Genomic DNA, 57,671 nt, shown 5'->3' on the forward strand with positions numbered 1-57,671 from the left:
TCGGCCCTGCGCACTCTTGGCGCTGTCGGCTTGGGCGGAGAACTGCTCTGAAATCGCCGGGTGGTTCACTGGTCCTCGGTGATCTCGGTGGAACTGGTTCACCCCGACCTCGGTGGCGACAGTTGAACGGATCCGCCACAGCTCCCAGATATTGGAGCTGCGGAGCAGGGGAAGACTCCCGCTGCGTGCCATCGACGCGGTGATCACGGATCCCGAGCCGACGTTCTCCGTGGCAGTCGCAGGTCCGCGCTTCCTGGAGGATGTTGTCGGGCAGACGAACACAGGCCGGATCTTCAATCGGATGGTCTCCGCCGTGGACGGGGCGGGAGATATCCCCACTACCCTGGAGAGTCTTCGGGAGGCGGAGGGGGCGTGAGAGACTGTCTCTTCACCGGGTGCGTGGAGGGAGGCCTCGATGCAGGTGCAACTCGTGTTCAAGGAGACGCCGATTGGCGACTTCACCCGCAAGGTGAACCTGGGCTCCCGAGGTCTGGAGGTCGAGCTGGATGACGCCCTCTCGAGTCTGTCCCTGCAGGGGAAGATTCCCAAGTGCTCCAAGCTCAGCCGCATCCGCAACTCGGAGGGAGCGGATCTCTCCCCCTCGGCATCGCTTGTCGCCATCTTCGGTGCACGGACCCCATCGCCAGAGGTCTGGGTGAACTGCGTCTGGACGACTCAGGATCCCAAGGCGTGGGCGCAATTCAGCAAGCCGGTCGTGGCGGACGAGCCGCCTCCCCAGCCCGTGCGGAGTGTGGTCATCCATGTGCCGGCGATGAAGGCGACCACCCGCCAGTCCGTCGCCGCGAGCTCGCAGGGCCCCTTGGACCCGATGTCCCGGATCTTCGAGCTCATCGGCGGACTCGCGGCGAAGACCCTCACCCAGGAGATCGCGTCGTCGCGCCTCGAAGAGCTTCTGCAGGACCCAGCCGCCCAGAAGCTCACGGGGAATGACCGTCAGGCCTTCGATGACGCCGTTCGAAACGTCCGGACCTTGTACGGGCTCTCGCCCTCACGCTTTGGGAACGGGGGAGGGGGAGGGGCCGCCATCACTCCCGAGATGATCGCCGCCTATCGGAGCGATCTCATGGACATGAACCAGTCGGTCTGGGGTGGCTGGATGGAGGCCGATGCTGCGGCCCATGAGCTGAACCTGAGCGCGACCATCCACCACGATGGACTCCCCAATCGCCCCATGATTGCCCGCGTCGGTCCCGCGAACGGCCGCGCCGAGAGACTGGTCTACAATGGCGTTCACTACCGCGCGTGGCCGCAAACGAGCCTTGTACCCATCGAGAACGATGGAGGTGGCCACTGTCTCTACTACTCACTCCTTCGGCTCGCGGGGCGACCCATCTCGGCCCTCGAGGTCGGAAATCTTCGGCGGCAGGTCAACACCCGGTTGAGCGACGCTCAGATCCGCCACTGCCTGAGCCTCCTGCGGTTCGAGAACAACCAGGCGGCGTTCGTCGGTAAGGCCCTGGGCAAGGAGTTCCACAAGCCTTCCGGCCGGCCGGTGTCGAGCCCGAGCCCGAGCCAGCCGAAGACGACGAGCTCCAGCCCTCTCCGGGGACATGTCACCCGTCCGGGGTACTGGGAGTGCGGCTGCATGGGGCCCGGCAGCGAGCTGCACCTGGACATCGAGCAGTGCGATACCTGCGGTCTGTGGCGCCCGGAGGGCGCTTGGAAGCCGGTGCCCCTGCTCGCGCGCACCACCCTCGTGCCCTCCATGGAGGTGCGCGGCGAGCCCGAGGCCAGGCCCTGGACGGGGCGCGTGCCACCTCCCATTCCCTCCCGTCCCTCCTCCATCTCCCTGCCGACGCTCGAGAAGTGGAAGGAGGACTCCTCCGTCAAGAAGCACTTCCGCTCGCAGAGTTCGATCGGCAAGGTGGACACCGCCCTGGGCGATTGGTGGAAGGCGTTCTCCAAGGGCGACAAGCCAGGGTGCCTGGCGGGCCTGGATGCGCTGGAGAAGGCACTCCAGCACTACATCACCTGGCAAAAGAACAAGCATTACGCCGCCTGGCGCCTCACGAGCCGCGAGCCCAGCAAGCGGGTGCCTGCCGCGGAGCGACTCTTGGGGCTGCTGCCGACGGTGCGCGGTGAGCTCGCGACGTGGGACCACCCCCTCAGCCCGGCCACCCGGAGCGGGAACTCCGGGCACGGCGGCCTGCTGGAGATCGATCCCCATTCGATCGCCGCGCTGCGCGGGGTGGAGTCGGGCTCGTTGCTTCGGATCGACGCCTCCGTCTCGGAGAAGGCGGACGCGCTGGCCATCGACAACGGGTTCGAGCAAGGACTGGTCCTACCGGACGCACGGGAACCCTCCCCACCGCCGCTGTCCGTCGCGGAAGCCATGAAGAAGCTCATGGCCGCCTCGAAGAAGGACCCCAAGGCGCTGCGGAAGGCGATAGCCGCCTCCCACCTGTACATCCTGAGCGGAGGCCGCTACGACAAGGACTTCTCGGGGGCCGACTTCTTCTTCGACTACGCCGGTACGTCCGAGTCGGCGATCTCCGCGGTCGCGGCCACCATCGACGCCAGCCTCCAGAACGCCGCCGATTCGTCCGCGGGCCCGATGGCCTTCCTGACGACAAGCGACTGGACGCTCGGCCCAGAGTGCATCCTCGGGCTCATGACGATCGCGCAGACATTCCGGGCGATCTACCAGGGCAAGCTCGGGGATACGAAGGTGAAGGCCGCCCTGAACCTGGTGAAGGCTGGCGCCAACGTGGCGAAGTCCGGGGCGACCATGGCGAACGCCATCGCCAACATGGTGCACGGCCCGGGCACGCAGGCCGCGACGGCCGTCGGCACGGTGGCTCAGCTGGTGGCGGCACCTGCGGGGCTGGTTTCCGGAGTTCTCTCGCTCTACGGCGAGCATGAGGAGCTCTCCCGGCTCTCCAGCGTCTCCGAGACGCTCGGCGGGCGGCTGGATCAACTGATGGCGCTCGATCGCAAGACGTTCGTGACCCTTGCGCTCACTCCGGGTGTCCCGTACCTGATCGGGAAGATCAACGGGAAGCTCGGCAAGATGAAGCTGCGCTCCAAGGCCTCCATCGCCGGTGCCTCCGTTTGCACCGCCGGCAGCGCCTTCACGACCTTGACCCTCTTTGGGGTGATGAACTGCTGGAACCCCGCGGGCTGGGTGGCCGTCGGCACCGGACTGGTCGTCGCCACGGTGTCGTTAGGCTACAAGCCGGCTCGGCGGCTCTACAAACAGAACAAGCTGGACCGCCAGAGGGGTGAGAACGTGTTCATCCCCTCGTGGCTGAAGACGACGGGAGACTGGCACCGCTTCCGGGTCGCGGACCTGGTGCTCAGGGCGTCGCTGTTGGATCCCTCGCTCAGTGAGAGCGAGTGGACCGCGGGGCAGGCGCTCGCCTGGGTGTTGTTCGGCGGTGCCAACTATGCGTCCGCCTGCGCGACGGCGGTGACCCTGGGCTATCCCGGGATCATGCGGCTGTTGAAGACCTGCGAGCTGCCCGTCGACGGGGCTTGAGGGGAAGGGTTCTCTCCGCGTTGCTGGCGCTGTGACGAGTCGGCTCATGATTGACAACAAGGAGGGGCCAGAAGCCCTCTGGCTTCCAGCCCCTCCCGGGTTACCGCTCCGTGCTCCGACGTACTACCTGTTCAGCGAGCTATCCGCCGTCGCAGCAGCGCTGAGCACCGAACCACCGCCGCTCAGGCTCTCCACGAAGTAGTAGTAGGTGACGCCCTTGCTGTTGCGGTCGGTGAAGCGCACCGCCTCCGTCTCCGTGGACTTGCTGGCGTCCACTTCGCCAATCGGCGTGGCCGCGGCGGCGTCCGTGCTGGGGCCGCGGTAGATGCGGTAGGCCTTGTGGTGAGCCGCGTGCGGCCAGGTCAGCTCCACCAGCCCATCGGTCGTGCGCTGTGCACCCAACTCCACCGCGAAGGGCCTGGCGGTCGGGCTCAGCACGGTCACGTCGTAGAGCACTCCGCCCACGTCCTTCTGCTCCCGGGTGTCGAGCTCGTAGACCTGGAGCGGGAAGTTGCCCGTGGCGCCACTGGACAGGAACGTCAGCGTGAGCCGCTCGTCCAGCGTCGCGTCGGTCAGGAGCCCGCGCAGCGCTCCGCCCTTGGGGCTGATGTACAGCGTGGTGCCCTGGGCCCCCTCGATGCCATCAGCCTTGCCGCCGTTGGCCTTCCACAGATCGTAGATCTTGGTGCTGAGCGTCAGCGCGATGGTGCCCGGGAACGGAGCCACCGTCGGCTTGAACACCAGGTCCGTCGCGCGGCCCGGCACCGGACGCACGTTGTAGGTGGTGGTCACCGTGCCACCGGACACCACGCGGAGGATGTCGATGTTGTGCCAGGCGATGTTGTTGTTCTGCCGCGTGTTGTTCACCACGTTCGAGCCGATCAGCTCCGGGAACGTCATCGGATCGCCCGCGGACACCCAGCGCGCCAGCAGGCAGTAGTGGCCAGCGCCCGGCATGTTGTCCCACTTGATGCGCACCTCGCGGTCCTCACCGGTCGTCAGGAACAGGCCATGCTCCACCTTGATGAGCTGCCAACTGCCCGGCCAGGTCGAGTTGCCGCCCGAGGGCAGGTAGTACACGTACAGCGAGCCGCTGATGGGGCCCGGGGGACGCATCGGGCCGTGGTTGCGCAGGGTGACGAAGATGTGGTTGTTCGTCGTGCCAGCGACGGGGTTGGTGCCCGGATAGGCGCAACTGGTGGGGCTGTTGCAGACCTTGATGTCGGGGCTCATGTAGATGGAGGGGGCGGTGCCCGGCTCGAAGCCCAGGTCCGCGGCGTCATCGCGCATGTAGACGTCCGAGGCGGTGCGGCAGCCGCTCAGGAAGTCTCGCACGGCCTGGGGCAGATCCGAGCCATTGGGCAGCGTCTGGCGGTAGAGCCCATGCGAGACGTTGGCGTAGTTCTGCATGATGCTCACCACGGTGGCGTTCGGCGTACCGGAGGTGGGCACGTACACGGCGTGGATGGCGATGCCCTGATTGAAGGCATCCAGCGCCTGGGCATTGGCCAGCGCGTTGCTGGTATAGGCGTCGTTGAAGCCACCGGGCAGGTTGTCGGTGATGAGCACGATGAACTTGCGGGCCCCCGTACGCCAGATGCCGGAGAAGGCGCCAGTCTGGTTCGTGCGCGAGAGGATGTTGTGGATGACGGTGTTGAGGGCCTCGTCGGAGGCCTCGGGCGCGTTGTTGCCCCCTGAAGCCGTCAGGTTGTTGATGGACGTCTGCATGGCCGCGTCATTGCCCACGGCCAGGTTCTGCACGACGGTGACGGTGTCCTTGAAGGTCACCAGTCCCAGCCGGTAATCGATGGACGAGGCCTGGATCTGCGCCAACAGCGTGGGGAAGGACGCCTTGAAGGCAGCCAATGAGCTGCCCATGCTGCCGGTGTCGTCGATGGCGAACACCACGTCGATGGGGCCGCAATCGCACGGATCCACTTCGGCGGGGACTGCGAGCTCGGCCCTGTCCGCTGCCAGTGCCTGCGTGGCGACGAACAAGCAGAGAAGGGCGCCGAGCGGCACACGGGTCATGCGAGGCCAGAGCGTGTCTCTCTTCGACATGTGGAACCTCCTGGGGTGAGGGGCTGTCCCTCCCGTGAAGCAGGGTTGCCTCGCGGCGGGGACGTCCCCCTCGAAGCAGGAACCGAGCCAGCCTCGCCACAGGCCTGCTCTCAGAGCGGGGAGTGTTCAGGCGCTGTGGACAGGGCGGCAACAAGGCTCGAGGGCTGCGTTGCCTGGCTGGCAACAGCGGCGGGCCGAGGGGCGCGTTGATAGCCCCCATCGTCGGTGGTACACGCTCGGCCACGATGAGGCCCCTCGAAGAGACGACGCGCGCTCCCGCCGAGGCCCGTGCCGCGACGTGGGCTCGGGTGCTCGGAGGGGCAGGGGCCCTCCTCTTCTTCGGCCTGCTCGTCGCTCGCAGCACCCAGGTGCTCAACCCGCAGACGCAACAGGTGCCCCTCTACAACTCGGATTGCGCCATCCCGGTGATCATGTGCAACGCCCCGGGGTGGAGCTTCTTCGACTACTACTATTATGGGCAGGATCGGTTCGGCTCCTGGCCCTTCCTCGCCGCGCGCGTCGTCAACCACCTCTTCGGCTTCACCTGGACGTACCTGCACCTGCACGCATGGCTCACCGCATGGCTGCTCGGGGGCGCCTTTGTCATGGGCGCGCTCAGCCGTGGCTTCCGTGTGCTCGGGGCCGGCCTGTACACCGCCGTCCTCCTCGCGGATACGCCGCTGCGTGCCGTCCTCTTCGAGCTCGCCCAGGTGTACCCCTGGCAGATGACGATGCTGCTCCTCTCCTGGTGGAGCCTGCGGCGGGACAATGAGCAGGTGGTGGAGCACGAAGGCCGTCCCATTCCCCGCCGCGCGGTCCGCCTCTTCCGCGCACGCTCCTTCCTGCTGTCCTTCGTCTCCGTCTGGACGTCCACCGTGAGCGGTCCGCTCCTGCTCATTCTTGCCTGCGTGGAGGCCGTGCGTGCGCGCCTGCTGGCCCCGGAGCTCTTTGCCGGCCGCCGCTTCTGGCGCCGCTTCGGTGGGGCCGTGCTGGTCATCCTCGCGGCCGTCGTGGTGGAGCGGAGCATTCGCTTCGGCTACCTGGACTTCGCCAGGCACCGGTTCGGCCAGCGGGGCACCACGCTCCTCAGCATCGATTGGGAGTTCCTGGGGCAGAACGCTCGCATCACGGTGGACAACCTGATGCTCCCTTCGTTCTTCCCGTGGCTTGCCGCCGGGATGGTGGGCGCCTGTGTGTCCGCTGTGTTCCTGTGGCGCACGCTGCGCGCTCGTAGCTCGCGGGAGGCCGTGCTGCTGGAGGGCGCGGTGCTCGTACTGGCCACCTGGCTCCTCGCCGCCGCGCATGTGGTGCTGCTCACGGTGATCAACCACGTGCGCCTCAATGACTACGCCACTCGCTACTTCGCGCCCCTGTTCCTCTTCGGCTGCTTCAGCGGGGCGCTCGCGGTAGCGCTCGCTGTCGGGTTGGTGCCGGGCCTGTCTCGCCTGCGCCCGCATGTGCTCGCCGGGCTGGGCATCATCGCGCTGGCAGGGGGCGCGTGGGCTCTGCCTGCGCCGATGCCCAACCCGGACTTCTTCGAGCTGGAGTCCACCGCCCGCCGCCTCGAGCAGCGCAAGCCCGGAGCGCCGCTGCTCGGTGACTACTGGAGCACCTATGTCACCCGGTCGCTTCAGGGGGAAGGCGCGCTCCTCCCCGTACCGCACGAGCATGAGTACCGGCGCACCGTGTGGTGGGAGCGTGAGATGAAGAAGCACCCCGAGGTGGTGGTGGCGCACCGGGATTTTCCCGCCTCGGGTACCGCAGAGGCTCCCGAACCCTGGATCTTCCAGTACGGCACTCTCCTGCGCCTGGTGCAGCCTCGCTGGGACACGGGCGCCGGACGGACGTTCTCCCTCTATCGCAATGCGAATACCGAGGGCGTGCCGCACTCCGTGGAGCTGGCGCTCGCCGATTGGAACCTGTGTACTCCCGGCTCCTCCGTCACGCTGAGCTTCGCCCCTTGCGCGAAGGCCTTGGTGCTGGTGGCCATCAATGGCGCCAACCCAGCGGTGACGATCACCGCGGAGCCTCTGATCGTCGAGGGTTCGGGCACTCCGCCCGCGCCTCGGACGCTGAGGCAGGTGGACCGGTTGCTCAGCGGGGGGTTGGACGGAGGCGGGGCGAGGCTGCGCGGCGTGCGCCTCTCCGTCTCTGACGGGCGCACCGGCAAGCCCACCGACTGGATCTGCCATGCCGAAACCAGCTTCGTGTTCGACGCCGCGGAGGCGGAGTGGGGGAGTTCTCGATGAGCCGTTCCCCGTTGACCCGGTTGGCTCCGGATGCCCCGCTGCTCCACCGGCTCTTTCATGAACTGGCCACCTGGCGCCTGCGCCGCTCGCAGACCTATTGGAAGCTGGCGCAGCAATGGGTGAAGGCTCCTTCGTCCGCCACGCTCCTCGTCAACGGGCAGCACCGGCTGTCCCTGCGCCTGGGCGATCTCGCGGAGCGGAGCATCTACCAGGGTGTCTACGAGCAGACCGAGATGCTCATCGCCTCCCGGCTCGTGGACCCGGGAGGCCACTGCCTCGATATCGGCGCCAACATCGGCCTGTACTCGGTGCTGCTCGCGTCGCTCTGTGGACCCCAGGGCCGCGTCGTCTCCTTCGAGCCCTCTCCGCCTGTGCGCGAGCGGTTGCTCGCCAACACCCGCGAGCTGTCTCAAGTCACGGTGCTGCCCTTTGCCCTCGGAGATAGCCCCGGCCAGCTCCAACTGGAGCGCTTCCAGGGCAACGAAGGGCTCGCCACCCTGCGCAAGTCGGGCTGGGATGTGATCGAGACCATCCCCGTTGAGGTCCGCAGGCTCGATGACGTCCCCGAGGTCCACGCGCTCGGTCCCATCGATCTGCTGAAGATTGACGTGGAGGGCTGGGAGCCCCAGGTCTTCGCGGGCGCTCCGGAGCTGCTGCGCTCCGGCCGCATCCGGGCCGCGCTCATCGAGGTGACCCCCGACTTCGTCCGGCCCGACTATCTGGAGCCGCTCTTTCCCCAGGAGCAGTACGCCCTCTTCAAGGTGCGCTCGCTGCCTTCTCGGACGCGGCTGCGGCTGCGCCCCGTTCTGCTCCCGGTGGAGCTGCGAACGCTGGACAACACCCAGTTCAACCTGCTGGCGATTCGTCGCGAGCGCATTGGCCGTGTCGCGGATCTTCTGGCCAGGTGAAGGACAGCGCCGCACGTATCCCGTGTAGGCTCCAGGAATCGACATGAGCCAGGCCAAACCTGCCGAGACGGATGCTGTCCCCGGTGAGTCCACCCCGTCAGAGACCGCTCCCGCCGCTCCCGCGGTGCCCATCGGAGTCTCTTTTGGCAGGATGGATCCCTCAGGCATCGGGGATGCGTCCACGGTACGGCCTTCTCCGCTCCCGGAAGCTCTGCCTCCAGGCCATCTCCTGCCCGTGGTGGATCCCACGCACTACCTCATTGAAGGTGAGATCGCGCACGGCGGTATCGGCCGCATCCTCCGAGCGAGGGACCTGCGGCTCGGTCGGCCCGTTGCCCTCAAGCAGATGCTGCTGCCGTCTCCGGAGACCGAATCCCGCTTCATGACCGAGGCGTTCGTCACCGCGCGGCTGCAGCACCCCGCGATCGTCCCGGTGCACGAGATGGGGCGCTGGCCGGATGGCGAGCTCTTCTATGCGATGAAGCTCGTCTCCGGACGCTCGCTGGCGGACGTCATCGCCGAGCACCGGACCCTCAAGGAGCGGCTGGCCTTGCTGCCCCACGTGGTGGCGGTGGCTGAGGCCATGGCCTACGCGCACTCCGAGCGCATCATCCACCGCGACCTCAAACCGGCCAACATCCTGGTGGGCGCGTTCGGCGAGACGGTGATCATCGACTGGGGCCTGGCCAAGGATCTCTCTCGCTCGGAGAGCGTCGCGTCCCACGTGGCCCCGCTGCCCGCGGGCAACGCTCCGGACGGAGGACTGACCCGGCTCGGCGCGGTGATGGGGACGCCCGCGTATATGCCTCCCGAGCAGGCCGCGGGTCAGCCCGTGGACGAGCGCGCCGACGTCTACGCTCTGGGCGCCATCCTCTATCACCTGCTCGCGGGCTCTCGTCCCTACGCGGGGGATACTTCGGATCAGGTGCTGGCGCAGGTGATGAAGGGCCCACCTCCGCCCCTCTCCAGCCGCCAGGACTACATCCCGAGGGACCTGCTGGCCATCGTGAGCAAGGCGATGGCGCGTCAGCCCTCGGAGCGCTACGCCACCGCGCGCGAGATGGCGGAGGACCTGCGGCGCTTCCAGACGGGGCAGATCGTCGGGGCCTACGAGTACTCGCGCCTGGAGCTGCTGCGCCGCTTCGTGCGGCGCTATCGGGCCGTGGTGACCGTCACGGCCGTGGCGCTGCTGCTGCTCGCCGCCCTGGGCACCGAGAGCTTCTTCGAGATCCTCTCCCAGCGCGACGCCGCCCGAACCGCCCGAGAGCATGCCCAGGAGCTCTCCGACAACCTCCTGCTGACGAAGGCGCGGGATACCGTGGAGGAGGCGCCTAATGACGCCCTCGACTCGCTGCGGAGGATCTCCCCCGACTTCAAACAATGGACCGCGGTGCGCACCGTCGCGGCGGATGCCCAGGCCCACGGTTTCGCCACTGTGCTGTACGGCCACACCCAGCACGTCAACGACATCGCCTTCACGCCCGACGGCAGGTATCTCGTCTCCGCCAGTGACGATCACACGCTGCGTGTCTGGGACCCCCAGAAGGGCAAGAGCCACCGGCTGCTGCACGAGCACAGCGGGACGGACACCGATCTGGACGACGTATGGCGCATCCGGATGCTCCCGCAGAGCCAGGAGTTCATCTCGAGCGGCAAGGATGGCGTCCTGCGCCAGTGGAACCCCGCCACTGGCCAGGGCCGCATCTTCGCGACGCTGCCTGGGCCCGTGTCGGCGCTCACCGTGGGCTGTCAGGGGCGGTGCCTGCTCGCCGCGACCCAGACGGAGGATGTGCTCCATCGCTGGGACCTGATCACCGGCCAGTCCTCCACGTTCCATACGGGCATCCAGGGCATCGAGGAGCTGGTGGCCTCACCGCTGGGCTCCTGGGTCTTCGTGCGAGGCCATGGTGATGCGCCCTCCGCCCTGGGAGAGATGGAGAAGGGCTCCTTCCAGGAGTTGGAGCAGGTCCGGCCCACCGTGGGAGGCTTCGCCGATGACGGTCGCCTCTTCACCGTGGACACCCGGGGAGAGCTCATCGCCTGGACGCCTGGGACTCCCGAGCGCCGGCTGCTCGCGCGCAACCTGGGCATTGGCACCGCGCTCGCCTTCGTGCCGGGAACTCCCTGGGTGGTGATCGGGACCCAGGAGGGAGTGATCCGGCTGCGGAACTCCGCCACGGGCGAGGCGCGGGAGTTCCGCCAGCACGAAGGCTCCGTCAACAGCCTCGATGTCACCGCGGATGGCCGCTACCTCGCCTCGGCCAGTGTCGACCGCACCTCGGTTCTCTGGGAAGTCGAGACCGGAGAACCTCGAGTGCTGCGACGGGCCCGACAGCAGGCCCACCTCGTCCAGTTCTCTCCGGATGATCGGCAGTTGGCCGTGGCCAGCTTCAATGGGCAGGTCCGCCTGTTCTCCATGGACACCAAGCTCCACCGCGTGCTCTCGATGGCGGGGGGGCCTGAAGTCGCCCTGGAGATCTCCTCCGACGGACGGAGGATGGCCACGCAGACCGAGCATGGAGCGCTCCAACTCCTCGATGTCGCCACGGGGAAGACGCTCGTGGAGGCGTTCAACTTCGCCCCGAACACGGTGGACTTCTCCCCGGACGGCCAGTGGCTGGCCTCGGGAGGGCTCGATGGCAGGGTGTCTCTGTATGCGTCCGACACTGGCCGCGAGCATTCGCTCCTGCGAGGACATGAAAAGCCCGTGACGGCGCTGCACTTCTCCCAGGCTGGCGATCGTCTCGCCACGGCGGATGAGAAGGGAGACGTGCGGCTGTGGGAACTCAGTTCGGGGAAGGGGCACCTGCTCGGAGCACACGGGGCGAAGGTGTGGCAGCTCGCGTTCTCACCGGGCGGCGAGCGCATTGCTTCTGCCGGAGATGACGGCACGGTGCGGGTGTGGGACGTGGCCACCGGCGAGGTCCGGGTCCTGTCCGGCCACAAGAGCGCCGTGCGCACCGTGGCCTTCTCGCCGAAGCCCATGAAGGGAGACCTCCTCGTGTCCGGAGGAATGGACCACAGGGTGATCTTCTGGGACCTGGAGACGGGCCAGAATCACACCCAGGAGACGAGCGGCGGGGGCGTCGTGGAGCTGCGCTACTCGCCTCGGGGCGATGTGGTGGCGAGCCGTGGCCAGAAGGATGGCAGCGTGTGGCTCTGGGATGGACACACCGGAGAGCCGTACTCCCACGCTGTTCTCGACCACCCGTCCGATGTCCTGGGCATGGCCTTCTCGCTCGATGGGACGCGCCTGGCTTCGGCGAGCCTCGACAAGACCGTGCGGCTCTGGGACCTGGCCACCGGCGAGTGGCGTGCCCTGCGCGGCCACACCGGGCCGGTGGAGGCTGTGGCCTTCTTCCCCGAGGGAAAGACGCTGGCCTCCACGGGCCAGGACGGGAGCATCCGCCTCTGGCCGGACGGCCTGCCCTGGGAGCCCGAGGCCCTGCGAGCCTGGCTGAACTCCTTCACGATCGATCAGCCGCCGCCCTCGCAGTCCTGGGAGTGACGGATCGAGCCGAGGCGGACGCATGAGCGCCCGCCCCGAGCCAGCGGCCGTTACAGCTTGACGAGCTCGAACCCGTCGAACGCGGCCCAGTTGCCGGCGTTGGCGTTGCTGTACACGCCCACCTCGATATTACCGTTGGTGACCGTGACGCTGTTGATCGTGTACTTCGTCCAGCCCGTCACGGCGCCAGAGCCCACGTCCACCGCTACCTCCGCGGCGCCATGGTTCTTCACATACAGGCGCAGCGTGGGCTGGCCGCCGCTGGAGCGGATCCACACGCTGGCGCGGTACGTCCCGTTGGCCACGGCCTTCGACTGGCCGGTGATCTGCTGGTAGGCCGACGAGGCCCAGTGGGTGAGCTTGTAGCTGCCCGTGTACGGAGTGTCCGTGTCCACCTTGTGGGCCAGCACGCCGCTGTGCCACTCGGCATTCCAGCTGGACAGGCTGCCGCTCTCGAAGTCGGCGTTGTCGAGCAGGTTCGTCGTGCCGCCACCGCTCTGCAGCGACTGGGCGATCGCGCTCAGCAGCGAGGCGCTGCCGGTGGCGTCATCGGAAATGTCCCAGATCATCACGCCGCCGCCGCGCTGCAGCGCCAGCTGGGACTTGGCCTGGATGGTGGCGATGCCGTTGTAATAGACGTCGCCCACGATGTCCTTGTAGGGCGCTTGCGAGTCCCGGGCGACCAGGGCGGCATAGCCCACGTACGCGCTGGGCGAGCGGCCATAGAACGGAACGCCCAGCACCGCCTTGCTCTTGGGCAGCCCGCGCCCCAGCCAGTAATCCAGCGACTGGACGGCATAGTTGTACGTCGAGTGCGGATAGCCGCCGTCGTAGGCCATGATGTTGAGCCAGTCGACGTCCGCGAAGGTGCCGACGGGGACGCCCCCACCCGTGGAGCCACTGGCCACCACGGCCGCGGTGAGCAGCTTGCCCCGGCTGTGGAGCGCGGTGCCCAGCTCCTTCATCAGCGCCGCGAAGTTCTGCGACGAAGTCCCCGGATCCGGGTACTCCCAGTCGATGTCCACGCCGTCCAGCCCCGCCTGGTTCACGTAGTTCACCAGGTTGTTGATGAACGTCGTGCGCGTGCTGGCGTTGGCGGACAGCTGCTCGAAGCCGGAGTCATTCCCGTCGTTCCAACCGCCGACAGCAATGGACACCTTCACGCCGCGCGAGTGCGCCGTCTGCACCAGCGACAGCAGCCGGCTGTCGCTGCTGCTCGGACCGGTGAGGCCGCCCTGCGCGGTGGGCACCACGAAGGCGTAGTTGATGTGCGTGAGCTTGTCGTACTGGATGGCGCTCACGGTGCCATTCCACGTGGGGAAATACCCAATCACCCGCGTGGCGAGCGCGGACTGCGGTTGCGTTCCCACCGGCTCCTCGCTGGGGGACTCTGGGGCTCCAGAGCAGGCCGCCAGCGAGGTGAGAAGGGCAATCAGCGACAGGGGTCGGAAGGACGATCGGATGTGCGGCACAGCTCCTCCTGTGTTGGAAAGGAGTCGCTGTTTACACTGGATTTCCCTTGATTTGGGATAATTAATGGTTAATCTTGAATCCCAGGTCTGTCGGCGGACGGACACGGAGTCAGGGCATTTCCACCAGCATCCAATATTTATTGAGGGCCAGCATCAGGTCCACGAAGGAGGAGAAGGTGACGGGTTTGAGTAAATAGCCCGCCACGTTGAGCTGGAAGCTCTCCATCCGGTCCTTGTCGTCGTTGGAGGTGGTGAGCACCACCACGGGGCTGGCGCGCAGCGCGGGATCGGCTCGCAGGACTCGCAGGAACTCGATGCCATTCATCTTCGGCATGTTGATGTCCAGGAGGATGAGCCGGTTCTGCGCGGGCACCGCGCCGCTGCGCAGCATCTCCAGCGCCTCGACGCCATTGCCCGCGACGTAGAGCGGATTGCTGATGTTGTTCTTCTTGAACGACCGTTGGACGTTCATCACGTCCACCTCGTCGTCCTCCACGAGCAGGATGTTCAACGTTCGCATGTGTGAGACTCCAGTCATTTCTTGGCGGGGACCTTGGGCCAGGTGAAGAAGAAGGTGGCCCCCTGACCCACGGCGGACTCCAACCGGACGGAGCCTCCGCGTGCCTCCACGATCTTCTTGACGACCGACAGGCCGATGCCTGTTCCCTCTACCTCATCCCGGGCCCGGAGCGTCTGGAAGATGCCCCAGATGCGCTCGTGGTACTCGGGCGCGATGCCCGGGCCGTTGTCGGAGATGGCGAACTCATAGGTCTCGCCCACCTCGGAGCAGCGCACCTGGATGAGCACATCCTTGCGCAGGGCGTGCTTGAGCGCGTTGTTCATGAGGTTGAGGAAGACCTGCTGCAGGGGCACGCGCTCGGAGACCAGGTGGGGCATGTGGCCCTGCACGTGGATGGCGGCCGGAGACGCGGGCGAGAGCAGCTCGATGGTCTCGTTCAGGAGCGCGCCCACGTCCACGTTCTCGGGCTGGCTCTGCACGCGGCCCGCGCGGCTGTAGGCGAGGATGCCGTTGATGAGCGCCTCCATGCGGTGGACGCGCCCCGTGAGCAGCTTCATCTGCCCCTGCGTCTCCTCCGTCATGATCTCCTTCAGGTCATCGCCGATCCACTGCGCCAGGTTGGCGATGCCGCGCAGGGGCGCCTTGAGATCATGGCTGGCTACGTAGGCGAACTGATCCAGCTCCCGGTTGCTGCGCTCGAGCGCGGCGATGAGCCGATCGCGCTCTGCCTCGGCGCGCTTGCGCTGCGAGATGTCCATGATCACGATGACGACGCCCAGCTTCTGGCCCACCGGCGAGCGCACGGGCGCCGTGCATGCCAGCCAGGTGGACACCTCGTCGGAGGCCCGTGACGTGCCGGTGCTCTCGAAGGTGACGGTTTCTCCCGTGTCGAGCACCCGGCGGAAGAGATCTTCCGGATGGGGATCCAGCTTGGGGAAGAGCTCGCGGGGCGTGTGCCCGATGTGGCCCTCCACCGACAGGCCATTCATCTCCGCCAGGGAGCGGTTGATGCGCAGGTAGCGCAGCTGTTCGTCGAAGAGCGCCATGCCCGCGGGGACGGCATCGAAGAAGGTATCGAGCGCCGCGCGCACCTGCTCCGCATTGCGCCGCTCCGCGTCCGCCTGCTCGACGGCGAGCCGCAGTTCCTGGATGTCCATGCTGCAGCCCAGCCAGGAGACGATGTTCCCCTCGGCATCTCGCAGCGGGTAGCCTCGGACCTTGTGCCAGAGCCAGGCTCCATCATGACGGTGGTAACGGCACTCCATCTCGTAGGGCTTGCCGGAGCTCACGCTCTGGGTCCAGAGCTGTACCAGGCTGGGGCGATCCTCTGGATGGATGACCTCGTGCCACGAATTGCCCGCCTCCTCGGTCGGCGATTTACCCGTGAACTCGTACCAGTGGCGATTGAGGAACTGCGGCACGCCGTCCGCCCGGGTGACCCAGAAGATCATCGGCAGGTTGTCGAACAGCGAATGGAACCGGGCGACCTTGGTCTCGAGCTGCCGTATCCGCTCCTCCGGCACCTGCTCCTGCGTGAGCGCCATGAGGGTCACGGCCACGCGAGGAGCGCTGCCCTCCCGAGTCAGGAGCGGCTGGGCACTGACTCGCAGGAAGGCCTCTCCCACCGCGAGGTGCTGTGAGGCTCCTCTGCCTGTCTCCTGGGCCTTCCGGACCAGGGGCAGCGCGGGGCTCTCCGAGGAGAAGGGGAGCTCCTCATACGTGCGGCCGAGAAGCTTCTCGGGATTCTCCTTCAGCAACTGGGCGAACTCGGCGCTGCATTCGGTCAGCCGACCCGAGGAATCGAAGATTGCCATTCCCTCTCGCGCGGGCAGGACGGTGAGGGGCGAGTGCGCTGCCGGAAGAGTCATGCGCGGGGACCTTATTACATTCAGGTCCCGCCCGCCTTTTCTCGGTGTATCACTCCGCGCTGATCAGGAAAGACTCAGACGTTGCTCGAATCTGAGTGAAATCCTTCAGCCACGTTCTGCTCCCTTGCTGTGCGTGCAAGCTCTCTCTCCGTTGCCGCGAGGTGTTGTCGCACGCGCAGGCCCACCGTCGTGACATGGGGGGGCTCTATCATCGTGAAGTGGTCTCCGGGGACGTTGTGCATGGAGAACACGCCTTCCGTGAGATCCATCCACCACCGCTCTCCGTGGGCGTCCAGCACGCCATTCCGTTCCCTGGCACGGATGTAGACGAGCGGGAGGGCGCTGCGCGCTGGCACATAGGTGGCCAGGGCATGGGCATGCACCCTGAGGAGTTCCCGAAAGGGCGAGTCTTTCGCGACTGCAGTGGCGAAACCCTGCCAGGCCGAGGGAGCGCGTTCGCGGAACGGAGCCATCAGGCGCAGCAGCTCCTCGGGCTGTTCCACCTGGAGCTGGCTCAGCGGCAGCGGCGGGGTGTCCAGGAGCAGCACGGCGGAAACTTCCTGGCCTCGCTGAAGCAACTGGCGGGCCATCTCGTAGGCCACGGCGCCTCCGGAGGAGTGCCCGCCCAGTTGGAAGGGCCCCTGTGGCTGGCGTTCCAGGAGTTCCGCGACGTAGTGCGCCGCAATGGTGGGGACATCGGGATGGATGGATTCTCCTGGCTCCATGCCCGAGGCCCGGAAGGCATACACTGGATGCTGAGAGCCCAGTTGTCGCGCCAGCCCCATGTACGAGTAGACAGTGCCGCCAATGGCTTGGACCAGGTAGAGTGGAGGGACCTCTGGAGTCCCTGTCTGAAGGCAGACGAGCAGACGCCCAGGGGGCGCGGCCCGCACTTCGGGCATCGAACCAGAGGCTGGCGCCGCTTGTCGGATCGCCGCCAGCAACTGGATGAAGCGGGGGTTCTCGACCAAGATGTGAACAGGGAGCGCGACGCCGAGCCGCGCCTTCACCCGGGTGCGAAGCTGCAAGGCAATGAGCGAGGATCCACCGGCATCAAAGAAGTGATCATCCGGGCGGATCGAAGGCACTCCCAGCACCTCACGCCAGATCTCCGACACGGCCTGCTCGAGCGCCTCCCGGCTGGCGGAGGGGGCTTCCCGAATGGGCAGGGGAGGCGGCTGGAGGTTCGAGGGCTCCGGGGGGCTCACTCGCCGTGAACCCCGTGTCGTGGAGGTGGCCTCGAGGACATACTCGCGTCGCTCGAACGGGTAGGTCGGTAGGGGCACTCGCTTCCGCCGCTCCTGGCGGGAGAAGGCGGCCCAGTCGATCTCGCCTCCCACGCACCAGAGCTTTCCGACCGCACCCAGCAGGGACTCGAGATCCCCGCGGCCCGAGCCGGACGTGGACAAGGTGCTCGTCACCAGACGGGCCTTGCCCACCCCGGGGTGGAGGCGCGCCAGCGAGGACAGCACCCTGCCAGGCCCTACCTCGATGAGCACGGGGGACGGCAGCGCCAGCAGGGCCGAGAGCCCGTCGGCGAACCGCACCGTTCCGCGCAGGTGGCGGGCCCAATAGGAGGGATCGAGCGCATCCGCCTCGCTCATCCAGGTGCCCGTGAGGTTGGAGACCAGGGGGAGGCGGGGCGCCTGGAGCTTCATCGATGCCGCGCGCTCGGTGAGGCGAGGCGCGAAGGGTTCCACCAGCGGCGAGTGGGAGGCGCCCGACAGCCACAGCCGCTGGGGCTCGATCCCTCCGGCACGGAGCTTCGCGTCCAGCCGATCGATCTCCTCGATGCGGCCGGCGACCACGCAGTTCTCGGGGCCATTGACGGCCGCGACCGAGACGCCCTGGGCCCATCGGCCTGTGAGCGCCCCTTCCGGCAGCGGCACGCTCAACATGGCGGACTCGGGCATCGCATCACACAGCCGCCCGCGCAGCGCCACGAGTGTCACGGCATCCTCGAGCGAGAGCACTCCCGCGAGCGTGGCGGCGGCGTATTCGCCCAGGCTGTGCCCGGTCAGCGCGGAGGGACGCAGGCCCCAGGAGAGCAGGAGCTGCGCCAGCGCGTACTCGGTGGAGAAGATGGAGGCCATGTTGAGCGAGGGACGCAGCAGCCGGGCCGTGGCCTCGGCGCGGCCGGCTTCCTCGGCGAACAGCAACGAGCGGAGATCGCAGTCCATCTCCCGGGCGAAGAGCCCGGCGCACTGGTCGAGCGCCTCCTTGTAGACGGGCTCGCCCTGATAGAGCTCTCGCCCCATTCCCACCTGCTGGGTGCCCCCGCCCGGGAACATGAAGACCACCTGGGGCGGCTGCGGCTGGACGACGCCGTCGAAGACCTTCGAGCTGTCGCGAGAGGCCAGCGTGGAGACAGCAGCCTCGCGCTCCTGGCAGATCACCACCCGGCGGTGTTCGAAGGTGGCTCGGCCCTGCTGGAGGGTGAACGCCACATCCGCCAGGGGCAGCTCCGGCCGTTGCCGCAGGTGCTCGCCGAGCCTATCGGTAGCTGCTTCGAGCGCCGTGGAGGTGCGGGCGGACAACGGCAGCAACTGCCAGGGGCGCGAAGGACCAGAGGGCACACGCGCCGGCGCCTCTTCGAGGATGGCGTGGGCGTTGGTTCCTCCGATGCCAAACGCGCTCACGGCGGCACGGCGTGGGCGTTCGCCCCTCGGCCACGGGAGCGGCTGCGCGTTCACGAAGAAGGGACTGTCCTCGAGACCGAGCTCGGGATTGGCGCGCTGGAAGTGCAGCGTGGCGGGGATGAGCTCGTTCTCCAGGGAGAGGGCTACCTTGATCAGGCCCGTGACTCCTGCCGCCGCGTCCAGGTGTCCCAGGTTGCTCTTGAGCGAGCCGAGCGCACAGGACTGCCTGGCGACCGAGGCCTGGCGGAACGCCTTCGTGAGGGCGGCGACTTCGATGGGATCTCCCAGCGGGGTGGCCGTTCCGTGCGCTTCGACGTAGCTCAGGGTTTCCGGGCTCACTCCCGCCTCGGCCTGGGCCTTGAGGAGGGCTTCCACCTGTCCCTCGACGCTGGGGGCGGTGTAGCCCACCTTCTGGGCTCCGTCGTTGTTGATGGCCGAGCCCAGGATGACGGCGTGGATGGTGTCGCCGTTCGCCAGCGCATCCTCCAGCCGCTTGAGCACCACCACGCCCACTCCACTTCCAGGGACGGTCCCCTGCGCTTGCGCATCGAAGGGCCGGCAATAGCCATCCGGAGAGAGGATTCCTCCTTCCTCGTAGGGGTAGCCGGAGGGGCCCAGCGAGAACAGCGACACGCCGCCCGCCAGGGCCATGTCGCACTGCCGGGACAGGAGGTGTTGGCAGGCCAGGTGAATGGCAACGAGTGACGTCGAGCAAGCCGTCTGCATGCTCAGCGCCGGGCCGCGCAGTCCCAGCTTGTAGGCCACGCGTGTCGCCAGGAAGTCGTTGCCGTTGCCGACGATCACCCGGTAGTCGCCCGAGCTGCCCCGGTGCACTTCCATCGAGGTCACCCGCTGCAGCCAGTAGCGAGGCACCCCCGCGCCGCCGAACACGCCGATGGCGCCCGGGTAGCGCCGCGGATCGTAGCCACTGTCCTCCAGCGCCTCCCAGCAGCTCTCGAGGAAGAGGCGGTGCTGCGGGTCCGTGAGCTGTGCTTCCTGGGGTGAGTACCCGAAGAAGGCCGCATCGAAGTGGGCGGGCTCTTCCAGCATGCCCACGGCCGGGACGAAGGAGGGCTCCCATAGGAGCTCGGGCGGCACGTCGGAGCCGTGAAGTGACTCGCGGCTGAAGTGGCTCAGTCCTTCGCGACTTTCGCGCAACAGCTCCCACAGCTCCCTCGGGTTGCGTGCACCCGGGAAGCGCCCGGACATGCCGATGACGGCAATGGCGTGCTCGCGGTGCTCGGCCGCTGCGCTCGCGGACTGCTGGACGGCGGCGGCTCGGGGCGCTTCCTGGGCATCGGGGCTCAGGTGCGCGGCCAGCTGGCGGATCGTGGGGTACTGGAACAGCGTCACCAGGGCGATGTCCCGCTCCAGGTGTGCGCGGATCCTCGCTCGGACCTGGGCCAGCAGCAGCGAGTGTCCACCGAGTTCGAAGAAGGGATCATCCACGCCCACCCGATCCACTCCCAGCACCTCGCGCCAGATGGAGCTCAGCACCTGCTCGAGCTCCGAGCGCGGCGCCACATAGCTCTGCTCGGTTCCGGTGCGGGCCGAGCCGGGGGCTGGCAGGGCGCGGCGATCGATCTTCCCCGTGAGCGTGAGGGGGAGCACTTCCAGCCGCACGAGCGCCGAGGGCACCATGTACCGGGGCAGGCGCTCCGCGAGGTGGGCTCGCAACGCGGCCATGTCCAGATCGATCGGGGCCACGACGTAGCCCACCAGGCGCTTCTGGCCGGGGGCGTCCTCGCGAGCCATCGCCACCGCCTTGGACACGGCGGGGAAGGAGAGCAGGGCGGTCTCCACCTCCGCGAGCTCGATCCGATAGCCACGCACCTTCACCTGGTTGTCCAGGCGGCCGAGGAACTCCATGGAGCCGTCATGGCGCCAGCGGACCCGGTCTCCCGTGCGGTAGAGCCGGCCGCCCGGCTCCGAGCTGAAGGGATCGGGCACGAAGCGCTCCGCGGTGAGCGCGGGCTGGCTCACGTAGCCGCGCGCCACGCCATCCCCACCGATATAGAGCTCGCCCGCCACACCGATGGGCACCGGCTGCATCTGCCCATCCAGGACATAGAGGGTGGTGTTGGAGATGGGCCGTCCCAGCGGTACCGGATCCTCCACCAGGGAGTGGGGCTCCATTTCGCACGTCACCGCGAAGGTGGTGCACTCCGTGGGGCCATAGCCGTTCGTCACGGCCACTCCCAACTCCACCATGCGGCGGGTGTGCGGGGAGGACAGCACGTCTCCGCCCACGATGATGCGGCGCACGCTCGCCAGCCCCTGGGCCGCCATGTCCACCGCCTGGCTGAAGAGACCCGCGGACAGATAGAGGCAGGTGATGCCGTGGCGAGCGATCACCTCGGCCAGCTCCAGCGCATCCGCGGGAGGGTGGGGCGGGAAGACCGCGAGACTGGCCCCTGTGAGCAAGCTGCCCCACAGCTCCAGAGTGGAGGCGTCAAAGGAGAGCGGCGAGGCCAGCAGGAGCGTCTCGCCTGGGCCCAGCTCCGCATAGCGGATGTTCTTCACCAGCCGCAGCACCGAGCGGTGCTCGATGCAGACGCCCTTGGGCCGGCCGGTGGAGCCGGAGGTGAAGTCGATGTACGCGAGGTTTCGGGCCGTCACTCCCGCGTCCGGCGCGGTGATGGCCTCCTCTTCCAATTGGACCTCGTCCACGATCAGGCGGCGCAGTCCCTGCGCGGGGATCTTCGGCAGCAGGGCCTGGGTGGTGACCAGGGCGTCGGGCCGCGCGGCCTCGAGCATGAGGGCCAACCGCTCCCGAGGGTATTCGGTGTCGAGCGGGACGTAGGCGCCGCCGGCCTTGAGGATGCCCACCAGGGCGATGACGAGCTCCAGGGAGCGGTCCATGGCGATCGCCACGCGCGAGTCCGGGCCCACGCCCAGATAGCGCAGCCGCCAGGCGACCTGATTGGCTCGCAGATCCAACTGCCGGTAGGTGAGCCGCTGCGCGCCGAATTGGACGGCCACGGCCTCGGGAGCCCGGAGGACCTGCTCGGCGAAGGCCTCGGGAATCGTGGACTCGCGCGAGTAGGGCACGGCGGTGTCGTTCCACCGCACGAGCAGTTGCTGCCGCTCGTCCTCTCCCAGCAAGGGCAGTCCCGAGAGCCGCGCGTCCGGCTGGCGAACGGCGCCCTGGAGGAGTCTGCTCAGGTGTCCCGCCATGCGCTCGAGGGTGCTGCGCTCGAAGAGCGCCGTGGAGTACTCCCACTGGCCTCCGAGCGTGTCAGCGTCCTCCCAGGAGAACAGGGTGAGATCGAACGTCGAGCGGCCCGGGTCCACACCCAGTGGCGCGACTTCCAGTCCGGGAAGCTTCAGCCCTCCCAGCTTGGAGACCTGGGGGGCGAACATCACCTGCACCAGCGGAGGAGTGCTGAGATCTCGCTCGGGGCGCAGCTCCTTCACGAGCCGCTCGAAGGGCAGGTCCGCATGTTCCTGCGCTCCGAGGCTCGTCTCACGGACACGCGCCAGCAGTGTCCGGAAGGAGGGTTCTCCCGAGAGATCGGCCCGCATCGCCAGTGTGTTGACGAAGAATCCCACCACCCCCGCCATCTCCGAGCGCTCCCGGTTGGCGTGCGGCATGCCGACGAGGAACGCCTCCTGGCCGGTGTAGCGGTGGAGCAGCGCCTGGAGCGCGGCGAGCAGCGCCATCGTGGGGGTGACGTGCTCCTGGGCGGCCAGGGTCCGCAGCGCCGCGGTGGTCTCCCGGTCGATCTGGAAGGGCACGAGCGCGCCGCGGAAGTCCTGGACAGGAGGCCGAGGCCTATCCGTGGGCAGCTCCAGGAGCGGAGGAGCCCCGGCCAGTTGCTCCTTCCACCAGGCCAACTGTTGCTCCATCACTGGCGTCTCGGCCCACTGCCGCTGCCAGACCGCGTAATCGGCGTACTGCAACGCGAGCGTCGGCAGGGCTGGGGGCAGTCCCTGGACCAGGGCGCGATAGAGTGCCGCCAACTCGGCGTAGAGCACGTCCATGGACCAGCCGTCGGTGACGGAGTGGTGCAGGTCGAGCAGCAGGACGTGCTCATTCCCCTCCAGCGTCAGCAGGCTCGCCCGGAGGAGCGGGGCTCGATGGAGGTTGAAAGGGTATCTCGCGTCGGCCTCGGCGCGCCGGCGGACTTCCTGCTCCTGCTCTTCGCGCGGCAGGGCTCGCAAATCCACCCGTTCGAGGTGCAGCGGCAGGTGCGCTGCAATCACTTGCACGGGCTGACCTTCCACTTCGGAGAACCGTGTTCGCAGGGACTCGTGGCGGGAGACGAGCGCCTGGAGACTCTTCTCCAGCGCATCGGCATCGAGAGGTCCGCGCACCCGGAAGAAGGCCGGGTAGTTGTACGCGGCGCTCGCCGGGGCCAGTTGCTGGAGGAACCAGAGCCGCTCCTGGGCGAAGGAGAGCGGCACGATGGCGCCACGAGGCGCGGAAGTAATGGGCGGAGAGGCCTGCTCCGCGCCCTTCTCCAGGCTCAGCAACTCCGCCAATCCGGCCAGCGTGGGATGGGAGAAGAAGGCGCGCAGGGGAACGTCCACCTGGAAGTGCTGGCGGATGCGAGCCATCACCTGCAGGGCGCGCAGCGAGTGTCCTCCGAGCGCGAAGAAGTCGTCCTCGCGGCCGACTCGATCCAGCGAGAGGCTCTCCTTCCAGATGTCCGCGAGGGCCTGCTCGGTGGGAGTGCGAGGGGCGATGAATTCCTGCTCCAACTCTGGACGCGTGCCATCCGGGATGGGCAGGGCCCGGCGGTCCACCTTGCCATTGGGATTCAAGGGCAGGGCATCCAGCGTGACGAAGAAGCCCGGCACCATGTACGACGGCAGCTTGCGCGCCAGATACTCCCGGAGCTCCGTGGTGGAGGGGTGGGGAATCGTCTTCGGGACGACGTAGGCCACGAGCTGCTTGTCTCCCTCCCCCAGCACACGGGCCGCGACGACGACCTCCTTCACCTCGGGGTGGTCGCCGAGCACGGCTTCGATCTCGCCGATCTCGATGCGGAAGCCGCGGATCTTCACCTGGTGATCGACGCGCCCAAGGAAGTCGAGAACGCCGCCCGGCAGGTAGCGGACGAGATCCCCCGTCTTGTAGAGGCGGGCCCCGGGCTCTTGCGAGAAGGGGTGGGGGACAAAGCGCTCCGCGGTGAGCTCCGGCCGGAGCCAGTAGCCTCGGGCCAGGCCCTCTCCGCCCAGATACAGCTCACCGGGTACTCCCCGAGGCACGGGCTGCAGGTGGCGATCGAGCACGTACGCCTGCACGTTCCTCATGGGGCGCCCGATCGGAACAGACGTGGCTCCCTCCGGCACCTCCGTGATGGGTTGGATGTGCGTGTAGACGGTGGCCTCGGTGGGACCGTAGGCGTTGAAGATCTGCTGGTGCCCCTCCTCGAGCGCCACGCGGGTCCAGTTGGGATCCAGAGCCTCGCCGGCGATGAGCACGGCCCGGAGCGGCCGGAAGAGGAAGGGCGTCTCCCGGACCAGGTTGTTGAACACCGCCGGCGTCATGCAGCACACGGTGATGCCCTGACGCCGGAACTCGTCACCCAGGGCCCCAGGAGACAGGGTGAGATCCCTCGCGCCAACGACGACGCGGGCTCCGTTGAGGAGCGAAACCCATATCTCATACACCGACACGTCGAAGGAGTAGGTGGTGCTCTGAAGGACGCGATCGTGAGCGCTCACATCGGCGTGAAAGGCCAGCTGGACTACGGAGCGGTGGGTGATGCCCACACCCTTCGGAGTGCCTGTCGAGCCTGAGGTGTAGAGGACGTAGGCCAGATTGTCGCTCTCGCCCCTCCTGGGCAGGGGTTCCAGCTCTTCGTCCGAGAGAGGTGCTTCCGCCGTGCCGACGCGGAGGATCTCCAGTCCTTCGACAGCCAGGGGAGGTGGGGGCGCGCCCACCGCTACCAGCACCCGGGCCTGGGAATCTTCAATCATCCAGGCCAGACGCTCGGCGGGCAGCTCCGGGTCGAGGGGCACATAGGCCGCCCCGGCCTGGAGGATGCCGAGCATGGCGATGATCGTCTCGGGAGAGCGCTGGGTGTAGAGGGCCACCCGGTCCTCGGTCCTCACTCCGCGCTGACGCAGCGAGAGGGCGAGCCGATGCGCACAGCGTTCCAACTCCCGATACGTGAGCTGCCGGTTGCCAGAGACCAGGGCCACCGCATCCGGATTGCGGCGCGCCTGTGCCTGGAATGACTCGTGTATCGAGACATGCTTGGGATAGGCCGCTCGTGTCTGGTTCCACTCGGACAGGAGCTGATGTTCTTCCTCAGGGGAGAGCTGCGGAAGTGTCGAGATCCGACGCTCCGGTGTCTCGAGGGCTCCGCGCAGCAGCATCTCCCAGTGCCCGAGCAACCGGGCCGCCGTCTCCGGAAGGAACAGCTCGCGGTTGTATTCGAGTTTCAAGCTCAGCTGGCTTTCCGTGTCTCGGGCGGATGCCATGAGCTCATAGGCAACGAATGGGAGTTCGATATCAACCGGTGTGACTGAGAATTCAGGGCTCGTGAGCGTGGAAGGCCAAGGCTCTCTTAGGGAAAAGAGCACCTGGAACAGCGGGGGGCGGCTCAGGTCTCTCGCGGGAGCCAGCGCCTCGACGAGATCCTTGAAAGACAGCTCTCCATGCGCCTGGGCTCGAGTGAAATCCTGCTGGGTCCGGAGGACGAGCTCTCGAAAGGAGGGATCATCTCCCACACGTCCCCGCAGCACGACCGGGTTGCCAAAATAGCCCAGCAGGTGCTCCACGCCGGGGAGCTGCCGCCCCGCCAGGGGCGTTCCCACGGGGACGTCATCCTGGCGGGTGTATCGATACAGCACGGCCTGCAACCCCGAGAGCATCACCGCGAAGAGCGAGACGCCCTCCTTCTCCGCCAGAGCCCGGGCGGCCTGCCCAAGCCCAGGGGATGCAATCCGCTCCACCGTGGCCCCGGCGAAGCCCTGGACGGCGGGACGAGGCCGATCCACTGGCAGGTCCAGGGCCGGAGCCGCCCCTTGGAGCTGCTCCCTCCACCACGCGAGCTGCCGCGCAATCCGCTCGCCGCGCAGGTGCTCACGCTGCCAGCCCGCATGATCCCGGTACTGCAGCGCGAGCTCCGGGATGTCCACCGAGCGCCCCGCGCGGCGTGCCGTGTAGAGCGAGAAGAGTTCGGAGAAGAGCAGGCTGAGCGTCCAGTCTCCATCCGAGATGATGTGATGCATCGTCACCACGAGCAGGTGCCGCTGCGCGTCCACCCTCACCAGGCACACCCGCCAGAGGGGACCGTGCTCCAGATCGAAAGACTGGGAAACCTCGTCGCGAGCCAGGGTCAGCGCCCGTTCCTCGAGTTCTCGCGTTCCCTGTTCCTCGCCCGTGCGCGCATCCTGCTCGCTCCACGGGAGCGCAATCTCGGGAGCGATTCGCTGAGCTGGGTGCTCGCCAGCTTCAACAAAGGTTGTACGGAGTATCTCGTGCCGTCTGGCGATATCAGCCAGTGTCTGTTTCAGTAAGGGGATGTCGAGCGTCCCCTGGAGCCAGGCGCCCGCGCGCTCATGGAAAGCCGGCGCGGCTCCATGAAGCCTGAAAAGAAACCACATGCGTTCCTGCTCGAAAGAAAGCGGAACGAGAGAGGGATTTGTCATGATCAATGCTGTGGGTGCCTGGGTTGCTCCCCAGATTCTAACTTGATACCTACTCCGAGGCCTGTGAGATATTTCGTTTTTGCTCTCGTGCAGCGCCGGTGTGAAAGACGCATCCGGGGTTCACTTCCAGTGCAGGCCATGTGAAAGAGGCAGCACGGAGGAATGCAGGCAGGGTAGAATCCAGCGGCACGCAGCACCCCTACTTGCCGAGGAGCGTACATGAGCACCGAAGACGACAAGACCTTGTTCAAGGTCGTGGTCAACCACGAAGAGCAGTACTCCATCTGGCCGGCGGACCGTGATAACGCGCTGGGCTGGAAGGATGCGGGCAAGACAGGCACGAAGGACGAGTGTCTCGCCTACATCAAGGAAGTCTGGACAGACATGCGGCCCCTGAGTCTCCGCAAGCGCATGGAGGAACAGAAGCCTTGACTTCTTCTCACGGTGTATCGGGTTCGCTCCCGGGCCTCTCGGGAGCCGTCGCGATCGTGACAGGGCACAAGGGAGGAATCGGCGCGGCGGTTGCCCAACTGCTCCGGGAGCAAGGTGCCCACGTTCATGGCTTTGATCTTCCCGAAGTCGACTTGAGGGATTTCTCTGCCATTGAAAGACATGTCAAGAATGTCGCTGATCAGCATGATGGCAGGATTGACATCCTGATCAACAATGCCGGAATCACCAGCATGAGCAGCCTGCTGGAAATCACTCTCGACGAGATCGAGACGGTTCTCGCGGTGAACCTCAAGGCGCCCATCCTGCTCACGAAGGCTGTGCTGCCCCATATGCTGAGACAGAAGAAGGGCTCCATCGTCAACAATGCAAGCGATCAAGCGTTCGTGGGCAAGCGTTACAGCGCCATCTATGGGGCCAGCAAGGCCGCCATGGCTCAGTTGACGAAGAGCGCCACCCTGGATTGGGCCGCGGAGGGGATTCGGTTCAACTGTATCGCGCCGGGGAGCACCGACACCGCGATGCTCCGGCAGGTGTTTCAGGATCTACATTCCCGCTATCCCACCGTCTATCCGACGGCGAGCGAGGATTTCTATCGCTCCGGCATCCCCATGAAGCGCTTCGCGGAGCCTCGCGAGATTGCATGGCTCATGGCGTTCCTGGCCTCGGATGCGGCGTCCTTCATCTCCGGAGCTGTGATCCCGATCGACGGTGGCTTCACCGCAGCGTAACAGAAGGGTGAAATCCATACGGTGACGCTGTAGGGGGAAAATACGCGTGGCGCGAATCGTAACGTTTGCATTAACAATAGCGCACCATGATCATCCCCCATGCGACGCCGTCGTTGTCCATCTGCCGCGCGGTTGCTCTCGCGGCTCTGACCCTCATCGTCGTTCCCGCTTGCGGAGACAGCGAGCCCTCCAACCCCGCGCTCTCCGCTGAAGAGCGGCAGCGGCTCGAGCAGCACGTCTCGGAGCTGGAGGCTCGCGTCGCGGAGCTGGAGGCCCAGGTCGCCCAGCAGCAGCAGGACGCTTCTGCCTCCCAGAAGGAGATGGAGGAGCTGACCGGGAAGCTGGACGAGGTCAGCCAGGATCTCGCCGATGCGCGGGAGCTGTTGGCCACCCAGGACTGGCAGGGCGTGCTCGTCAAGCTGGATGAGGCGAAGGCGCAGATCTCCGCACTCGAGACGCGCATCGCTGGCCTGGACGGCACCCTGGAGCTCAAGGCGGGGCTGAGCTTCGGCAATGAGCCGTTCGCGCTGGATCAGCAGTACACCTCCTCGACCGGCGAGAAGCTCACCTTCACCGAGCTGCGCTACTGGCTGACCAACATCCAGCTCATCAAGCAGGATGGGAGCAAGGTGGCGCTCGCGGACAGCTACTACCTGATGGAGCTCATCAAGGAGCAGAACGTGGAGGGCGGGGCCGAGTCGGGTCCCACGCCGCGGCCGAAGCTGCCCGCCAACCGCCGAGAGAGCGTGAGCGTGGCCTCTGTGCCCGCTGGCGTCTACACCGCCATCGAGTTCAGCATCGGCGTGGATCCCACCCACAATGATGACTTGAGCCTGCAGGCCGGCGAGCTGCACACCCTCAAGAACATGACGAACCTGACCTGGATGTGGTTCACCAGCTACATCTTCACCAAGACGAAGGGCCAGTACGTCGCGGTGGATGGAAGCACTGGCATCTTCGCCTGGGAGACGGGCACCAACGCCGATTACCGCACGACGCGGCAGACGTTCTCCACGCCTGTCACCGTGAACGCGAAGAAGCGCGTGAGCGTGAACCTGCGCGCGGATGTGTCGAAGCTCTTCACCCAGCTCAGCCCCTCCACCACGTCCACCATCAACGCGGGTCAGACCGACGCTCGCGCCACGTTGTCGAATGGTTTCCGGGACATGTTCTCGGTGGTCGCCGTGGAGAACACGGATCGGTGGTGAGTGCTCTCTGGCTCCGGCGGACGGCGGCGAGGTTCCTGCTGCCCGTCCTGCTGGGGGCATGTGGCGAAGGGACCGGGGGACCGACGTCCCCCGTACCAGCCGATGACGAAGTCCCGCGGTCCCTTCCCGCGGGCTTCTCTTCCCTGCCAACGCATCAGGGCAATCCCCTCACACCCGAGGGGGTCTCCCTGGGGCGTTGGCTTTTCTATTCTCCCTCGCTCTCGAGCACCGGGCAGGTCTCCTGCGCCACCTGCCACCCGCAGGCGCGCGCCTTCGCGGACGAGACGCCCCTCACGCAGCATGGGGTGAGCGGCCGGCCTCTCGCGCGGCATACTCCGGCGCTCATCAACCTGGCCTGGGTGGGGGAGCTCTTCTGGGATGGGGGCGTGAAGAACCTGGAGTCCCTCTCGCTCGCTCCTCTCACGCATCCCGATGAGCTGGGGCAGGCCGATCTGTCCGCGCTGCTGGAGCGGCTGGCCTCGCAGCCCGAGGCCGTGCGGCGCTTCGAGGCGGCCTTCGGGCCTGACGGGCTGAACCTGAGCAACCTCCTGCGGGCGCTCGCCCAGTTCCAGCGGACCCTGGTGTCCGCGGACTCCCGCTACGATCGCTGGCGGCGCGGCGAGCCCGGCGGAGTGCTGAGCACCCAGGAGCAGGAGGGGTTTGCGCTCGTGCAGAGGCACTGCGTGTCGTGCCACGGCTCGGAGCTCTTCACCGACAACGCATTCCACAACAACGGGCTGGATGCCCAGTTCGGTTCGGGTACGGAGGTGACGCGGGGCCGGGGCCGCGTCACCCAGAACGCCGCGGACGACGGGCTCTACAAGACACCTACGCTGCGGAACGTGACGCGCTCGGCGCCCTACATGCATGACGGCCGCTTCGCCACGCTCGACCAGGTGCTGGAGCACTATCGGCACGGCATGGTGGCTTCGGCCACGCTGGATCCGTTCTTCCAGCGCAGCCCTGTCTCTCCTGGACTCAACCTGGAGGACAGGGAGAAGGTCGCCATCCTCGCCTTTCTCGAGGCGCTGACGGACGAGTCCTTCCTCACCGACTCCAGGTTGGGTCCTCCCGAGGCCGAGTAGGCCTCAGGGCGAGCCGTAGGGATCCGAGAAGCGCGGATCGCTCAGGAACTGTGGATCGGTGAGGGCCTCCAGGAAGGCGAGGAGGTCCTCCCGCTCCTCCTTCGTCAGCGTGAAGCCTCGCACGAAGCCACTCTGCAGGGGGCTCAACTGGCCCCCCTGGACCTGGCGCGCTCGCCCGCCTGCGGCGTAGTGATCGATGACGTCGGAGAGCGTCGCGATGCTGCCGTCGTGCATGTACGGCGCGGTGACGGAGACGTTTCGCAGCGAGGAGGCACGGAAGCGCCCCATGTCCGCGGCCTGTCCCGTCAGCTCGATCACCCCCGGATCCACGGTGGGGTAGGCTCCCTTTCCGTCCTCGTTGTAGAGGCCGGTGTTGTGGAAGGCCTGCACGGGCATGTTGGTCAGTTCCGAGGCCGACGCATCCAGGAAGTTGAACCCGGAGTGACAGTGATTGCACTCCAGGCGCTCGGACATGAAGAGATCCATGCCACGCTTTGCCGCAGGCGAGAGGGCATCCACCTCTCCCCGGTAGATATAGCGATCATACGGAGAGTTGCCGGAGATGAGCGTGCGCTCGAAAGCGGCCAGGGCGCGCGTGAGCGAGGCCATGGAGACCGGCTCGGGGTTCTCGGGAAAGGCCTCCTTGAAGCGGGAGGCGAGCTCCGCATCCTGGCCCAGGCGCCCGAGCAGCTCCGCCGCCTTGTCCGCGAACCCCAGCTCCACAGGCTCGGTGCCGAACAGCGGCGTCAAGGCCTGCAGTTCCAGGGTGGTCAGGGAGGGATTGGCCCAGGTGAGGCTGGTGGCGTAGGCCACGTTGGCCAGCCCCTGGGCATTGCGGCGGTGGATGGCTCCCGTGCTGCCCTCGGCATGCTGCTTGCCATCCGTGAAGGCCAGGGACTGCAGGTGGCACGAAGCACACGACTGGGTGCCATTGAGCGACAGGCGTTTGTCATAGAAGAGGCGTCGGCCCAGCTCCACCTTCGCCTCCGTCATGGGGTTGTCCTCGGGAACCCGGGGCTTGGGGAAACCGGCGGGCAGCTTCCAGTCGTAGGCGCCCGGCTCCTGCTCTTCCTTCTTCTCGTCTCCGCAGCCCGTGCCCAGCCAGGCCACGGAGACCAGCACTCCCGTCCAGCGGTGCATGTGTGAAGTCATGGTGGCCACCTATTCCGCCCGGATGAAGGTCTGGGGAGCCACCGCGGGAGCGCCGGCCTCCATGGAGAGCCCCAGCCGCTGGAAGATGGGAGCGCAGTCCGGATCCTCCTTCTGGGACATGCACCCGATGGAGGTGTTGCTCACCTCGGAGTTGGAATCCAGGTTGGTGTCGGCGAAGAGGGTGGCCAGATCCAGCACGACCTTGCCCGTCTCGGGGGAGAACGCCTCCAGTGAAACCTCGGGGGTGTTGGGGAAGGCGCACCCGGCGGAGCCCGTGGTCTGCCCCGGCGGCGGGCCCGCGCAGTCAGTGCTGCCCAGATGCATGAAGTGGCCTGCCTTCAGGCCCGTGGTGCGGCCGTCGACCCGGAGGAAGACATAGCCGGTGCGCCAGCCCCAGAAGAGCGTGGGATCATTGAAGGGCGCCTTCGCGGTGGAGACGTCCTGGTGGTTCAATTCGGGAGGCAGGCCCAGCCGGAAGCGCAGGCCGTGGTAGTGCCCCTCGGGCACGGTGCCGGTGATGCGTGTGTTTGTCTTCGTTGTTCCGTTGCTGCACAGGCTTGTCTTGTTCTCGAAGTCGAGGAGGGCGGCGCCCTCGGCCTGCCACTCGCCATCCTCCTTCAGCTTGAGGGGCACCTCCTGGCCCGCGTCTGTGACGAGCCGGACGTCATGCAAGTACATGCGGAAGTCGAAGGGCTCGTACGTCGTTCCCGTCGTGCCCAACCCTGTGTACGTCTGCCCGCAGGCGAAGGGCTTGCCGCCCGCGCGGACTTCGAAAGGGATGCTGACTTCGAGGGGAGGCGTCTCGGGGGGCGGGGATTCTTCGTCTCCGCAGCCTGTAGCACCGATGACGACAATGGAGAGGAGGAGCGTTGAGCGCGCGAAAGACAACGTCATGTCTGTACTCCTGGGGGATGGGAGCCCTGGACATAATGACGCAGGTGCACCCTCGCACGTGCATGTTTGTCTCTATCGATCCATGTCGCGGATATTCACCACGTGGATGGAATTTCAAAGTCACTACGGTAGTGCCACGAAGCCATAAAACATCGCGTCTCGCCTCGTGACACGCCCGTGACAACTCTCTGTTACGGGCGCGGCTACCACCGTCCCTGAACGCGCTGCATGAACTCGTAGGGGTAGCCCAGCTCCAGGGCGCTTGCCTCGTCCAGCTGCTTCATCTGCGCATCCTCCAGCTTCAGCTCGGCGGCCTTGAGGTTGTCCTCGAGCTGCTCCACGGTGCGAGCGCCGAAGATGACGGAGGTGACGGCTCGCTTGCGCAGCAGCCACGCCAGGGACACCTGCGAGGGCGTGGCCTTCAGCTCGGCGGCCACCGCGTCCACGGCCTCCAGCGTCCGCCAGTTCCGGGGCGTATCGAACCCGGTCAGCCGATCCTTCCACTTCGCCAGTCGCGAGGCGTCCGGCGGCGGCTGGCCCTTGCGGTACTTGCCGGACAGGAAGCCCCCGGCCAGTGGAGACCACGGGAGGATGCCCAGGCCGAACTGCTCGCAGACGGACACGTGCTCGCGCTCCAGATCGCGGACGACCAGGCTGTACTGGGCCTGCAGGGAGATGAAGCGCGAGAGGAGCTGCGTCTTGCTCGTCCACAGGCTGTCCACCAGCCGGTAGGCGGCGTAGTTGCTGGCGCCGATGTAGAGCACCTTGCCCTGGCGAACGAGATCCTCCAGCGCCCGGAGCGTCTCCTCCTCGGGCGTGTCGATGTCCTGCATGTGCACCTGGTACAGATCGATGCGGTCGGTTTGCAGCCGACGCAGGCTCCCCTCCACCGCGGAGCGGATCTGGTAGCGCGAGGCGCCCATGTCATTGGGGCCCTTGCCCATGCGGAAGCGGAACTTGGTGGCCAGCACCACCTCGTCCCGCCGCTTGGACTGGGTGAACCACTGGCCCACCACCCGCTCGGTCAGCCCGTCGTTGCCGTAGACGTTGGCCGTGTCCCAGAAGTTGATCCCCGCCTCCAGCGCGCGGTCCATGATGGCGAAGGACGTCTTCTGGTCCGCCGCCACCCCGTGCATCATCGAACCCTCGGTGGGCTCGCCGAACGTCATCGTTCCCAGGCACAGGCTCGACACCTTCAGTCCACTGTGCCCCAGCTTGCGGTACTCCATGGTTTTCCTCCGTGTGGCGGCAGGTGCCGCGAGGGGCCCTGGCCTAACCCGCCCGAGCGTCCCTCGCCACAGGGAACGTCCCGCTCTGTCTGCTCCCCGGCTTCCCGCCGCTTCCGGTGCAAGGCATGCTGCACCCTGCACGCTCTCGGAGGGGGGAATGTCGTGGCTCGGTTTGGCTGGCTTCACCTGTCGGATCTTCATCTGGGAGCACCGGGTTCGGGTCTGCTCCAACCCGAGACCCGGGAGGCCTTTGAACAGGATCTGCGCAGGCTCCATGAGAAATCGGGACCGTGGGATGTGGTGTTCATCTCGGGAGACCTCACCGAGTCAGGGCGGACACGCGAGTTCGATCTGGTGAACTCCACGCTGGGCTCGTTGTGGGAGTATCTCCGGAGCCTGGGCTCGGATCCGTGCCTGCTCGCTGTTCCCGGCGATCACGACATCTGGCAGGTCCCCCTCAAGAATGAGCGCCTCTTCGAGCAGCACACTGCGTTCAGCCTGCGGCAGGTGATCCGAGGCGCGGTCTCGGACGAGAAGACGGCGCAGTCCCTCTGGGAGGTGTTCACTCCGTTCACCCAGTGGTTCAACAAGTGGCGGGGCGCGCATCCCTCTGCCTCGCTCAAGGCGTTCCAGCGGGGGCTGCTGCCAGGAGACTTCGTGGCCACCATCGAGGCTCAGGGCATGAGCGTAGGTGTCGCCGGCCTCAACTCGCTCTTTCGCAGCTCCGAGAAGGAAGGGCTGGTCGGCCTGCGCGAGGTGGACCTGCAGCAGGTCGAGGGCGCGATGGGAAGGGATGTCCAGGGGTGGATGGAGCAGCACGAGCTCGTGTTCCTCTTGACGCACCATGCTCCGTCGCGTCTGAACGCCAAGCCTCTGGCTGAACTGGGAATGAAGCTCACACCCGCTGGAAGCGTGCTCCTGCACCTCTGCGGAGGGCGGCAGTCGCTGGAGGAGCGGACCGTCGACTTCCGGAGGCAGCCATGGACTCTGGCACTGCGCGGGCCGTCACTGCTCAGTGGAAAGCTGCCCGGGCTCTGGGGCTATACCGTGGGCGAGATTGCGGGGGCCGGCACGGAGGGGCAGATCAAGATCTCGCCGCGTTACGTCTCCGAGCGCAAAGGCGTGATCGTCTTCGGGGCAGCCAGTGGTGCCGCGCAGCCTGTCTCCGATGAGCTGGTGTTTCCGATTGCGGGACTCCTCAAGGAGCGAGCCCTCGCCAGCCTCGAGGGCGTCACCGAGGGGGTGAGAGCCGTGGCCCCTGTGCTGGGGCCAGGCCTGGCGGCTCAGCGCAACGACGAGCTGCCTCGGCTCAGCGCTGCCGAGCCGGTGGTCCCCTGGTCGAAGCCTCCGCCAGGAGTGATGCTCCAGGGCGTACTAGGCACGGGGGGGCAGGAGGTGGGTTGGCTGGCCTGGGCGCCTTCGGGAGAGGCGCTGGCCATAGGGTTCTCAAGGGGAATGATTGCGTATTGGAGCCTCAGTGCGGGCTTGCCGCGGTGGACAATCCGGGCCCACCCGAAAGAACTGGTCGACCTCTGTTTCTCCCCAGACTCACAGATGATCGCCTCCCGCTCGTATTCGGACGTTCGCCTCTGGCGAACGGATGGCACTCGGGTCAAGACGCCCAGGCCGCTCCAGGAGCGGGGTTCTCTGGCGGCGTGGTCTTCCTCGGGACTTCTCGTCACGGATTGGGGGCCAGGAGCCCTGCAGATCTGGGACTCGCGTACCTGGGCTGAGGCCGGCAGGGTGGCATTGGGTCGCGACTCAGCGCTGGTGCTGGCTCTGGCCTGGTCCCCAGATGGGCAGTTGCTGGCATGTGGCGGCAGAGGCCCGGCCAACGTGAACTTCATTCGAGCGCAGCCCGCGGCTGGCGGCGAATCGTATTCCTTTGAGAGAGCCGGATTCATCTGGACCAAGGCTGATGTCATCGACATGGCCTGGCATCCGAATTCGCGAATGTTGGCGATCGCCAGCCGGGACAAGACCGTCCGCATTCTGGGTCTCAGCGACGCCTGGGACGAGCTGGCCTTCCTCGAAGGACACACGGATGTCGTCACCAGCGTCGCGTTCTCGTGGGATGGGCGCCTGTTGGCCTCGATGTCGCTCGACGGAACCGTGCTCTTGTGGCGCACGGATACCTGGGAGGAGGTGGCCCGGCTCGCTGAGCCAGCGGGACGGCTGCCCTATGCGGGCCTGGCCTTCTCGCCCACCCAGGATGTGCTTGCGACCATGGGCCCCGGCGGTGCCTCCGTGCGCCTCTGGGATCTCGATGTCGACATCCTCCTGCGAACTCCGGTGGTCGCGGAGACCGTGCACGAGGTCAGCGCCAAGGTCGTGCTCGTGGGAGAGGGGCGCACGGGCAAGAGCTGCCTGGCGCTGCGCATGGTTCAGGATCAGTACGAGGAGATGGAGTCCACCCATGGCATGCGCTTCTGGTCGATGCCCCTGGAGCAGGCCGGCTCGGTGAACTCTGCGGCTGGTACCCGGCGCGAGGTCGTCCTGTGGGATCTCGGAGGCCAGAGTGAGTACCAGCTCGTGCACCAGCTCTTCCTGAGGGATTCGACCGTGGCTCTCATGGTCATGGAGCCCGGGCGCGGCGAGCGGGCCCTCGAGGAAATTGAGGGGTGGCACCGGCGCCTGCTGGCCCAGGCCCGGGAGCGGAAGATCCGCAAGCTGCTGGTCGGCACCAAGGTGGATACGTCTGAGGCGCCAGTGAATCGCGCCGCGCTTCAGGAACTGGTGCAGCGGCTTGAGTTCGAGTCCTACGTGCTGACGAGCGCCAGGCAAGGGCAGGGCATCCAGGAGCTCAAGAATGCCCTTGATAAGGCCATCGAGTGGGAGACGCTCGAGAAGGTCAGTCGCCCCGAGCTCTTCCAGCGCATCCGCCAGCTCATCCAGAAACTGCGCGACTCGCGCCGGGTCGTCCTGCGCTTCATTGAACTCGAGAGCGAGCTCCAGCGGGAGATGGGCGATTCCTTCGACCGGGGGGCGCTCCAGGCCGTCGTCAGCCATCTCACCCGGCAGGGCCGGGTCGCGGACACGCGGATGGCCGGTGGAACGCGGGTGCTCATCCTGGAGGTAGAGCAGATCGAGCGCTACGCGGGCTCGCTCATCGTCGCGGCGCGAGAAAATCCCCAGGGCGTCCCCGCCATCGAGGTGGCGAAGGTCCTCTCTCCCCGCATGGAGTTCCCACGCATCAAGCCCGAGGAGCGGCTACCCGAGGATCAGGAGCTGCCCGTCCTCAACTGTGTCATCGAACTGCTCATCGAGCACGGGCTGTGCCTGCGCCACCAAGGGCTGCTCGTATTCCCGTCCCTCTTCCAGCCCACTCACGCCGAGTCCGGGGCGGACTTCTCGCACGCCATCTCGCTGCACTACGACTTCTTCGGCCCCATCGACAACATCTACGCCTCGCTGATCACCTCGCTCGCCGTCAGCCAGCGCTTCGGCCCGATGCGCCTGTGGGAGAACCGCGCGGAGTTCGGCCAGCCGGGAGTGGATTCCTCGGGCGTGCGCCGGGTGCGCAACCTGAGCCAGGGCGTGCGGGGCATTGCCCAACTGGATGTCTACTTCGACGAGGGGACGGACTCGAAGACGCGGGATCTGTTCGTGAACTTCGTCGAGCAGCACCTGCGCGAGAACGGAGTCGAGCTGCTGGAGCGGCTGACCGTCACCTGTGTCTGCGGCAAGGTCTTCTCGGAGGACGTCATCCGGAAGCGGCTCTCCGAGGGCAAGGCGGACATTGGCTGCGATGTCTGTGATCGCCGCACGCCGCTGACGCAGGGAGCCCAGCAGTCCCGCGAGAGCAACCCGGCCCTCGTGCAGGAGGTCCAGGCCCTGCGCACCGCCATCCGAGAGCAGCGCATCCAGACGGCCGCCGAGGTCAAGGTCATCATGAGCGGAGAGGCGAATGTGAAGCAGCCGCAGCACGAGCCCATCCGCATCCTCCACCTGAGCGATCTGCACATCGGCGCGGGCGAGGATCCCATCAGCTTGATTCAGCCGCTCGCGGCGGACTTGCGCGACAGGGAGGAGGGGCTGGGGCTGGAGCGTCTGGACTACCTGGTCATCTCCGGAGACCTGACGAACCGGGCCTCACCCCAGGAGTTCGACGCCGCATACGAGTTCGTCTCCGGCCTCATCAAGGAGTTCGAGTTCACCGCCCAGCGCTGCATCATCGTTCCCGGCAATCACGATCTGGACTGGGACACGGACGTCTACGCGTGGAAGAAGAAGCGACAGGTGGATGTCCGCCAGCTCGCGCACGGGAGCTTCCGCGAGGCAGGGGACGGCTACAACATCCGGGATGACGCACGCTACCCGGAGCGCTTCAAGAACTTCTCCGAGCACTTCTATCACCGGCTCATGCAGAAGCCGTATCCGCTGCTCCCCGAGGAGCAGGGCCTGCCGTTCCTCTTCGCCGAGGAGCGCCTGCAGTTTCTCGCGATGAACTCGGCGTGGGAGATTGACGAATACTTCAGAGAGCGCTCCAGCATTTCGGAGAAGGCACTGGCCCGGGGACTGGCCGCCGCGGACCAGGAACTTGCCAGGGCCCAGTCGGACGGCCGGCTGGCGAAGGATGCCAGGATTCTCCGGATCGCCGTGTGGCACCACCCCATCACCGGCAACGAGAAGATCCAGGACGATGCCTTCATGGGGCGGCTCCAGGCGTCGTTCCGGCTCTGCCTCCACGGCCATGTCCACGAGGAACGCGCGGATCTCGTCAATTACGTGGATCCGCAACGGAGGATCCACGTGGTGGGCGCGGGCAGCTTCGGGGCACCCACTCACGAGCGGCCCGAGTCCGTTCCCCGCCTCTACAACCTGCTGGAGGTGAGCAGAGATCTCCAGCAAGTCCGGGTTCACACGCGAAGCCGGCGCAAGCAGGGCGGCGCTTGGGATGGTTGGGCCGTGTGGAAGGGACAGGGGCGTGGAGAGAAGCGCTCCTTCTACGACGTCCCCCTTTTGGATCTCCCAAAGTAGGTCACTTACACTCTTCCGCGTGAGCCCACCTGCCGAAAAGGTGCACACGTGACGCGACGGGGCTTCCAGGGATGGATGCCTCGGCAGCTGCTGGGGGCCGGGCCCCTGGCGCTGGCACACGCCGTTGCTTTCACCGGAGCTTCGGCGGCGGCTCAAGGGCTCGGGGGGGCGGAGTCACGGTCAACGGATGGGACGGATGGAATCGTCATCGACGCCGTGCTCTGCATGGCCTTGCCGCTCATGCTTGCGGCGGGTCTCTTCTTCCTGCTCCGTGTCGTCGTGAGAGGAGCGGCTTTCGCCGCGACCACCAGGCACTGGAGGCAGTCCCAGCCGTCCAATCACAGCGTGGAGGTGTCCTCTCTGGACAAACGGCTGCACCGCGTCGCGATCGTGCTCACCTCGGTGGAGCATGCCCTGCGGTTGGAGGAGGACTCCGAGCTGCGCGAGATGCTCGACCAATCCACCCTGTCGGAGCAGCGGGCGCGTGACGAGGTGGACAAGGCTCGGGCAGGGAAGGTGAGCCTCCCGGTGGCTGCGGCCCAGGTGCATGCGGCCGAGGAGAGCATGGGGGTGACGGAGGAGCGGGCCCGAGAGCTGTTCGGGGACAATGCCTTTCTGGACGAGGGCGCGAGGGTGGGGTGCTTCTTCTGTGCGCGTCCTTTGGCGAATGCCTCGTATCGGAGGCAGGTGCCGCTGAAGCGAGGCTCGGACATCACTCCCGTCGTCGCCTGCCCACCTTGCGCGGAGTTGGCCGCCGCGGGCCAGCCCTCTCCGATTCTGGTTCGCATGGAGATGGGTGAGCGGATGCTGCACTGGAGCGAGCTGGAGAGGTACGACCCCTACCACCGCCGTCACGAGCCCTATCCAGGCGTCCGGACCGTGCCGGCCTGGGATCTAGCCTCCCAGCTCTCCCTGTCCGAGCTGGCGGCGCGTGCAGCGGGAGGGCAGGGCGAACTGGCGGCGGACGAGGGATGCCCGGTGCTCGACCTCGACAGCCCAGCGCAGGGCACCTCCGTCCTCAGTCTCGAGCCCTCGAGAGAGCAGGGCTGACCGCTTCCTCAGAGGAGCTTTTCGAGCCACACCGTTTCGTCGTCGATGCCAGGGGGATAGGGCTCGATCGCCACGACTCGGTAGCCGAGCCGCTCATAGAAGGCCCGGTTGCCGGGCAGCCGTCGGCGGGTGCCGGCTCGCAGGCGGAGGAACCCGAGCTCGCGGGCACGTGCCTCCAGAGCGATGACCACCTGTCGGCCCACGCCGTGCGATTGCCAGTCGGGGTGGACGGCGATGCGCTTCAGCGCCCCAGTCGGTGGTGCTCCCTCGACGCGCCCGGCTCCCACCAATTTCTCGCCCACCTGCGCCACGACGACACGCTGCGGAATGCTCTCCAGGAACGGTCGCAGGAAGGCCTCATCTTCGCTGAGCGCCGTTGGGCGGGACGGCAGCTGCGGCACCAGGGGAAGGAACGCCGCCTGCTGTACGGCTCGCACGGCAGCCGCGTCGTCAAGGCGCGCATCGCGAATAAGGAGGGACACCATGTGCCTCGTGTGTACCACGGGTCTCCTGGGGCGGGGGCTGCAGCCGCATGTCCCGCTGGAGCTGGCTCCGCAGCGCGCGCAGCGCGCCTCGGTGGGCCTTTCCTACCGAGCACGTCTCTGGTCCAGAGGTCCACCTATCCAGTAGGGTTGTGTTGCGAGCATGCTCATCGTCTCGCTGGAGAGCCTCATGACTCACCCGATGACCAGAGCACCCCAAGTCCTTGCCTACGGCTGCTCCCTCTTCGTCGTCATGCTCCCTCGCTGTCCTACTTTCGAGGAGCCCTGATGAATCCGTTTACGGCGCCCACATGGCTTTCCACGCTCGGAGCGGCAGTGGTGGGAGGGCTCATTGTGTTCGCGTTCCTGAAGACAACTCCCTCGCCTCAGCCGGACCCGTCGTACTTCCTGGCGGATCATCAGCGGCATCAGCCCTCTCCTGAGGCTCCGGATGGGGGAGTCGCGGAGGAGGCGCTGGCATCCGTCGAAATGCCCTCTGCTAGCGCCCCTGCCTCCATGCTTGGCATGCCGATGCCACCCGAGCCGTATCCCCGCCAGAAGCGCCCTCCGTGCGAGCCGAAGACCCAGAAAGCCATCAACGGGGGCTGTTGGTTTGGCCCGGCGGGGCGGTCGCCATGTGGCGCTGAAGCGTTCGATCACGAGGGAGGCTGCTATCTCCCCGTCATCATGTCCCCGCGTCGGCCCACCTCGGATGAGCCGTGATGAGCCGTCCCAGGGCTCACCCCGCGTACTGCTCAAGGCGTGGTCAGCACGCTGGTGAGCGCCTCTGCCCGTGAGGTGTCCACCAGCGAGTCCTTCCGGAAGGGCTGCCGGGTGAGATCCACGCCCGGTGTCCGCAAGGCGGCCAGCCGCACCACATAAGCCTGCTTCGCCTCGAGCACTCCCGGTGGCACGCGCACCTCGCGCTGCGCCGTGAGGAAGGTGGCCACCGTCTCCGAGCGAGCCACATCCGGCGCGCTCTCCGTGGCGTACAGCCGGAAGATGCGCAGCTCGTACACATCCGCCGTGCCCAGCGTGGGCGGCTCCCAGGTGAAGACCGGCGTGAGGGACGCGATCGTCCGGTCCGTCTGTGCATCCGCTCCGTCCACCCGGAACTGCGTAGGCGGTGAGAGCCGGGCCTGCACGGGACGGGACGTGAAGACACCCAGCCCCTCCTGATCCTCCAGGGACACGCCCACCGTCCCCCGCGGCCCTTGTGGAGTGATTCGCACCGGGACCTGGTAGAGGTGGACGACCGTGGCCACCATGCCCCACGTGGACGGGTAGGGGTTGCCGTACTCCAGCGTCAGGTTCACGTCCTGACTGGCTGCCGGGATGTTGCCGATGAGCAGCTTCCGCGTGTAGCCCACCACGCCCTCCGAGAGCCCGCCCACCGCTGGAGTCACGAAGAGGCTGTGCTGCACGGAGGTTTCCGTCAGCGGCACCGCCAGGGGATGCACCGCCGCGCGGTGTGCCTCGAAGCTCGAGCGCCGCCAGTCGACCGTGAGCTGCTGCGGAGGCAGCGCCGTGAAGGTGCCCTCCACCGACGTGGCCTGCTCATCCGCTCGGAAAGTCACCTGCGTCAGCGTCAGCGCCCGAGTCACCGAGAAGTAATTGAAGTCTCCCGAGGAGCGCCGAAGCCGCTGCAGGAGGTAGAGCTGGTCTCCCTTCGTGCTGTCGATGAGCTCCTGGCGCCCGAAGGCCGACTGGTACATCGCCCCCTGCGCCGTGAGCGAGGTTGCCCCCGGTTGCGGCGCGGGCTCCAGCTCGAACACCCCCGCCGCGCCCGCGTTCGGCGCCTCCACTTCGAACTCCTGGTAGGCATCCATGGGCGCCAGGCCATCCACGGTCAAGGTGAACCGGGGCGTGGTGGGGACGGTGATGACGTCCTCGCGGCCCAGCAGGTACTCGTCCAGGTTGAGCTGCCGGTGCGAGGTGATGACGTAGGTGTCCGAGCCCTGCTTCAGGTAGTACGGGCCTTCGGGGACGTTCTCGAACTTGAAGGTGTCGATGCTCGTGGAGACCAGGGGCCGCGTCTCGAAGGCAGTCCCCGACGGGATGAGCACCGACAGCGTGGATCTCACGCCCGTGCTGTCCACGGAGGTGACATCCTTCGATTCCAGGCGGCGGTGGATGATGCGTTGCCCGGAGACGGCGCTCGGATCCTCAGTCGTGGGAGGAGGGGGCGTTTGCGGAGGATCGTCCTCGCGGCAGGCGAGGGGCAGCAGGTACAGCGCGAAGAGCAGGGCGGCGAGCCGGCCAGGAGCCGGCCAGGAGCGACGGGTGGGCGTGGGCATGATCGGACGGATCGTAGCCCACCCGCTCCCCAGGACGGACAGGGAGCGGCACGTCCAGGCTCAAGGTTGCCGGGGAAGCAGCACGGTGAACGTCGTTCCCTCGTCCGCCACGGAGCGCACGCTCACCCGGCCTCCGTGCGCCAGCACGATGTGCCGCACGATGAAGAGCCCCAGGCCGATGCTCCTGCCGGCGCGGCCCGCCTGCTGCGTGGTGCCGCGCTCCATGGGCTCGAAGATGCGCGGTAGCACCTCGGGTGCAATGGGATCGCCGGTGTTGTGGATCTCCAGCACCACCGCATCTACTTCGCCCCGCGTCGTCACCCGCACCGGCGTATGCGAGGTGCTGTACTGCAAGGCGTTCCCCACCAGGTTGGCGATGACCTGGGCCAGCCGGTCCGGATCCCACTGGCCCTGGCCTTCACCCGTCTGCTCCACCTGGATCGTCCGATCCGAGTGCGTCACCTGTAACTCGTCCACCACCGTCTGCAGCAGATCGTGCAGATTCATGGACTGGCGGTTCAGCGGGATGCCGCCTCCCTGCCGCGCCTGTGTGAAGTCGAGCAGATCGCGGATCATTCGCGTGGCGCGCTCCGCCGCCGTGAGCGCCCGAATGGCATTGCGCCGCTGCCGCTCCTCCAGCTCCTCGCTCCGGAGGATGGCCGTCGCCGCGAGCATGATGGCGTTCAGCGGGTTGCGCAGATCATGGCTGACAATGCCGAGGAGTTGCCGCTCGAACTCGGTGCGCTGCCGCGCCTCGGCCTCCAGTCGCTTGCGCTCGGTGACGTCCTGGAGCGCTCCCACCACCTGAGTGGCGTGGCCCTCCGCGTCTCGGACGATGTGGCACCGGTCCACCACGTGCACCCAGGTGTTGTCCGCGCGCCGCAGGCGGTACTCCTCCTGCCAGTCCTGGACCGTGCCGGCGACAGCCTCGCGGATGCTGCTCACCACCCGCTCCCGGTCCTCGGGGTGGAGGTGCGCCCGCCACCAGTCGGAGGTGTCTTCCAGCCCTGCCTCCGCGTAGCCCAGATAGGCTGGCAGCGAGATGCTCCGCTCCATCTCGCCCGTGCTCGGGTTCCACTCCCAGATGACGTCCCGGGTGGCGCGGGCGGCGAGCTCGTAGCGCTGCTCGCTCCGGCGAGCCCGCGCCTCGGCCATCTGCACCTCGGACAGCGAGCCCTCCGCGAGCATCCGCCGGGCCCGCTCATCCGCCAGGGCTCGCTTGCGCAGCACCTCCCAGCGCGAGAGGGCATGCACCCGGGCCAGCAGCTCCGCCGCGCGGAAGGGCTTGAGGACATAGTCATTGGCGCCCGCCAGCAGCCCCTCCTCCACATCCTCCGGGCGAGCGAACCCGGTGATGATGAGGACGGGCAGCATCTGGGTGGAGGTATTGCCGCGCAGGTAGCGGCACACCTCGAGGCCGGACATGCCCGGCATCTGCCAGTCCAGGACGAGCACCTCCGGTGGGCTCTGGTGGTTCAGGGCCTCCAGCATCGCCTCGCCATTCGAGAACACGTCGACCTGGCAGGCGCTGGCCAGGGCGCGGCGAATGGCCTCCACCTCCGTGGGGCTGTCGTCCACAACCCAGACGAGAGGAATGGATGCCGGGGCGACAATGGGGGGAGTGCTGTCAGACAAGAGGGCTCATGCTCTAGCCCCCGTGCCTCCGGGCGTCAATGGACGGGGGGTACGCGCTCGGTGATTCATGCAAGTTGACAAGATTGAAACTCCGGGCCGCATCCAGGTACACCCTGGGTTTTCATTGAGGGAGGCCCCGGCATGAAGCCCATCGTGACGCTGACCATCAACCCGACGATCGATCTGGCCACCACAGTGGAGACGGTGACGCCCGAGCACAAGCTGCGGTGCGCCCCGGAGCGCCGGGATCCCGGTGGCGGAGGGCTCAACGTCGCGCGCGTCATCCGCGAGCTGGGAGGCGAGTCGCTCGCGCTCTACCCGCGGGGCGGTCCCACGGGAGAGCTGCTGGAGCAACTGCTGGCGGAGAAGGGCCTGCGGCGCTGGTCCATCGTCATCTCGGGCCACACCCGCGAGAACTTCACGGTGGCCGAGCGCAACGGCAAGCGCGAGTTCCGCTTCGTCATGCCCGGGCCCACGCTCACCGAGAAGGAGTGGCAGGCGTGCCTGGAGTCCCTGTCCACCGTGGCCGCGGATGCCGAGTACATCGTCGCCAGCGGTAGCCTGTCTCCGGGCGTCCCCGTGGACTTCTACGCCCGGGTGGCGCGGATTGCCCGCAAGCAGAACGCGCGGCTGGTGCTGGACACCTCGGGCGAGCCGCTGCGCGCGGCCCTGGCGGAGGGCGTGTTCTTCGCCAAGCCCAACCGCAAGGAGTTCCGGGACATGATGGGGCCCCAGGTAGAGGAGCCCGCCGGCATGGCCGCGGCCGCCCGGGCCTTCCTGGAGAAGGGCAACGCGGAGATCCTCGTCGTGTCCATGGGGGCGGACGGCGCCCTGCTGACGACGCGCCAGGGCCAGTACCGGGCGACTCCGCCCCCCGTGGAGACGCACAGCTCGGTGGGCGCGGGAGACAGCTTCGTGGGAGGCATGACGCTCGGGTTGGCGCGGGGCCTGCCGCCCGAGGAGGCCTTCCGGTGGGGCATCGCCTCGGGCACGGCGGCGCTCCTGTCCCAGGGCACGGAGCTCTGCCGCCGGGCGGACACCGAGCTCATGCTCACCCAGGTCCAGCCGGTGCGAGTGGTGTGAGCCGTTACCTTCCAGGGGGCTTCCATGCGCGCGTTCCTGATCCTCTTCCTGCTGGTGGCGGCCCGGGCCTCGTGGGCACAGGGGGCTCCCGAGCAGCTCTCTCCGCCGCCGCCTCCTCCTCCCGCGACGGCTCCACCCCTGGTGGAGGCTCCCGAGGAGCCTGAGGCCGAGCCGCCACCGCCTCCTCCGCAGACTTCCACCTCGGAGAGCTACGCCTCGGAGGTCTCCAGTGCGAGCCATCTGATCGTGCTCGAGCAGGGGGAGCGGCTGCGTGTCGAGATGCCTGAGGGCGTGAGTATCTCCGGTCAGCTCGTGAGCCTGATGCCTGGTGCACTTTCGCTCAAGGCCGAGCCCGAGCAGGTGCTGACGATCCTGCTGTCGGATGTGCAGGAGTTGGAGACGCGCAAACGTGCCCCCGGATATGGCGCGCTGGTGGGTGGAGGGTTGGGCGCTGCGTCCGGAGCCGTCCTGACGGCGCTGCTCTGCATCGCCTTAGCGGAGGGCGGGGATGATAACGCGGGAGGCTGTGCGATCGTCGGTGGAGTGGTGGTGGGCGCGATTGGAGCGGGAGTCGGCGCGCTGGTGGGGCTGGCGTTGCCTCGCTGGTCCACGGTGTATGAGCGGGAGCAGGGCCCGCTGTCGATCCGGATGAACAAGCCGGACGAGAGCTGGTTCTCGGGGAAGGGGCCCGTGGGCGAGGTGGGGCTCCAGTTCGGCTACGCGCGGGATGCGGGCAACTCCAGCGTCACGTCCGGCTGGGGAGGCCGGTTGCACCTGCTCGCGTTGCTGGGGCCCTACGTCGCGCTGGGGCCGGAGGTGGCCTGGTACGATCTCGGCACGGAGGTGTCGCCGAATCCCTTCGGAAATCCGTTCCCCCAGGAGCGCCACCTCTTCCAATTGGGAGGGTTGGCGCGGGTGGGGATGGAGCTGGGGCCGACGAGGACCTCCGCGTTGCTGGGGATGGGCCTTCACGACAACCGCAGCGGCCAACTCGGGGCCACGGTGGGAGCCGAGGTGGAGTTGGCCCTCTGGGAGTCGATCCCTCCGGTGGCTGTCGATGTGCGGTACCACTTCTCTGTGGATCGGGATGAGTTCGAGCCCATCCAGAACTTCCTGAGCTTTGGTTTGGGCACCCGCCTGCGGTGGTGAGCGGGGCAGCCCGGAGGTTCAGGGGGGCGGCGGTGCGGGAGCGGGCTCGGGGCGCTGAAGCTTCCACGTCCCCACGTACCGATCGTGATTGCGCGGGTTCTCGTAGCGAGCCAGGCCCACCAGTCCCGCCACGGTGAGCACCGCCTCGTGCTCCACCTTGCCTCGGCCCTTGCTCAGCAGCGGCGTGGAGAAGCGCAGCCGGGAGCCCTCCAGGGAGAGAGACTCGAGCGAGAAGGGCCCTTCCGTCTGCTTGTTGGCGAAGACGATCCGCACGGAACCGCCCAGGTGCCCGCTCGACTGTTTCAGGATGAGGGAGAGAGTGGCTGGGGACTGGCCGGCCTCCTGCGAGTAGAAGCGCATCTCGCCCTGCCACGTGCCCAGCAAGGCGGAGGTCTCCAGGGGTTGGCCCTCGGGGAGCGTGGGCAGCTCGGGGGCGGGGGGCTCGACTTCCACGTAGCCGCTGCTCTGGCGCAGCTCCTCGTAGGTCGCCCAGGCCACGTGCTGGAGGCGCTCGGCCTGCTCGGGCTCCAGGGACACCAGTGTCACCGTCTTGCTGGGATTGAGCACGCCCTCGGGCATGGGGTGTCCGGAGAGCACGGGAGCAAGGCCCACGGGTGAGCTGCCCGTGAGCGTGGCGTAGAGCGCGGAGGCGGTGAGGTAGCTGCCCGCGGGCGAGGGGTGGCTGCCATCCTCGTTGTAGAGCACCACGTCCGGATCTTCCTGGCGCACGCGCGCCCAGGCGAGCCCCGCGGGGATGATGGGGGCTCCGAGATCGCGGGCCACGGACATATAGGCCTGGGTGAGCCGGGCCTGGGACTCGGGTGTGTCGCGCCGGGCCCAGGTGAGCAGGAAGAGGGGTTGGGCGCCCACCTTCCGTGCCTCCTCGACGAAGCGGCGGGCGTAGGGGTGGAAGGCGAGCTCGGGATCATTCACCTCGTGGCGGCCTTCGATGAGCAGCAGGCCCAGCGTGCTCTGCTCCTGCAGCACCACATAGTCCCAGTGTCCCTCCCGGAGCGCCGCGAGCGCGTCTCCGCGATCCCAGTGTTGCTGCAGCCTCACCCCGGGCCGGGTGACGGCACGCGTCTGGATGCGCAGGGGCGGGGTGGCCGAGGCGGCCAGTCCCTCGAGCAGCGCGGGCAGGTTGTTGAGGTAGGTGTAGCTGTTGCCGATGAAGAGGACGCGGAGGGGACGCGCGGGTGCAGGTGTCTCGGCGAGGGCTTGGGGCGCGAGCACGAGCCCGCACACGGTGAGCAGCATCCACACCGGGAGCGGGAGGCGGAGTCGTGGGAGGGGGCGGCGCATGGGAGGGATGGCTCAGAGCACCTTCTCGATGGCGCTCTGCAGCTCCTCCTTGGACTGCCAGCCCAGCACGGACAGCGTGGTGACCAGCCGCAGGGATTGCTCTTCCAGGTGTACCTGCGTGGCTGGGCCCACGGACAGGTTCAGCTTGCGGACCTTGGTGCGCAGGGCCTCCAGCCCCATCAGCTCGCGTGCCAGTCCTTCCAGAACCTCCAGGGCTCGGGTGCCCAGCGAATCGATGGCGGACAGGGCCTCGGGGCTTTGCAACGGGTCCCAGTCCACCTCCAACTCCAGCGGAGTGCCCAGGCTCGCGGCGAGCGAGGCCTGGCGCGCGGCCAGCTTGCGCTTCAGCTCGAGCCGTGTCGGAGGCGGGGGGCCTCCCTTCGGCAGCTGCGCCAGGGAGGGCAGATCGTGCACGGTGATGGCCTCGATGACTTCGGGCTGGACGAAGATGGCATCGGGCTCGGGCCGTTGGCCATTGTGGCTCAGAGCGTGGAGCACCACGGCCTTGCCGCCCCGGCGATCCTCTCGCTGCTCCAGGAGGAAGCCCTGCACCTCCCGGCCGCTGCGCAGGTGCAGGGTCACCCGAGGCAGCCGCACGGGCTCGCCCTTGGCGCGCAGGGTCTGCTGCTCGGCCAGCCGCGTGAGCAGCTCTTCGAGGGTGTGGGCTTCGAGCTCCTTGAGTGCCTTCTCCAGAGGGTCCACGACAATCTCCCGGGGAGTCACAGGTTGAACTCGGGTCTGCGGTGGCGGACGCTAGCGCGAGGTCTGGCCAGTGGCTACCGGGGGACTCAAGGCTCGCGGCGATACACCTTGCCGCCCTTCATCACCAGGCGCACCTGACGCAGGGTGGAGATGTCGCGCGTAGGATCGCCGCGCACGGCGACCAGGTCGGCCAGCAACCCCTCCTTCACCTGCCCGAGCTGCTCCTCCATGTGCAGCATGCGCGCGTTGACGGAGGTAGCGGCCCGGAGGGCCTGGGCGGGCGCCAGACCGTACTCCACCATGAGCTCCAGTTCGCGCGCGTTGTCCCCGTGGGTGAAGACGCCCACGTCGCTGCCGTTGCAGAGGGGGACTCCGGCGGAGAGTGCGGCGCGGAAGGACTCGCGCTTCTTGCGGATGAGTTCGGGCTCGGGGCCGGATCCCTTCTTCCAACCGGAGTAGCGCAGGAGGGCATCCCGCGCGGAGAGGGTGGGGCAGAGCAGGACGCCGCGCTGGGCCATGAGCTTGAGCACCTCGGGCGTCGCATCGTCACCGTGCTCGATGGTCTCCACGCCGGCCATGACCGCGCGCCGGATGGCCTCGGAGGTCGAGGCATGCACCACCACTGGGCGGCCACTGCTGCGAGCCGTCTCCACGATGAGCCGCAGTTCCTCCTCGGAGTAGGTGGGTCGCGTCTCGCCGCGAGGTCCCCAGCGGTAGTCGGCATAGACCTTGATCCAGTCCGCGCCCCTGCCGATCTGCCCGCGCACGGCCTTGATGAGCGCGTCCACGCCATCGGCTTCCTCAGCACCCTGGGGCACGTCCCACTCGGCGGCGAAGCCCTTGGGTCCATAGCTGCCGGTGGCGACGAGGGCGCGCGTCGTGACGCGCATGCGAGGCCCGGGGATGATGCCCTGATCGATGGCCTGCTTGAGGCCCACGTCGGCGTCTCCGGCGCCCTCGGTGCCGAGATCGCGCACGGTGGTGAAGCCGGCCATGAGCGTGGCCCGTGCGTGGTTGGTGGCCCGAGCCACGCGGACCGTGAGGGACTCCTTGAGGACCTGATCGTTCCAGCTCGCCTCGTCATAGGGGTGGAGGAGCAGGTGCGAGTGGCCTTCGATGAGGCCGGGCAGGAGCGTGGTGTCCGGCAGGTCGATGACCTCCGCGCCTTGAGGAGCCGTCACCTTGGCGGCGGGCCCCACGGCGGCGATGCGCTCCCCCTGAACGAGCACCACCCAGCCCTCATGTGGCTGAGCGGTGACTCCGTCGAACACCCGAGCGGGACGCAGCAGTGTGGCCGGCTGGGCGAGCGTCGCGGAGGACAGGAGACACAGCAGGAGGGCGAGAGGAGAAGGCAGGGAGCGCATGGGCGCGGGGAGAATACGCCCCAGGCTCGACGCCGCACACGGGAGAGCGAGGCGCGCTGCGACAAAGCTCCGCCTCGCCTCCCCAAGGGACTTCTTTCAAGTGGGCTGCCGCCTTCAGCGCCCCAGGGCTGACACCGGGCCCGGTGGGGCGCAGGGCGCTCAACACTTGGTCAAGTAGAGACCCGACTTCACATCGTCGCAGCTCGCCTTCTCGATGCAGTCGGCCTCATGCTCGAGTTCGCTGGCATCCTCGTCGGAGCATTCCTGCGGCGCCTCGTCGCTGTCCCCCAGCGCGATGCCGCACTCGGAGTACCGCTTGTCGATTCTTTCCGTTGCCGCATCGCAGGTGTTGGAACAACCACTTCCGAGGAGGGCCACCGCGCCGAGCAGACTACCCACAAGCCACTTCTTCAGCCGCATGGAGAAATCCTCTTGAAGATGGGGCGCCTGGTTCAAGGCTCGGCGTACTCGCGCGACCGATACCCCAACCCTATCGCCTCGATCTGCCCGTGCTTGAGCGGGTCCTGATAGACGCAGCGGTTGTCGGGCAGGTCCGTGCAATCGCTCGGCACCAGCTCTTCGCGGAGCTCCGAGATCAACTCGTTCGTCATGGTGCACGACTGGAAGTCTGGTGAGTACCGGGCCTGGATGAACCGCGAGAGCGCCAGGGGGGCCATCCAGGAGGTCGTCGTGTTGGTGATGGGGTAGATGTCGACTCCATATCCGTCGATCTGGAGCCACGGGGTTGTGTTGTACGGGAAGGGCCGCCGTGGCATGACTCCGCTGTTCAGGTAGATGTCCACGTTCTGCCTGCCAGGCCAGCCTTCCAGCGAGGCGTGGGAGCCATGTCCCCCGGCATCCAGCCCCGAGTCCAGAGAGGTGAAGTAGCCCACGAGGAGTCGGTTGGGGTACGCCGCCGAGGGAAAGTCGAAGGGATTGTCCTGCGGGTTGGACCCCTCGATGGCCGCGTTGGCCGTGAAGACCCCGGGCGTCGTGAAGAAGGCCTCCATGATGGGCGCATAGGTATTGAGCTTGGCCCGCAGGACGTCATCGCCGGGTGAGGGCGTACCGCAGTAGGTCGACCACTCGCGCCTCGTCGCCTCGAGCGTCTGCCCCGAGCTCAGGTTCACGAAGCGGATGTTCATCTGCTGGAAGATCCCGCGGAGATCCTGGGCGACCTGCTCGGCCTTCGTGCGCAGGAGCGCCAGGGACTCGGTCGAGCCCGAGCTGTCGCAGAACTCCGCCAGCGCGAACTGATGGAACGTCAGCGTGTCCATCAGAACGATGGGCTGATGTGGATTGGCCTCGATCAGCAGCGAGAAGACGAAGCTGCCGTGCCCGACATTCCCCTGGGCATAGCCGGCGTAGACCCGCGACAGGGGCTCGCTCAGGGCTCGCAGCTTCTCCGCGGGAATGAAGTCCGGCGAGGCGAAGTGCTGCAACTCGTTGAACAGGACCGTGGGCGCGTGCCAGGAAGCCTGCGCGGCCCCAATCCGACCGTTCGAGCCCAGCCGATAATACCCCTTGATGCGATTGCGATAGCGAATCACGCGGGGAGGCAGAGAGGGGAACTCATCCACGATGAGGATGGCCTCTCCCGTGTCGTGTGCCATGTGGAACTGCTCTTGCGGCACGAGCGGAAAGTCTCCCCAGTCGCAGCCCGCTCCGTCCGGGTGATTCACGAAGCAGGTGTCGGCCAGCACGTGCTCCTTGGCCTGGGCAATCAATTCCTCGAGCAGGGGATCCGTTCGATTGTCCGGAGGAGTGGGGGGCAGCGTCGAGCCTCCCCCACAAGCGGCGGCAAGGTATGACAGACACAGCGCTGGCAGGAGCAAACGAGAAGAGGACATGGGCAATCAATGATCAAGGATGGCCGCGGTCATCTGTGCGGCGCGTTCACGGCCATACTGGCTCTTGAGCCGCAGGAAGAGGACCTCATCATAGACGTTCTTCACGCCCGTTGGCAGGGTGGCCGAATACCCGAGCGTCTGCATGGCCTGAGGATTGCTACCTGTGAACGCCTCCAGCCCCTTCACGTCGACATAGGCTCGCACCAGATCGCGCAGATCCGCGGTCCGTCCCTTGTCCAGGTTTCCGCTGCCGTCATCCGAGCGCGCCAGATCCTGGGCAATGGCGGAAGTCGAGCGCTCCAGGTATCGATCCTGGCCCCGGCGGGCTGCTTCCTTCATGACGTCGATGGAGAGAACTCGCGCCTCGGCCTGGAAGTCTCCGAAAGCTTCGCGGGCAAACGCCGAGTCGCTCAGGGTCTTTGAAGCAATGTCCGCGCCATGGGCCGAGTCGAGGATCTCCCCGATGAGGCGCTCGCGCGTGACGTTCTGGTTGTACAGCCCCTGCACAGCCATCATCTCGCGATAGCGGTTCAGGTGCGCGCTCACCTCTTCCCCGGGAAAGCCACCGACCTGAGAGGGTATTGCAACGGGGGGCAGGTTGGCCATGCGCTCGCGGGTGAGGGACTCGGCCTTCGCCTCGATTTGGGAGAGCGTCTGCACCGGGAGCGCTGTTGGCAGCGGGGCCTTGGAAGGAGGCTCCTGCTCACTCGGGGTAGAGACCCATACAACCAGGATGAGGCTCACGGCGAAGACCGCGGCGGCTGCCAGGAGCAGCGCCCAACGCCCCAGCTTTCTCTCAGACATGCTTCGTCTCTCCATGGAGCGCCACCAGCGAGCGCGGCAGGAGACGCCGCGCTCGCCAGGGCAGAGTGATGCAGGGTGAAGCGCTGGACTAGCGCCGGACGGCGATGGAACCGACTTCCTTGTTCAGCTGGTTCTGCCAGGCCAGGTCGCCCACCAGCACACCCTCGGCGGCGATGAAGTGGCCCGACTTGTCCTGGGAATCCACCTCGAAGTTGAAGACCTCGCGCTTGGTGCGCTCGAAGGAGATGTTCTCCACCTTGATGGTGGACCCATCCAGGCCCACGAACTCGGCGCCAGCCGCGAGCGTCTTCGCCTCGACGACGCGCCCGTCACTCAGCAGCATGCCATGGTTCTGGGTGACCTTGAGCTGACGGCCGTTGCTCAGGCTGAACACGAAGAGCGCCGGCAGCTCCTTGCCGTGCGTCATGGCCTTGATGGACTTGGTCTGCATGCCCGGGCGGCTCAGCGTCGTCTTCTCGTCGAGCGAGACGAGCTTGGACTCCGCCGTGACGTTCTTGGCGGCAATCCACTTGTTGAGGCCCGCGGCCGGTCCCTGGACGAGGATGAGCGTGTCGCCCTCGAAGCAGCCGCACTTGCACACGGCCCCGATGGCGTTGTGCCGGTCAACGACCGGGTAGTAGCCGTTGGCAATACCCCAGTCATACGCAGCCGCGGTGATGAGCTGCTGGGACAGGGCGTAGTTCAGCTCCTCGGTGCACTGCGCCTGGCTGACGCCGCCCGCACAGCGCGACTGGTCGATGCCCGCCAGCGACTGGTACGTCGCCAGGGTCATGCCCGGGCCCGTGTCGGAGCTACCGCCGCCACCACCGCCGCCGCCACCGCCGCCGCCACCGCCGCAATTCATCGCGGGGCCGCCATTGGCGTTGGCCTCGCATTCAATCGGGATGAGCCCGTCCGTCTGCGATTCGAGAGAATCCTCCTTGCCGGAATTCTGGTCAGGGTTGCAGCCGACTGCGACGAGGCTGAGGCCCAAACCCAAGGCAACAATAATGCCACTGCTCTTCATGAGGGACTCCATCAAGCGGCGTGAGGTGGAGATCGATCAGGGGGATAGAACGGGGAGCACCTGTCCTTGGAGAGCGTCGCCCGACTCGCCAGCGATAGGTGCTGTGCGGAGGTGCGTCGCTCCCAGTCCTGTTGAGGTGTTCCTGTTTGGCCCCCTTCTCGATGAGAGCCCGACGCTCTCCATTTCATTTTGCCTAAGGAATGGCTGGGATCACAAGATAAATCGAATGTGTCCTTGAATTCCCATTCCCAGGGTTGTGCCCCTTTGTGTGTAGGAAAAGGGGCCCGCTGCAACGGTTAGCGGAGGATGTCGAGCGTGACGTCGTCGAGGAAGAAACTCGTCTGGTAGGCTTTGTCCTCGTTGGCGTTGAAGTAGATGCGCACGTTCTGGCCTTTGTAGGCGGCGAGGTCCAGCGTCCGCTCGACGTAGTCCGTAGACTTGTCCAGGTTGCTGTAGGTGGCCAGGGTGGCCTTGACGGCATCCGAGCCGTCGCGCACCTGCACGGCCAGGGTGTCGAACGCGCTGTTCTGGTACTCGTCAGTGGTAATTTTCGTCCAGAACTTCAACTTTGCGCTGCAGGCTGTCGTGGGGATGGAGACGTCCTGGTAGGCATAGTCGTTGCGGACGCGGCCGTAGCCGTTCAGCCAGGCCTTGAAGGAGCCGGAGTGCGGCGCGCTGCCCTCCGTGGTGTTGCCAATGACGTCTGGAGAGGTGATCCAGTTGGCGTAGCCGCCCTCGAAGCTCGGGTTGAGCAGGAGTTGCTCCGCGACGCTGCAGTTGCCAATGAAGCGGCTGTAGAGCAGGACGTTGGGCGAGCCATTGCCCGGATTGCCCACCACCCCCGGCGTGCCATTGGTGACCAGGGCGTCACGCACCTGCTGAGGCGATGCGCCAGGATTGGCGGCCAGATAGAGCGCGGCGGCGCCCGCCACGTGAGGGCTGGCCATGGAGGTGCCGCTCATGACGGCGGTGCTCGAGTTGTTTGCGATGCCCGCCGAGGTGATGTCCTCCCCGGGCGCGAAGATGTCCAGGCACGTTCCAAAGTTGGACCAGGACGGCCGCTGGTCCGAACTCGCCGTGGCGCCTACGGTGATGGCCGCGGGAGCACGGGCAGGAGACTTGACGCAGGCATCGGTGCTGTCATTGCCAGCGGCCACCGCGAATACGACACCGGAGTTGATGGCGCTGGCCACCGCGTCATCGACGGCCTGGGACGCGCCGCCGCCGAGGCTCATGTTGGCCACGGCCGGGTTGGCGTGGTTGTTGCGTACCCATTCCACACCCGCGATCACGCCCGCGTTGGAGCCGAAGCCGAAGCAGTCCAGCACGCGAACCGGGTGGAGGGTCACCTTCTTGGCAACACCATAGGTGGTGCCTCCCACCGTGCCTGAGACGTGCGTGCCGTGACCGTGACAGTCCGCGGCGCTTCCCCCCGGGGTGATGGCGTCAAAGCCGTTGCCGACGCGCCCGGTGAACTCGTTATGGCTTGCAAGGATGCCAGTGTCGATGACGTAGGCGTGAACACCGTTCCCGTCACCGTTGTAGGTGTAGCTCCCATCCAACGGGAGGTTGCGTTGATCGATGCGATCCAAGCCCCAGGTTGCGTTGGGCTGGCTGGCGATCGCTTCGACCACGCCATCCTCTTCGATATAGGCAACGCGCGGATCGTTGAGGAGCTCCCGCGCACGGGCTTCAGGCATCCTTGCCGCGAAGCCCTTGAGGACGGATTGGTAGACGTAGAGGACTTCGCCCTGTTGGGAGGGGACCATCTCCTGGGCGACGGCGGCCGCACCCAATTGACGCACCGCGGGTTGGTCTTCCTTCAGCACGACGATGAAGCGGTTGGGCACGGCATGGGAGCTGCGCAGCAGTTGAGCAGCTTTCTCGAACGATGGCTTCGCCTCGCGAGCATGTTCGTCCTGGCCTTCCATATTCGTGCCACACGCACTGACTACGAGGAAGGAGGCTGTGCACGCAGCCTTCGTCGTCCGCTTCATAGGGCCTCTCGCTGTTGGGGGAGCGCCTGTCTGTGTTCAGGCGCGCGAAAGGTAGCCCGCGGCAATCTTTGCCGTCAATGCGATTATTCCGGTTTTTGGAAGGATCGTGGACTTTGGGGACTTAATCCCTATTGAATGGTTTTGCCGCTATTGGAACTGTTCTGGTGTCTCGAATTGAGAGACTCAGCCGCCGGAGGCCACCACCACGGGCTGCTCCACGGGACTGACGAGCGACTGCTTCTCCCAGGCCCGGCTCCTCCACCGCTGCCAGAAGACAATGCCTCGCGTCCACTCATCCGCGGCAATGGCCAGCCACACGCCGGCCAGTCCCATGTTCAGGTGGAACACCAGCAGGTAGCCCAGCGGCAAGCTCATGCAGACCATCGAGCCGAAGCCCATGTACACCGTGAACGGGGCATCTCCCGTCGCGCGCAGCGAGTTCACCAGCACGAGGTTGAAGGAGCGCCCCGTCTCCAGGATCAAACTCAGCATGATGATCTGCGAGGTGAGCTGGATGATGTCCACGTTGTCCGTGAACAGACCCACCAACTGCTTGCGGAACAGGATGGCCGTCACATCCACCACCACCGTCACGGCCAAGCTCCACTTCAAGCTCTCGAGGACCCGGCTGTACGCCTCATCCACGCGACGAGCCCCCACCAGCCGCCCGACGATGATCGCAGTGCCCATGCCCACGGCCACGCTGAACAGGAAGACGTACTGCGAGATGGCGAACCCATACTGCCGGGAGGCCAGCGCCACGGGGCCCAGGAACGTGATGTAGTACAGGAATACGAGCTGGCAGGCCTGGTAGGTGAACTGCTCGAGCGCGGCGGGCACGCCCACCTTGAGGATCTTCCGGACGTACTCCTTCGAGAACGTCACGTAGTCCCGAAGCGCCATCCGCACCTCCATCACCTGGTACAGCATCCAGATGAAGACGACGAGCGCCACGGACCGGCTCACCACCGTGGAGATCGCCGCGCCGGCCACGCCCAGCTTCGGAGCCCCCAGCAGGCCGAAGATGAGGAACGCATTGCCCAGCACGTGGAGCGCGTTCATCCCCATTGAGATGAACATGGACTGCTTGGTGAAGCCGTAGGTGCGCAGCAGGGTGGCGAAGATGTTGATCAGCGCCTGCAGGAAGAGGAACGCGCCCACGATGCCCATGTACGTGCGCGCGTACTCCAGCACCTGGCCTTCCAGGTTCATCCGCCCCAGGATCACCTTGCCGAACAGCAGCAGGCCCGCGCTGACCGCGAGCCCCACCAGGAAGTTCAGCGTGATGGAGAGGGCCGCGATCCGGGAGGACTCCTCGGTTCTGCGCGCACCCAGGTACTGCGCCACCACGATGGAGGCCCCATTGCTGATGACCTCCATGATGAGGATGCAGATGTACATGTACTGGTTGACGACGCCTACAGCGGCGACGGCGTCGTCCGACACACCGCTGAGCATCAGCGTGTCCGCTGTGCCCATCAGCATGAAGAGGAGGAACTCCAAGAACATCGGCCAGGTCAGCCGGAAGAGCCGCAGTTCAGGTTGAGCGTGCATGGAGAGAGGATTCAGGGCGACGCGCGAAGGCCGCGCATCGGCACATGCGAAACGAGACAATATGCGCGCCCGTGCCTGTCATCGCAACCGAAGCTCACGAGGCGCTCGCCTGCATATCCGCCTGCTCCTTGCGAGCGTCACCCGTCACGCGACCGTTACCGCGAAGCACGTCTGTTCCCTGCGAGCACGGGCCATTGTTTGAGGTTCAAAGAGGCAGCAGCCGGGGGGCTGTGGGGTAAGGGGCGAATGAGGCGCAGGAGGCATATGCTTGGGGGTGCAACCTGCGCTCGTGACGAGACGACATGCCACCCATTGGACTCACCGCCATCCAGATCCGCCAGGGCCACCCAGACTTCCTCGATCTGCCGTGGAACCTGCCGCTCGCCGAGTGGGAGGGGAAGTGCAAGCGGCTGGTGCAGGTGCCTCGCGGTCTGTCGCGCCACGAAGTGCTCTTCGTCAGCTACGGCAAGGTCATCTACGCCCTCAAGGAATTGCCGCCGCGCGTGGCCAAGCGCGAGTACGACGTGCTGCGCGGTCTGGAGGATCGCGAGCTGCCCGCGGTGGTCGCCGTGGGGCTGGTCCGGGCCCGTACGGGCGTTGAAGGCGCGGACGTGGAGGGGGAGGAGAGTGGCATCCTCATCACCCGGTTCCTCGAGGGTTCACTGCCCTACCGCACCCTCTTCATGAACCAGGGCCTGGAGCGCTACCGCGAGCGGTTGCTGGATGCCATGGCGAGCCTGCTCGTGCGCCTGCACCTGGCCGGCTTCTACTGGGGAGATTGTTCCCTCTCCAACACCCTGTTCCGCCGGGATGCGGGAGAGCTGCAGGCCTACGCGGTGGACGCGGAGACGTCCGAGCTGCACGAGAAGCTCTCGGACGGCAAGCGCCTGCACGATCTCGACATCATGGAGGAGAACGTCGCGGGCGGACTGGCGGACCTGGCGGCGATGGTGGCGCTGCCGCCGTCATTGGATGTCTTCGAGACGGGCCCCAACATCCGCAAGCGCTACGAGCGGCTCTGGGAGGAGATCAACAAGGAGCTCCCCATCGCGCCGCAGGAGAGCTACCGCATCCACGAGCGGATTCGCGCCCTGAACGATCTGGGCTTCTCGGTGGGCGAGGTGGATCTGGTGGCCAGTGGCGAGGGCGATCACCTGCGCATGAGGACGATCGTCACGGATCGCAGCTACCACCGGCATCAGCTCCACAGCCTCACGGGGCTGGAGGCCGAGGATCGGCAGGCCACGCTGCTGCTCAACGAGATCCAGGAGCTCAAGGCCACGCTCACGAAAGAGCTCAACCGCAGCATCCCCT

34 protein-coding genes (1 of these 34 running past the window's edge) are annotated in these 57,671 nt (G+C 66.8%); 13 read left to right on the top strand and 21 right to left on the bottom strand.

Going from position 1 to position 57,671, the window contains the following annotated elements:
• On the bottom strand, positions 1–207 hold a 207-nt coding region (locus KY501_RS35365; protein WP_224368172.1), incomplete at its 3' end, for a hypothetical protein.
• 208 nt (positions 208–415) lie between these two features.
• On the opposite strand from KY501_RS35365, the gene KY501_RS35370 reads away from it, so the two are divergent.
• Complete coding sequence (locus KY501_RS35370; RefSeq protein ID WP_224368174.1) at positions 416–3,499, top strand: hypothetical protein; 3,084 nt, start codon at positions 416–418, stop codon at positions 3,497–3,499.
• Between the two features lie 123 nt (positions 3,500–3,622).
• Here KY501_RS35370 and KY501_RS35375 read toward each other — a convergent pair whose 3' ends face one another.
• Entirely contained in the window at positions 3,623–5,560 is a 1,938-nt protein-coding gene (locus KY501_RS35375; protein ID WP_224368175.1) for a vWA domain-containing protein, read from the bottom strand.
• A gap of 245 nt (positions 5,561–5,805) precedes the next feature.
• Here KY501_RS35375 and KY501_RS35380 point away from each other — a divergent pair, with 245 nt between their 5' ends.
• Genes KY501_RS35380 through KY501_RS35390 form a run of 3 tightly spaced genes read left to right on the top strand, consistent with a single transcriptional unit; the run spans position 5,806 to position 12,225 of the window.
• Positions 5,806–7,809 (top strand): hypothetical protein, encoded by a 2,004-nt coding sequence (locus tag KY501_RS35380; protein WP_224368176.1) that lies wholly within the window; start codon positions 5,806–5,808, stop codon positions 7,807–7,809.
• Complete coding sequence (locus KY501_RS35385) at positions 7,806–8,717, top strand: FkbM family methyltransferase (RefSeq protein WP_224368177.1); 912 nt, start codon at positions 7,806–7,808, stop codon at positions 8,715–8,717. The genes KY501_RS35380 and KY501_RS35385 overlap by 4 nt, the downstream gene beginning before the upstream one ends.
• Positions 8,718–8,760: 43 nt before the next feature.
• The gene (locus KY501_RS35390) at positions 8,761–12,225 is read left to right on the top strand and encodes a serine/threonine-protein kinase (protein ID WP_224368178.1); all 3,465 of its coding nucleotides are present in this window, start codon (positions 8,761–8,763) and stop codon (positions 12,223–12,225) included.
• A gap of 50 nt (positions 12,226–12,275) precedes the next feature.
• On the opposite strand, the gene KY501_RS35395 is transcribed toward KY501_RS35390, so the two are convergent.
• The 4 genes from KY501_RS35395 to KY501_RS35410 form a co-directional block, all read right to left on the bottom strand.
• Positions 12,276–13,697 carry a glycosyl hydrolase family 18 protein gene (locus tag KY501_RS35395; RefSeq protein WP_224368179.1) on the bottom strand — a complete coding sequence of 474 codons (1,422 nt, stop codon included), beginning with the start codon at positions 13,695–13,697 and terminating at the stop codon, positions 12,276–12,278.
• A 109-nt stretch (positions 13,698–13,806) separates the two neighbouring features.
• Positions 13,807–14,217, bottom strand: a complete 411-nt coding sequence (locus KY501_RS35400) for a response regulator (protein ID WP_224368180.1) — start codon at positions 14,215–14,217, stop codon at positions 13,807–13,809.
• Between the two features lie 14 nt (positions 14,218–14,231).
• On the bottom strand, positions 14,232–16,031 hold the full coding sequence (locus KY501_RS35405) for a PAS domain-containing sensor histidine kinase (RefSeq protein WP_255637095.1): 1,800 nt from the start codon (positions 16,029–16,031) through the stop codon (positions 14,232–14,234).
• Between the two features lie 128 nt (positions 16,032–16,159).
• Complete coding sequence (locus KY501_RS35410) at positions 16,160–26,332, bottom strand: non-ribosomal peptide synthetase/type I polyketide synthase (RefSeq protein WP_224368182.1); 10,173 nt, start codon at positions 26,330–26,332, stop codon at positions 16,160–16,162.
• Between the two features lie 219 nt (positions 26,333–26,551).
• Here KY501_RS35410 and KY501_RS35415 point away from each other — a divergent pair, with 219 nt between their 5' ends.
• The 4 genes from KY501_RS35415 to KY501_RS35430 all read left to right on the top strand — a co-directional run bounded on the left by KY501_RS35415 (position 26,552) and on the right by KY501_RS35430 (position 29,806).
• A complete protein-coding gene (locus KY501_RS35415; RefSeq protein ID WP_224368184.1) occupies positions 26,552–26,764 on the top strand; it encodes an MbtH family protein in 213 nt (70 codons plus the stop codon).
• Between the two features lie 56 nt (positions 26,765–26,820).
• Complete coding sequence (locus KY501_RS35420) at positions 26,821–27,513, top strand: SDR family NAD(P)-dependent oxidoreductase (RefSeq protein WP_224368185.1); 693 nt, start codon at positions 26,821–26,823, stop codon at positions 27,511–27,513.
• An 86-nt stretch (positions 27,514–27,599) separates the two neighbouring features.
• Positions 27,600–28,721, top strand: coding sequence for an MbnP family protein (locus KY501_RS35425; protein ID WP_224368186.1), 1,122 nt, complete (start codon positions 27,600–27,602; stop codon positions 28,719–28,721).
• Positions 28,718–29,806 (top strand): cytochrome-c peroxidase, encoded by a 1,089-nt coding sequence (locus KY501_RS35430; protein WP_224368187.1) that lies wholly within the window; start codon positions 28,718–28,720, stop codon positions 29,804–29,806. The genes KY501_RS35425 and KY501_RS35430 overlap by 4 nt, the downstream gene beginning before the upstream one ends.
• Positions 29,807–29,809: 3 nt before the next feature.
• Here KY501_RS35430 and KY501_RS35435 read toward each other — a convergent pair whose 3' ends face one another.
• The 3 genes from KY501_RS35435 to KY501_RS35445 form a co-directional block, all read right to left on the bottom strand.
• On the bottom strand, positions 29,810–30,958 hold the full coding sequence (locus KY501_RS35435; RefSeq protein WP_224368189.1) for a methanobactin export MATE transporter MbnM: 1,149 nt from the start codon (positions 30,956–30,958) through the stop codon (positions 29,810–29,812).
• A gap of 9 nt (positions 30,959–30,967) precedes the next feature.
• A complete protein-coding gene (locus KY501_RS35440) occupies positions 30,968–31,852 on the bottom strand; it encodes an MbnP family copper-binding protein (protein ID WP_224368191.1) in 885 nt (294 codons plus the stop codon).
• Positions 31,853–32,055: 203 nt separating this feature from the next.
• Positions 32,056–33,081: an aldo/keto reductase gene (locus tag KY501_RS35445; RefSeq protein ID WP_224368193.1), complete on the bottom strand. Its 1,026-nt coding sequence runs from the start codon at positions 33,079–33,081 to the stop codon at positions 32,056–32,058.
• 162 nt (positions 33,082–33,243) lie between these two features.
• Between KY501_RS35445 and KY501_RS35450 the strand changes: the two genes are divergently transcribed.
• Together KY501_RS35450 and KY501_RS35455 are read left to right on the top strand one after the other, a co-directional pair.
• Complete coding sequence (locus KY501_RS35450) at positions 33,244–38,061, top strand: metallophosphoesterase (RefSeq protein WP_224368195.1); 4,818 nt, start codon at positions 33,244–33,246, stop codon at positions 38,059–38,061.
• Positions 38,062–38,109: 48 nt separating this feature from the next.
• Positions 38,110–39,111, top strand: a complete 1,002-nt coding sequence (locus KY501_RS35455) for a hypothetical protein (protein ID WP_224368203.1) — start codon at positions 38,110–38,112, stop codon at positions 39,109–39,111.
• 8 nt (positions 39,112–39,119) lie between these two features.
• Here KY501_RS35455 and KY501_RS35460 read toward each other — a convergent pair whose 3' ends face one another.
• From KY501_RS35460 to KY501_RS35470, 3 genes are all read right to left on the bottom strand, one after another.
• On the bottom strand, positions 39,120–39,596 hold the full coding sequence (locus KY501_RS35460) for a GNAT family N-acetyltransferase (RefSeq protein ID WP_224368205.1): 477 nt from the start codon (positions 39,594–39,596) through the stop codon (positions 39,120–39,122).
• Between the two features lie 752 nt (positions 39,597–40,348).
• Complete coding sequence (locus KY501_RS35465) at positions 40,349–41,890, bottom strand: hypothetical protein (protein ID WP_224368207.1); 1,542 nt, start codon at positions 41,888–41,890, stop codon at positions 40,349–40,351.
• A gap of 60 nt (positions 41,891–41,950) precedes the next feature.
• The gene (locus tag KY501_RS35470; protein ID WP_224368209.1) at positions 41,951–43,525 is read right to left on the bottom strand and encodes an ATP-binding response regulator; all 1,575 of its coding nucleotides are present in this window, start codon (positions 43,523–43,525) and stop codon (positions 41,951–41,953) included.
• Positions 43,526–43,666: 141 nt separating this feature from the next.
• On the opposite strand from KY501_RS35470, the gene KY501_RS35475 reads away from it, so the two are divergent.
• Positions 43,667–44,608 (top strand): 1-phosphofructokinase family hexose kinase, encoded by a 942-nt coding sequence (locus KY501_RS35475; RefSeq protein ID WP_224368210.1) that lies wholly within the window; start codon positions 43,667–43,669, stop codon positions 44,606–44,608.
• Between the two features lie 24 nt (positions 44,609–44,632).
• Complete coding sequence (locus KY501_RS35480; protein ID WP_224368211.1) at positions 44,633–45,757, top strand: putative outer membrane beta-barrel protein; 1,125 nt, start codon at positions 44,633–44,635, stop codon at positions 45,755–45,757.
• An 18-nt stretch (positions 45,758–45,775) separates the two neighbouring features.
• On the opposite strand, the gene KY501_RS35485 is transcribed toward KY501_RS35480, so the two are convergent.
• The 9 genes from KY501_RS35485 to KY501_RS35525 form a co-directional block, all read right to left on the bottom strand.
• The gene (locus KY501_RS35485) at positions 45,776–47,059 is read right to left on the bottom strand and encodes an SGNH/GDSL hydrolase family protein (RefSeq protein WP_224368213.1); all 1,284 of its coding nucleotides are present in this window, start codon (positions 47,057–47,059) and stop codon (positions 45,776–45,778) included.
• A gap of 12 nt (positions 47,060–47,071) precedes the next feature.
• Entirely contained in the window at positions 47,072–47,761 is a 690-nt protein-coding gene (locus KY501_RS35490) for a hypothetical protein (protein WP_224368215.1), read from the bottom strand.
• Positions 47,762–47,847: 86 nt separating this feature from the next.
• A complete protein-coding gene (locus tag KY501_RS35495; protein ID WP_224368217.1) occupies positions 47,848–49,125 on the bottom strand; it encodes a metal-dependent hydrolase family protein in 1,278 nt (425 codons plus the stop codon).
• Between the two features lie 159 nt (positions 49,126–49,284).
• Entirely contained in the window at positions 49,285–49,545 is a 261-nt protein-coding gene (locus KY501_RS35500; RefSeq protein WP_224368219.1) for a hypothetical protein, read from the bottom strand.
• Between the two features lie 32 nt (positions 49,546–49,577).
• Entirely contained in the window at positions 49,578–50,975 is a 1,398-nt protein-coding gene (locus KY501_RS35505) for a hypothetical protein (RefSeq protein WP_224368220.1), read from the bottom strand.
• Between the two features lie 6 nt (positions 50,976–50,981).
• Complete coding sequence (locus KY501_RS35510; protein WP_224368221.1) at positions 50,982–51,779, bottom strand: hypothetical protein; 798 nt, start codon at positions 51,777–51,779, stop codon at positions 50,982–50,984.
• An 88-nt stretch (positions 51,780–51,867) separates the two neighbouring features.
• Entirely contained in the window at positions 51,868–52,806 is a 939-nt protein-coding gene (locus KY501_RS35515) for a Hint domain-containing protein (RefSeq protein ID WP_224368222.1), read from the bottom strand.
• A gap of 296 nt (positions 52,807–53,102) precedes the next feature.
• Positions 53,103–54,803 carry a S8 family serine peptidase gene (locus KY501_RS35520; protein ID WP_224368223.1) on the bottom strand — a complete coding sequence of 567 codons (1,701 nt, stop codon included), beginning with the start codon at positions 54,801–54,803 and terminating at the stop codon, positions 53,103–53,105.
• 183 nt (positions 54,804–54,986) lie between these two features.
• Positions 54,987–56,357, bottom strand: a complete 1,371-nt coding sequence (locus tag KY501_RS35525; protein WP_224368224.1) for an MATE family efflux transporter — start codon at positions 56,355–56,357, stop codon at positions 54,987–54,989.
• A gap of 302 nt (positions 56,358–56,659) precedes the next feature.
• Here KY501_RS35525 and KY501_RS35530 point away from each other — a divergent pair, with 302 nt between their 5' ends.
• Positions 56,660–57,671, top strand: the 5' portion of a protein-coding gene (locus KY501_RS35530) for a DUF4032 domain-containing protein (RefSeq protein WP_224368225.1). It continues 353 nt past the right edge of the window; only the first 1,012 of its 1,365 coding nucleotides appear in the window; it begins with the start codon at positions 56,660–56,662; its stop codon lies beyond the right edge, outside the window.

The sequence above is a fragment of the Hyalangium versicolor genome, from assembly GCF_020103695.1.
Lineage (GTDB): Bacteria > Myxococcota > Myxococcia > Myxococcales > Myxococcaceae > Hyalangium > Hyalangium versicolor.

Bases quoted from the DNA above. Each gene is read 5' to 3' on its own strand.
- KY501_RS35370 (WP_224368174.1), top strand. From the start codon at position 416: ATGCAGGTGCAACTCGTGTTCAAGGAGACGCCGATTGGCGACTTCACC.
- KY501_RS35375 (WP_224368175.1), bottom strand. From the start codon at position 5,560: ATGTCGAAGAGAGACACGCTCTGGCCTCGCATGACCCGTGTGCCGCTC.
- KY501_RS35380 (WP_224368176.1), top strand. From the start codon at position 5,806: ATGAGGCCCCTCGAAGAGACGACGCGCGCTCCCGCCGAGGCCCGTGCC.
- KY501_RS35385 (WP_224368177.1), top strand. From the start codon at position 7,806: ATGAGCCGTTCCCCGTTGACCCGGTTGGCTCCGGATGCCCCGCTGCTC.
- KY501_RS35390 (WP_224368178.1), top strand. From the start codon at position 8,761: ATGAGCCAGGCCAAACCTGCCGAGACGGATGCTGTCCCCGGTGAGTCC.
- KY501_RS35400 (WP_224368180.1), bottom strand. From the start codon at position 14,217: ATGCGAACGTTGAACATCCTGCTCGTGGAGGACGACGAGGTGGACGTG.
- KY501_RS35405 (WP_255637095.1), bottom strand. From the start codon at position 16,031: ATGGCAATCTTCGATTCCTCGGGTCGGCTGACCGAATGCAGCGCCGAG.
- KY501_RS35410 (WP_224368182.1), bottom strand. From the start codon at position 26,332: ATGACAAATCCCTCTCTCGTTCCGCTTTCTTTCGAGCAGGAACGCATG.
- KY501_RS35415 (WP_224368184.1), top strand. From the start codon at position 26,552: ATGAGCACCGAAGACGACAAGACCTTGTTCAAGGTCGTGGTCAACCAC.
- KY501_RS35425 (WP_224368186.1), top strand. From the start codon at position 27,600: ATGATCATCCCCCATGCGACGCCGTCGTTGTCCATCTGCCGCGCGGTT.
- KY501_RS35435 (WP_224368189.1), bottom strand. From the start codon at position 30,958: ATGACTTCACACATGCACCGCTGGACGGGAGTGCTGGTCTCCGTGGCC.
- KY501_RS35440 (WP_224368191.1), bottom strand. From the start codon at position 31,852: ATGACGTTGTCTTTCGCGCGCTCAACGCTCCTCCTCTCCATTGTCGTC.
- KY501_RS35445 (WP_224368193.1), bottom strand. From the start codon at position 33,081: ATGGAGTACCGCAAGCTGGGGCACAGTGGACTGAAGGTGTCGAGCCTG.
- KY501_RS35460 (WP_224368205.1), bottom strand. From the start codon at position 39,596: ATGGTGTCCCTCCTTATTCGCGATGCGCGCCTTGACGACGCGGCTGCC.
- KY501_RS35465 (WP_224368207.1), bottom strand. From the start codon at position 41,890: ATGCCCACGCCCACCCGTCGCTCCTGGCCGGCTCCTGGCCGGCTCGCC.
- KY501_RS35475 (WP_224368210.1), top strand. From the start codon at position 43,667: ATGAAGCCCATCGTGACGCTGACCATCAACCCGACGATCGATCTGGCC.
- KY501_RS35480 (WP_224368211.1), top strand. From the start codon at position 44,633: ATGCGCGCGTTCCTGATCCTCTTCCTGCTGGTGGCGGCCCGGGCCTCG.
- KY501_RS35485 (WP_224368213.1), bottom strand. From the start codon at position 47,059: ATGCGCCGCCCCCTCCCACGACTCCGCCTCCCGCTCCCGGTGTGGATG.
- KY501_RS35495 (WP_224368217.1), bottom strand. From the start codon at position 49,125: ATGCGCTCCCTGCCTTCTCCTCTCGCCCTCCTGCTGTGTCTCCTGTCC.
- KY501_RS35500 (WP_224368219.1), bottom strand. From the start codon at position 49,545: ATGCGGCTGAAGAAGTGGCTTGTGGGTAGTCTGCTCGGCGCGGTGGCC.
- KY501_RS35505 (WP_224368220.1), bottom strand. From the start codon at position 50,975: ATGTCCTCTTCTCGTTTGCTCCTGCCAGCGCTGTGTCTGTCATACCTT.
- KY501_RS35510 (WP_224368221.1), bottom strand. From the start codon at position 51,779: ATGTCTGAGAGAAAGCTGGGGCGTTGGGCGCTGCTCCTGGCAGCCGCC.
- KY501_RS35515 (WP_224368222.1), bottom strand. From the start codon at position 52,806: ATGAAGAGCAGTGGCATTATTGTTGCCTTGGGTTTGGGCCTCAGCCTC.
- KY501_RS35520 (WP_224368223.1), bottom strand. From the start codon at position 54,803: ATGAAGCGGACGACGAAGGCTGCGTGCACAGCCTCCTTCCTCGTAGTC.
- KY501_RS35525 (WP_224368224.1), bottom strand. From the start codon at position 56,357: ATGCACGCTCAACCTGAACTGCGGCTCTTCCGGCTGACCTGGCCGATG.